At 36.1% G+C, this 57,671-nt stretch carries 52 protein-coding genes (2 of these 52 running past the window's edge); 19 read left to right on the top strand and 33 right to left on the bottom strand.

Features of this window, described 5'->3' with window-relative positions; all coding sequences use genetic code 11:
- Window positions 1-173, top strand: partial view of a porin gene (locus AAC601_RS01230; protein WP_303271987.1) — the final stretch only. Its footprint begins 1,033 nt before the window's first position; only the last 173 of its 1,206 coding nucleotides appear in the window; its start codon lies off the left edge, out of view; the stop codon is at window positions 171-173.
- 56 nt (window positions 174-229) lie between these two features.
- Window positions 230-760, top strand: a complete 531-nt coding sequence (locus AAC601_RS01225; RefSeq protein WP_303271986.1) for a macro domain-containing protein — start codon at window positions 230-232, stop codon at window positions 758-760.
- A 135-nt stretch (window positions 761-895) separates the two neighbouring features.
- On the opposite strand, the gene AAC601_RS01220 is transcribed toward AAC601_RS01225, so the two are convergent.
- From AAC601_RS01220 to AAC601_RS01200, 5 genes are all read right to left on the bottom strand, one after another.
- Window positions 896-1,189, bottom strand: a complete 294-nt coding sequence (locus AAC601_RS01220) for a hypothetical protein (RefSeq protein ID WP_303271985.1) — start codon at window positions 1,187-1,189, stop codon at window positions 896-898.
- Window positions 1,190-1,352: 163 nt separating this feature from the next.
- On the bottom strand, window positions 1,353-1,754 hold the full coding sequence (locus tag AAC601_RS01215) for a hypothetical protein (RefSeq protein WP_303271984.1): 402 nt from the start codon (window positions 1,752-1,754) through the stop codon (window positions 1,353-1,355).
- Between the two features lie 48 nt (window positions 1,755-1,802).
- Window positions 1,803-3,260: a TolC family protein gene (locus tag AAC601_RS01210; RefSeq protein WP_303271983.1), complete on the bottom strand. Its 1,458-nt coding sequence runs from the start codon at window positions 3,258-3,260 to the stop codon at window positions 1,803-1,805.
- Entirely contained in the window at window positions 3,253-4,596 is a 1,344-nt protein-coding gene (locus AAC601_RS01205; protein ID WP_303271981.1) for an ABC transporter permease, read from the bottom strand. The genes AAC601_RS01210 and AAC601_RS01205 overlap by 8 nt, the downstream gene beginning before the upstream one ends.
- Window positions 4,597-5,856 carry an efflux RND transporter periplasmic adaptor subunit gene (locus tag AAC601_RS01200; RefSeq protein WP_303271980.1) on the bottom strand — a complete coding sequence of 420 codons (1,260 nt, stop codon included), beginning with the start codon at window positions 5,854-5,856 and terminating at the stop codon, window positions 4,597-4,599. It abuts the gene before it with no gap.
- A 274-nt stretch (window positions 5,857-6,130) separates the two neighbouring features.
- Here AAC601_RS01200 and AAC601_RS01195 point away from each other — a divergent pair, with 274 nt between their 5' ends.
- Window positions 6,131-6,898, top strand: a complete 768-nt coding sequence (locus AAC601_RS01195) for a class I SAM-dependent methyltransferase (protein ID WP_303271979.1) — start codon at window positions 6,131-6,133, stop codon at window positions 6,896-6,898.
- A 14-nt stretch (window positions 6,899-6,912) separates the two neighbouring features.
- On the opposite strand, the gene AAC601_RS01190 is transcribed toward AAC601_RS01195, so the two are convergent.
- From AAC601_RS01190 to AAC601_RS01170, 5 genes are read right to left on the bottom strand one after another with little or no spacing between them, the layout of a single operon-like run.
- Window positions 6,913-7,896, bottom strand: a complete 984-nt coding sequence (locus AAC601_RS01190) for a glycosyltransferase (RefSeq protein WP_303271978.1) — start codon at window positions 7,894-7,896, stop codon at window positions 6,913-6,915.
- Complete coding sequence (locus AAC601_RS01185; RefSeq protein WP_303271977.1) at window positions 7,893-8,858, bottom strand: glycosyltransferase family 2 protein; 966 nt, start codon at window positions 8,856-8,858, stop codon at window positions 7,893-7,895. The genes AAC601_RS01190 and AAC601_RS01185 overlap by 4 nt, the downstream gene beginning before the upstream one ends.
- Window positions 8,855-9,379, bottom strand: coding sequence for a DUF4199 domain-containing protein (locus AAC601_RS01180; RefSeq protein ID WP_303271976.1), 525 nt, complete (start codon window positions 9,377-9,379; stop codon window positions 8,855-8,857). Before AAC601_RS01180 ends, AAC601_RS01185 begins: the two co-directional genes overlap by 4 nt.
- A 2-nt stretch (window positions 9,380-9,381) precedes the next feature.
- Window positions 9,382-10,665, bottom strand: a complete 1,284-nt coding sequence (locus AAC601_RS01175; RefSeq protein ID WP_303271975.1) for a dihydroorotase — start codon at window positions 10,663-10,665, stop codon at window positions 9,382-9,384.
- Between the two features lie 2 nt (window positions 10,666-10,667).
- Entirely contained in the window at window positions 10,668-12,629 is a 1,962-nt protein-coding gene (locus AAC601_RS01170; protein WP_340152258.1) for a BatA domain-containing protein, read from the bottom strand.
- A 205-nt stretch (window positions 12,630-12,834) separates the two neighbouring features.
- Here AAC601_RS01170 and AAC601_RS01165 point away from each other — a divergent pair, with 205 nt between their 5' ends.
- Window positions 12,835-15,801, top strand: a complete 2,967-nt coding sequence (locus AAC601_RS01165) for a TonB-dependent receptor (protein WP_340152257.1) — start codon at window positions 12,835-12,837, stop codon at window positions 15,799-15,801.
- Window positions 15,802-16,394: 593 nt separating this feature from the next.
- Here the strand turns inward: AAC601_RS01165 and AAC601_RS01160 are convergent.
- The 3 genes from AAC601_RS01160 to AAC601_RS01150 all read right to left on the bottom strand — a co-directional run bounded on the left by AAC601_RS01160 (window position 16,395) and on the right by AAC601_RS01150 (window position 22,132).
- A complete protein-coding gene (locus AAC601_RS01160) occupies window positions 16,395-17,930 on the bottom strand; it encodes a fasciclin domain-containing protein (RefSeq protein WP_340152256.1) in 1,536 nt (511 codons plus the stop codon).
- Between the two features lie 361 nt (window positions 17,931-18,291).
- On the bottom strand, window positions 18,292-20,508 hold the full coding sequence (locus tag AAC601_RS01155; protein WP_340152255.1) for a DPP IV N-terminal domain-containing protein: 2,217 nt from the start codon (window positions 20,506-20,508) through the stop codon (window positions 18,292-18,294).
- Window positions 20,509-20,761: 253 nt separating this feature from the next.
- Complete coding sequence (locus tag AAC601_RS01150) at window positions 20,762-22,132, bottom strand: MATE family efflux transporter (protein WP_303271970.1); 1,371 nt, start codon at window positions 22,130-22,132, stop codon at window positions 20,762-20,764.
- 126 nt (window positions 22,133-22,258) lie between these two features.
- On the opposite strand from AAC601_RS01150, the gene AAC601_RS01145 reads away from it, so the two are divergent.
- Window positions 22,259-22,528 carry a hypothetical protein gene (locus AAC601_RS01145; RefSeq protein WP_340152254.1) on the top strand — a complete coding sequence of 90 codons (270 nt, stop codon included), beginning with the start codon at window positions 22,259-22,261 and terminating at the stop codon, window positions 22,526-22,528.
- Window positions 22,529-22,766: 238 nt separating this feature from the next.
- Complete coding sequence (locus AAC601_RS01140; RefSeq protein ID WP_340152253.1) at window positions 22,767-23,615, top strand: agmatine deiminase family protein; 849 nt, start codon at window positions 22,767-22,769, stop codon at window positions 23,613-23,615.
- Window positions 23,616-23,708: 93 nt separating this feature from the next.
- Here AAC601_RS01140 and AAC601_RS01135 read toward each other — a convergent pair whose 3' ends face one another.
- The 5 genes from AAC601_RS01135 to AAC601_RS01115 all read right to left on the bottom strand — a co-directional run bounded on the left by AAC601_RS01135 (window position 23,709) and on the right by AAC601_RS01115 (window position 28,388).
- Window positions 23,709-24,293 carry a hypothetical protein gene (locus AAC601_RS01135; protein ID WP_340152252.1) on the bottom strand — a complete coding sequence of 195 codons (585 nt, stop codon included), beginning with the start codon at window positions 24,291-24,293 and terminating at the stop codon, window positions 23,709-23,711.
- On the bottom strand, window positions 24,290-24,997 hold the full coding sequence (locus AAC601_RS01130; RefSeq protein WP_303271966.1) for a hypothetical protein: 708 nt from the start codon (window positions 24,995-24,997) through the stop codon (window positions 24,290-24,292). The genes AAC601_RS01135 and AAC601_RS01130 overlap by 4 nt, the downstream gene beginning before the upstream one ends.
- On the bottom strand, window positions 24,994-25,710 hold the full coding sequence (locus tag AAC601_RS01125) for a hypothetical protein (protein ID WP_303271965.1): 717 nt from the start codon (window positions 25,708-25,710) through the stop codon (window positions 24,994-24,996). The genes AAC601_RS01130 and AAC601_RS01125 overlap by 4 nt, the downstream gene beginning before the upstream one ends.
- A 175-nt stretch (window positions 25,711-25,885) precedes the next feature.
- Complete coding sequence (gene mnmE, locus AAC601_RS01120; protein ID WP_340152251.1) at window positions 25,886-27,259, bottom strand: tRNA uridine-5-carboxymethylaminomethyl(34) synthesis GTPase MnmE; 1,374 nt, start codon at window positions 27,257-27,259, stop codon at window positions 25,886-25,888.
- A gap of 223 nt (window positions 27,260-27,482) precedes the next feature.
- Window positions 27,483-28,388: an aldo/keto reductase gene (locus AAC601_RS01115; RefSeq protein ID WP_340152250.1), complete on the bottom strand. Its 906-nt coding sequence runs from the start codon at window positions 28,386-28,388 to the stop codon at window positions 27,483-27,485.
- 98 nt (window positions 28,389-28,486) lie between these two features.
- Between AAC601_RS01115 and AAC601_RS01110 the strand changes: the two genes are divergently transcribed.
- The 4 genes from AAC601_RS01110 (at window position 28,487) to AAC601_RS01095 (ending at window position 33,506) form a co-directional block, all read left to right on the top strand.
- Window positions 28,487-29,527 carry an AI-2E family transporter gene (locus AAC601_RS01110; protein WP_340152249.1) on the top strand — a complete coding sequence of 347 codons (1,041 nt, stop codon included), beginning with the start codon at window positions 28,487-28,489 and terminating at the stop codon, window positions 29,525-29,527.
- A 146-nt stretch (window positions 29,528-29,673) separates the two neighbouring features.
- Window positions 29,674-31,359 (top strand): hypothetical protein, encoded by a 1,686-nt coding sequence (locus AAC601_RS01105; protein ID WP_340152248.1) that lies wholly within the window; start codon window positions 29,674-29,676, stop codon window positions 31,357-31,359.
- Entirely contained in the window at window positions 31,334-32,389 is a 1,056-nt protein-coding gene (locus tag AAC601_RS01100; RefSeq protein ID WP_340152247.1) for a hypothetical protein, read from the top strand. The genes AAC601_RS01105 and AAC601_RS01100 overlap by 26 nt, the downstream gene beginning before the upstream one ends.
- A gap of 10 nt (window positions 32,390-32,399) precedes the next feature.
- Complete coding sequence (locus AAC601_RS01095) at window positions 32,400-33,506, top strand: AI-2E family transporter (RefSeq protein ID WP_340152246.1); 1,107 nt, start codon at window positions 32,400-32,402, stop codon at window positions 33,504-33,506.
- A gap of 558 nt (window positions 33,507-34,064) precedes the next feature.
- On the opposite strand, the gene ruvC is transcribed toward AAC601_RS01095, so the two are convergent.
- The 4 genes from ruvC to AAC601_RS01075 all read right to left on the bottom strand — a co-directional run bounded on the left by ruvC (window position 34,065) and on the right by AAC601_RS01075 (window position 39,139).
- Complete coding sequence (gene ruvC, locus AAC601_RS01090) at window positions 34,065-34,613, bottom strand: crossover junction endodeoxyribonuclease RuvC (RefSeq protein ID WP_303271958.1); 549 nt, start codon at window positions 34,611-34,613, stop codon at window positions 34,065-34,067.
- A 245-nt stretch (window positions 34,614-34,858) separates the two neighbouring features.
- A complete protein-coding gene (polA, locus tag AAC601_RS01085) occupies window positions 34,859-37,669 on the bottom strand; it encodes a DNA polymerase I (RefSeq protein WP_303271956.1) in 2,811 nt (936 codons plus the stop codon).
- 93 nt (window positions 37,670-37,762) lie between these two features.
- Entirely contained in the window at window positions 37,763-38,716 is a 954-nt protein-coding gene (locus tag AAC601_RS01080; protein ID WP_340152245.1) for an amidohydrolase family protein, read from the bottom strand.
- A gap of 24 nt (window positions 38,717-38,740) precedes the next feature.
- Window positions 38,741-39,139, bottom strand: a complete 399-nt coding sequence (locus AAC601_RS01075) for a hypothetical protein (protein ID WP_340152244.1) — start codon at window positions 39,137-39,139, stop codon at window positions 38,741-38,743.
- A gap of 238 nt (window positions 39,140-39,377) precedes the next feature.
- On the opposite strand from AAC601_RS01075, the gene AAC601_RS01070 reads away from it, so the two are divergent.
- A complete protein-coding gene (locus AAC601_RS01070; RefSeq protein WP_303271954.1) occupies window positions 39,378-39,908 on the top strand; it encodes a transposase in 531 nt (176 codons plus the stop codon).
- Window positions 39,909-40,048: 140 nt separating this feature from the next.
- On the opposite strand, the gene AAC601_RS01065 is transcribed toward AAC601_RS01070, so the two are convergent.
- From AAC601_RS01065 to AAC601_RS01050, 4 genes are read right to left on the bottom strand one after another with little or no spacing between them, the layout of a single operon-like run.
- Window positions 40,049-40,852 (bottom strand): queuosine precursor transporter, encoded by an 804-nt coding sequence (locus AAC601_RS01065; protein WP_340152243.1) that lies wholly within the window; start codon window positions 40,850-40,852, stop codon window positions 40,049-40,051.
- A gap of 1 nt (window position 40,853) precedes the next feature.
- Window positions 40,854-41,768, bottom strand: a complete 915-nt coding sequence (locus AAC601_RS01060; RefSeq protein WP_340152242.1) for a ribonuclease Z — start codon at window positions 41,766-41,768, stop codon at window positions 40,854-40,856.
- A gap of 6 nt (window positions 41,769-41,774) precedes the next feature.
- Complete coding sequence (locus AAC601_RS01055) at window positions 41,775-42,158, bottom strand: STAS domain-containing protein (protein WP_303271951.1); 384 nt, start codon at window positions 42,156-42,158, stop codon at window positions 41,775-41,777.
- A 51-nt stretch (window positions 42,159-42,209) separates the two neighbouring features.
- Window positions 42,210-43,145: a phosphoribosylaminoimidazolesuccinocarboxamide synthase gene (locus AAC601_RS01050; protein ID WP_303271950.1), complete on the bottom strand. Its 936-nt coding sequence runs from the start codon at window positions 43,143-43,145 to the stop codon at window positions 42,210-42,212.
- Between the two features lie 678 nt (window positions 43,146-43,823).
- Here AAC601_RS01050 and AAC601_RS01045 point away from each other — a divergent pair.
- The 8 genes from AAC601_RS01045 (at window position 43,824) to AAC601_RS01010 (ending at window position 51,449) form a co-directional block, all read left to right on the top strand.
- Window positions 43,824-44,495: a GNAT family N-acetyltransferase gene (locus AAC601_RS01045; RefSeq protein WP_303271949.1), complete on the top strand. Its 672-nt coding sequence runs from the start codon at window positions 43,824-43,826 to the stop codon at window positions 44,493-44,495.
- Window positions 44,496-44,695: 200 nt separating this feature from the next.
- Window positions 44,696-45,889 (top strand): argininosuccinate synthase domain-containing protein, encoded by a 1,194-nt coding sequence (locus tag AAC601_RS01040; RefSeq protein ID WP_340152241.1) that lies wholly within the window; start codon window positions 44,696-44,698, stop codon window positions 45,887-45,889.
- Entirely contained in the window at window positions 45,882-46,847 is a 966-nt protein-coding gene (argC, locus tag AAC601_RS01035) for an N-acetyl-gamma-glutamyl-phosphate reductase (protein ID WP_340152240.1), read from the top strand. The genes AAC601_RS01040 and argC overlap by 8 nt, the downstream gene beginning before the upstream one ends.
- Before the next feature lie 10 nt (window positions 46,848-46,857).
- Window positions 46,858-47,820, top strand: coding sequence for an acetylornithine carbamoyltransferase (locus AAC601_RS01030; RefSeq protein ID WP_340152239.1), 963 nt, complete (start codon window positions 46,858-46,860; stop codon window positions 47,818-47,820).
- Window positions 47,821-48,063: 243 nt separating this feature from the next.
- The gene (argB, locus tag AAC601_RS01025) at window positions 48,064-48,858 is read left to right on the top strand and encodes an acetylglutamate kinase (RefSeq protein WP_340152238.1); all 795 of its coding nucleotides are present in this window, start codon (window positions 48,064-48,066) and stop codon (window positions 48,856-48,858) included.
- Entirely contained in the window at window positions 48,858-49,946 is a 1,089-nt protein-coding gene (locus AAC601_RS01020; RefSeq protein ID WP_340152237.1) for a M20 family metallo-hydrolase, read from the top strand. Before argB ends, AAC601_RS01020 begins: the two co-directional genes overlap by 1 nt.
- On the top strand, window positions 49,943-51,274 hold the full coding sequence (gene argH / locus AAC601_RS01015) for an argininosuccinate lyase (protein ID WP_340152236.1): 1,332 nt from the start codon (window positions 49,943-49,945) through the stop codon (window positions 51,272-51,274). Before AAC601_RS01020 ends, argH begins: the two co-directional genes overlap by 4 nt.
- Entirely contained in the window at window positions 51,243-51,449 is a 207-nt protein-coding gene (locus tag AAC601_RS01010; protein ID WP_340152587.1) for a hypothetical protein, read from the top strand. Before argH ends, AAC601_RS01010 begins: the two co-directional genes overlap by 32 nt.
- A 28-nt stretch (window positions 51,450-51,477) precedes the next feature.
- On the opposite strand, the gene trxA is transcribed toward AAC601_RS01010, so the two are convergent.
- The 7 genes from trxA to AAC601_RS00975 form a co-directional block, all read right to left on the bottom strand.
- Entirely contained in the window at window positions 51,478-51,801 is a 324-nt protein-coding gene (gene trxA / locus AAC601_RS01005) for a thioredoxin (protein ID WP_303271939.1), read from the bottom strand.
- Window positions 51,802-52,013: 212 nt separating this feature from the next.
- Window positions 52,014-52,541: a DUF3347 domain-containing protein gene (locus AAC601_RS01000; RefSeq protein WP_340152235.1), complete on the bottom strand. Its 528-nt coding sequence runs from the start codon at window positions 52,539-52,541 to the stop codon at window positions 52,014-52,016.
- 28 nt (window positions 52,542-52,569) lie between these two features.
- The gene (locus tag AAC601_RS00995) at window positions 52,570-53,283 is read right to left on the bottom strand and encodes a hypothetical protein (protein WP_340152234.1); all 714 of its coding nucleotides are present in this window, start codon (window positions 53,281-53,283) and stop codon (window positions 52,570-52,572) included.
- A gap of 44 nt (window positions 53,284-53,327) precedes the next feature.
- Complete coding sequence (locus AAC601_RS00990; protein ID WP_340152233.1) at window positions 53,328-54,551, bottom strand: permease; 1,224 nt, start codon at window positions 54,549-54,551, stop codon at window positions 53,328-53,330.
- A gap of 84 nt (window positions 54,552-54,635) precedes the next feature.
- Window positions 54,636-56,348, bottom strand: a complete 1,713-nt coding sequence (locus tag AAC601_RS00985; protein WP_303271936.1) for an efflux RND transporter periplasmic adaptor subunit — start codon at window positions 56,346-56,348, stop codon at window positions 54,636-54,638.
- Window positions 56,349-56,376: 28 nt separating this feature from the next.
- A complete protein-coding gene (locus AAC601_RS00980) occupies window positions 56,377-57,642 on the bottom strand; it encodes a TolC family protein (RefSeq protein ID WP_340152232.1) in 1,266 nt (421 codons plus the stop codon).
- A 26-nt stretch (window positions 57,643-57,668) separates the two neighbouring features.
- Window positions 57,669-57,671 carry the final stretch of an efflux RND transporter permease subunit gene (locus tag AAC601_RS00975; RefSeq protein ID WP_340152231.1) on the bottom strand. Its footprint extends 3,912 nt past the window's final position, so the window shows 3 of its 3,915 coding nt (coding positions 3,913-3,915); its start codon lies beyond the right edge, outside the window; its stop codon occupies window positions 57,669-57,671.

Here is a 57,671-nt window from a genome sequence, read left to right as displayed (position 1 = left end):
CCAGAAGTTATAACGTAAGTGAGTTAGAAATTGGAATGGAATGGAGACCTGTTAGAGCCTTTGAATTGGTTGCTCACTACACCATTTCCTCTAGAAGATATGAAGATTTCATGAATCAAAATAACCTACAAACTGGAAGACTTTTGAGATTACAAGCACAAGTTAATTTCTAATAAGATCACAACATTATTACGCAGGCTCCGAATAACCATATAAGAAATGAATGGTTATGGAGTTGGGCAAAATAAGAATTGAAGTAGTGCAAGGAGATATTACTAAGCAAGATGATATTGCTTGCATTGTCAATGCGGCAAACGCAGAATTGCAAATTGGAGGCGGAGTAGCGGGAGCTATTCATACTGCTGCAGGGGAAGAATTAATCAAGGAAACTCAAAAACTAGCGCCTATCAGAACTGGGCAAGCTGTAATCACTGGTGCGCATAATCTCCCAAATCAACAAATTATACATACTCTCGGACCCGTTTACGGTTTCAACCAACCTGAAATGGGGTTTCTAACAGATTGCTACAAAAACTCCCTACATTTGGCAGAAGAAAATAACATCAATTCCATAGCATTTCCTGCGATTTCTACTGGCGCATTCGGATATCCTTTTGAAGAAGCAACAGATATTGCTTTATCAGTAATTAAGGAATTTTCGACAAAAGCTGATTCTATTAAACTTATCCGGTTTGTTCTCTTCAGCCCTTCTGATTATGAGTACTATGTCGATAAACTTAAGGATTTTAGGTTAATTTGATGAGCGACTATAGATAGCTACATATCGTCTTATCATCATTTACAAGCTTAAAAAGTGAGACTTACAGACAACTGCTTATATAAGCAAAAGACGAAATTTATATTTTAAGAAAATAACAGCCAGAACCCCATAGTATCAAGCCAACATTTTTCTTTTAAGGTAGATATTAATATCCAATAGCGCATCAACTATGTTATCGGCCATACTTTGGCGATATCCAATTATTTTTTGGTTTATGAGTTTACCTGAATCTCCGTTGAAGGCAAATCTTCCAATGGTTCTATTATTTTTTATTTCGTAAATCAATATTTCATAAATAGAGATGTCTATGCCATTGTGATATCCTGTCCCCATTTTCCAGCTAATATCTCTTCTTTCTTTAATAGTGTGGTTCAATAGGTCGACTATTGCGCTTTTACTTAAATCCATGAATTTCAATGAGTTGTTTCCAAACTCAATTTAGAAAAAATAAAACCTACTTAAAAAATAATATAGATGTATTTAGCGATTACATCCAAATAATTCACTATGATTACAAGATACACCTATACTATATTTTAGTTTGGTTGGATAAAGTAAACTTACATACTGATCAACCCATATAGTCACCAGTTTTTTGGCGACATTCTTTTGCTTTTTTATTAGAGATAACCTTCCAGAAGGGATTCCGGAAGAATAGCGCTGTTTTCACTAAAAAATTATGCATAGATCGCTCAAAACCTGAATGGTATTTAGAGGCATTCTTTGGCATTACAACATACTCATATCCAAATCTTTGAGTCACTTTGTCCATACATGGATTCCCATATAGGACATTTTGAGTATCTTGGATATAAATGCTCAATAACCTTCGTTCTTTTTTCTCGCCTTCAGGCTCTAGCTCGGGTCGCTTTTTTATTTTTTCAGTAGATTTATTACTGTAATCCACTTGCCCATAAATAGGGTGAAGTGAAAGCAAGAATAAGAAAAGGATGCATAAAGAGCAGAATTTCATATTACAAACATCAGAAAATAAATAAATAAAAAAGCCAAAAACTTTAAATTATTCTATTAAACGTCTGTTCGCCTGAAAATCGTAAAGCGTTAATTGTCTTAAATTATAATAGGCTTGCCAAAAATTCCCTAAAGAATTGATATAATCCCTTTTGGCTTGGTCCTTTTCAGTTAATGCTATTGAGAGATCTGTGATACTAATTTTCCCAATCAAATAACGGTTTTTAGCAATATTATAACGTCTTTGGGAAATATCATCAGCCTTTTGGGTAATCGCTACTTGATCTCGTAGCATCTCTAAAGTTCTAACTTGGGTATAAACTTCTTGTTCAAAATTTACTTTTTCCTGTTCCACCGTGTATTGAACCAATTGATAGTTTGCTTCAGCTGTTTTCACTCTTGATTTTTGCCGCCCCCAATCAACAATAGGAATGGTGAAGCCCAATTGGACTCTTTGTTGGTTTTCAGGAGTTTGATAAATGGCAGGTAATTGATCCGCTTGATTTGTTAATCCAAAACTACCAAAGAGGTTCATATTTAAGCCTGTTTCTCCTTGAGCCCTATCTACTTCCTTATCCGCTTCTAGCAATCTCCTCTTAAACCCAATTGCCTCTTGCCTATTGCTTAATGCTTCTTTCAATGCTACATCTGGGTCGATTTGAAATTCCGGAATATCTTCTGGAACAATCAAATTTAATTCTTCGTCATTCTTTAGACCCAGAAAAGCTTTCAATGCAAGTTGTGTAGTTTCCAAATCAAGTCTTGCTTGCGCAACTGCTTGTCTTGAATTCATTAAACTTAATTCCAATTGCAACAATTCATTTTCAGGTATTTTACCAAGTTCATATCTCCCTTGGGCAATTTTGTAGATAGTATCGTTATTTCCCAGGTTCTTTTGGGCAATTTCTAAACTCACTTGTGCACTTAATAAATTGAAAAATCTCTCCGACACATCTTTAGATATCTGTTCAAATTCCTCAACAAACTCCCTTTTAGATTCTTCGTATCTGAGCGGTTCAATTTGTTTATCCCATTTCAACTCATTGAATCGAAATAATGGTTGAGAAAAACCAATTGATAATGGATCACCCCCATACCTAAAATCATTCCTTTCGAAATCATCAAAGCGATTGACAGTTGAATTTAAAAAAACTGTACCACCAGTTAAACCAATTTGCTGTTCAAGATTTAATGATACATCAGAATTACTGTTAAATACTGAACGATACTGAGTTGATCCGTCCTCTTGAGTTATTGGGGTTACCGACCTGTTAAAGTTCGGTAGCGTACCACTAAGACTTAGCTGTGGAACAAAGTTTGATTTATACACTCTGTATTGCCAATATCGGTTTTCTTTAATTGTTTCCGCACGTCTATACGCTGGTGATTGAGTTTTGGCTATCTGAATAACATCCTTTAGCGTGTAGGTTCTTTGTGCCTCAAGCTTGAAACTTATTGATGAAAGTCCAATAAAAATAATTAAAAGGTAAAATAGCGTTTTATTCATATCTTAAAGAAGTTATTGGGTCTTGGTTTGCTGCTTTCCTTGCTGGGGCAATTCCAAAAATTAAACCTACAGTAGCTGCCACACCAAATGAAATCACGATAGATATCCCGCTTACTATGGTTGGGATTTCCGCAAAAGAAGCTACTAAATACGCGAAAATTATTCCGAGAATCACACCAATGATGCCTCCACTGATACTAATCATTACAGCTTCCAATAAAAATTGTAAAACAACATCAGATTTTTTAGCCCCTAAAGATAGTCTTAAGCCAATTTCTTTTATTCGTTCCATCACTGATGCTAGCATAATGTTCATAATTCCTATGCCGCCAACTAAAAGGGAAATTCCAGCAATGGCTCCTAAAACAATATTAAAAATGTTCTTTGTTTTCTGTTGTTGCTTTAAAAGTAATTCAGGAATTGTCACCTCAAAATCAACTTTATCATAATGCCTTCTCTTTAACATTCTAGAAATAATTTCCGCTGTGGCATTGAGATTTTCAGATTCCGTTACCTGCACTGTCAGCTTATCTATTTGATGATAATTTTGACTTGATTGATTTTGATTACTGTTGCTCCCATTTCCACTATTGGAATTAGCTTTCTTCAGCTGCGCTTGGGTAAGAGTAGCTCTATTTTTATAGTTCACTAGAACAGTTTGCACCGGAGTGTAGATATCCATATTGAAATCTCTCAAACCTAGATTATCCAAACTCTTTTGACTATAAACTCTTTCTTTCAAAACTCCAATTACCTGAAGCCAATGAGGCCCCACTTTAATCATTTTTCCGACCGGATTAGTATTGGGAAAAAACCTCGCTTTCACAGATTTCCCAATAATACAGACTCTGCTTCCTATTTTTAAATGTTCATCAATAAACATTTCTCCTTCATTTAGCTCAAAAGCCGAAAGGTTGAAGTATGCAGGTGCTACGCCTACCAACTTTGCAGACCGTCTAATTCCGTTTCGGATTACATAGGTTTCTAATATGATTTCCGGACTAATCTCCTCTATGCCGGGAATAATTTCCTTAATACTTTCAGCATCGGCTAAAGTTAATCCGGGGCTGAATTTCTTTTTTTCTTTTTTCCCGCTGCTTTGTTGCTGAAGATTCTCCTCGGTTTGCTCAACTACTGGCTCAATTACAATATTATTAACCCCTACCAATTTGATCTGATTAAGAATCTCCTGCTGAGCACCATTTCCAATCGCCAACATGGCAATTACGGCAGCAACACCGAAAATAATTCCCAATGCAGTTAAAAAAGATCTAGTTCGGTTAGCGACTACTGCTTCGAAAGCAATATTTAAATTTGCAAGTATCTTTTCCTTCATCTAAATTTCAGATGATTTTAAAAGCTTAACATCCTTCTCATCCATATCATCTGGTGCGATAAGGTAAATTTTCTCTCCTTGTTCTACTCCTTCTGTAACGATTACTTCATTGGCATTTGCTTTTCCTAATACCACTTCTTGTTTTATCGTTTCTAGACTAGATTTTTTAAATATATAGGAAATGGAATCTCCTTGATTAAAAACTGATTCTAATGGAACATAAATTGCATTAGGTACAACATCAGTAATAATTTCGTTGGCTGTACTCATGGCAGGCCTTAGTGTAGTGTCGCTTTCATTGATTTCTACTTTCACTTCGAATACTTTAGCATCCGAGTTAGGCCTTTGCTCTCCAACATTGGCAACATATATTACTTCACCGGTTAGTTTTTTATCTGGAAAGGCATCTAAGCCAATATTGACATGTTGACCTTTAGCAATTTTCCTGATATCTACTTCATTTACAAAAGTGGTTGAAATCATAGTGGACAAATCTGGCAAAGTAGCAACAGTTGGGTCAAAAGCACCAATTGAAGCACCTTCTGATTTCTTGGACCCATCATATTCACGCATATAAATGACCATCCCGTCTTCTGGAGCCATTATCCTAAATTTCTGTCTCAGCTCTACTAAAAAATCTCGTTCATCGCGATCTTCTGCCAGTTCAGCTGCTGCTTCTTGCATTTGTGCAACGGCTTTATCTTTCTTAAGCAAATAATTCTCTTTTGCTTGTTTAAAAGCTCTTTCTGCTTTACTAAGGTCAATTTCTGCTTGTTTTATTGTAGCAGGTGGCTCAAATTGAGACTGTTCCAAAACTAGTTTCTTTTCTTCCACAGCAAATTCAAGATTTATTAATTCATCTCTCGCTTGACGTAAGGTTAACGCTGTATCTAGTTTAGTTTGCGTGTATTGCGAAAGGCTTTGTTGATATTCATTTTCAACGTTTCTTAACCTATCAGAAAGTTCCGAAGCATCCAAACTAGCAACAAAATCTCCTTTCTGCACAACAGTTCCTTCATCTACTAATTTATCGATCTTAACATTCCAAAGTCGAGCGGCACGTAAACCAGAAGGACCTGTAATCTTAATGGCATTTTTAGCTTCTAGTTCACCAGTGGTCGTAATGGCGATCACAAATTCCCCACTTTGAACTTCGGTCATGATTTCAACAGTGTCAGTTGATCCTCCACCCCTAAAAGTGAAGAAAGCTATGATAATAATCACCAAAGCCGACAATGATATGATTAATTTTTTATTCATAATAGATGTTGTTCTAAGAAAGACATGTAACGCCTCAATTGTAAATTTATTGATTATCAATTGAATTCTAGCCACCACTTATCAATTAATATTCCCTACTAAGTAAATAGTTTTATACCAATGTATTGTTTCAAAACCGATATCTTGATGCATCAATCAATAGAATAGTTCTTGATTAGGTTCGCTTTTTTTGAAAAAACTTTAATTTTCCACAAATAACTGAACTCATAGAAGATTCCAGCATTTTATTACCTTTGCAATCCAATTAATACCCATGAAAAAAATAATCAGTTTCATATTAAGAAATGTCCCCAGAAAATACATCCAGTTAATAAGTGGAATTAGCTTGAAAATAATTGGTCTTTTTTATAGGGGCGATAATGTTTACTGCCCAATAAATGAAAAAGGCTACAGAAAATTTTTACCCTACGGCCGAGTTAATCCTAGAGAAAATGCCCTTTGTCCTGATACTCTTTCATTAGAAAGACATCGATTAATCTGGTTATATTTAAAGGAGAAAACCAATTTCTTCAATTCTAAATTAAAAGTTCTGCATGTAGCACCTGAACAGTGTTTTATGAGCCAGTTTGAAAAACTGCATGGAGAAGAGTATATAACTGCTGATATTGAATCTCCTTTGGCTAAAGTAAAAATGGATATTCACGATATCCCTTTCCCAGCCGACACGTTTGATGTGATTTTTTGTAACCATGTAATGGAGCATGTCGAGGATGATATCAAAGCTATGAGCGAATTGCACAGAGTATTAAAACCGGGTGGATGGGGCATTCTACAAATTCCATTCTTTGAACCAGTACCTGAAAAAACATTTGAAGATAACAGTATTACCGATCCTAAAGAACGAGAAAAAATCTTTGGACAGGATGACCATGTAAGACTATACGGAAAAGATTACCCTGATAGATTAAGAAAAGCCGGCTTCACAGTAACTGAAGATAATTATATAAACGAACTACCTGAGTATAGAGTCAAAAAATATGCTTTACCAAAAGGAGAAATTATATATAGGGTAAGTAAATGATATTGAAATCTAAACTATTTTAAACCTACTGGCTGTGGCTGTGCAATATATGTAAAGCATTCTTTTATAAATCCTAGGCCATAAGCAAAGAGCTGAATAAAAGAGGTCACTAAACTAAGACATGAAACTAAGAAATTTTTTGTCTTTATGAATGCATCAATTCCTATTAGTGCATAGTAAATGGTAAAAAGTGCTCCTCCTAATTGGAAAAGCTCCCTGTTCCATAAAGCAGTAGAAAGCCAAAAGACCATTCCAAGAACAAAAAACAGAGGGAATAAATGAACCAGTTTCAATTCACTTTTGTAGAACCTGAAAATATTGATTCTACCCCTACCAAAAAAGAAAAGCTGTTTATAGAACTGGCCTAGCTTTGTCCTTCTTTTATGGTAAACTTTTGCTTTGGGAATCAATCCGGTCTTAAAGCCTGCTTTTTCAATCCTGATGCTAAATTCAATATCTTCACCCATACGGGTAATATTATATCCACTAGTCTTTTCAAAAACTTCTTTTGAAATCCCCATATTGAAGCTCCTAGGCCTAAATTTCTCTAGTTGCTTTTCACCTCCTCTAATTCCTCCAGTTGTGAAAAAGGAAGTCATGGAATAACTGATGGCTTTTTGCACGATTGTAAAACTATCTAGTGCTGCATCAGGCCCACCAAATGCATCTAAGGGGTTTTCATTCAGAAAACTTTCTACAGTTTCAAAATAATCAGCTGGAATAATGCAGTCTGAATCAAATACGATATAGTAGTCTCCTGTTGCTTTTTCGAAACCAAAATTTCTGCTAAACCCTTGTCCTGAATTTTCCTTGTAGAAATACTTGACGTTTAGCTGAGAGGAAAAAGATTGACAGATCTCTTCACATTTGATAGTAGATCCATCTTCTATCACTAAAACCTCAAAGTTCTGGAGTGTCTGACGAGTTAAACTTTCCAGTAATTCATTGATCTCATCAGGTCGATTAAAAATGGGAATTATAACCGAATATAATCTCATCCTATGCCAATTTCCTCGTCTACTATATAATCAATTTTTCTAGGCGAATTCATAGTTATCATTTCTCCAATAAACCCAGCCAAGAAAAGCTGAACCCCTACAATAAGAGCCACTAAAGCTAAAAAGAATAGGGGCTGGTCAGTAATTTCCCGCACTGGTAAATGATAGTGGATCTCATAAAATTTCTTTCCGATGATATAAATTGTAACGAAAAAGCCGAATATGAACGATAGCGTTCCCAAGGCACCAAAAAAATGCATGGGACTTTTTTTGAATTTCGAAACAAAAGTAATAGATAATAAATCCAAAAATCCGTAAAGAAATCGCTCTAAGCCATATTTGGTTTCCCCATATTTTCTGGCCCTATGCTGCACTACCTTCTCCCCTATTTTCCTAAAGCCATTCCATTTGGCAATCACAGGTATATAACGATGCATTTCACCATATACCTCTATATTTTTCACAACCTTACTACGGTAGGCCTTTAATCCACAATTGAAATCATGTAGCTTAATTCCTGAAATTTTTCTCGTTACAAAATTGAAGAACTTTGAAGGAATGGTCTTGCTAATTGGGTCATGTCTTTTCTTTTTCCAACCGGAAACGATGTCAAACTTATCGTTAACAATCATATTATATAAACCTGGTATTTCATCAGGACTGTCCTGCATATCTGCATCCATGGTGATAACTACATCGCCCTCTGAAGCCTTAAAGCCTGTATGAAGTGCGGCTGATTTACCATAATTTCTAGCAAACTTTATTCCTTTTACGGGAAGCTTGTTTGTAGCTAAATCTTGAATAAGATCCCATGAGTTATCTGAACTTCCATCATCTATTAATAGCACCTCATAAGTCAACAAGGAGTGTTCAGACATCACCCGCTCAATCCAGGTGATTAATTCAGGAATCGATTCTTCCTCATTGAATACTGGTATAACTATACTCAAATTATATTTCATACTCGCTTAGGTTCACTAGTCCGCATAAATAAAGAAACCAAAGGAGTCAGAACAATTCCAATTATAACATTATTGACAGCCAAGCTTCCAATTATTCTACTATTAGATGATTCTCCAGACTTAAGGTATTCTTGATATCCCTCTTCTCCCATTTGATCAACGAGCATGTCCTTACCCGATACAATTTTCTCCGTGATCAGTTGACGATACTCATCAAAATGATTAGTGTCAAATAGAGTCCCATCTGCCCACAATACGATTGCATAAAAAGCTGCAAAGAATATTGTATAAAGAATTCCAATTGAAAATCCTTGCCAGAATCTCAAGCCATCCGGATTCGTGTCCCTGAAAATCTTCACACTGAAAAAAAGAAAAATAGCCATCAAAGGGCCGATGAATATGATGTTACTGCTGTAAATAACAGGGTTCTTATCTAAAAAAATCAGAATAAAAAACATCAATACCACAAAGAATATGGCAATTAAACTGAATCGCAAAGGGCTTTTAACTAATAAACTCATGATTAAGATTGGGTGAATTTAGAATCTAAATACTGATGCTGCTGGTGAAATACTCCGAGGACCTTAGCAGAAAATTCAGTATTCATAAATGGGGAATTATCACTTTTCGATTGGTTGCTATGTTCATCGTACCTCCAGGTTTCATTTAAAGAAAATAGAGTTAAATCTATCTCTTCACCCACTTCAATTTTACTATTAACATGTTTTAAGATCCTTTTAGGATTACTTTCTATGCAAGATATAAACGTATGGAGATCAATTTCTTTTGACAAGAATTTGTGATAAAGCGGCATAACAATTTGCGAACCCATAATCCCAAATGCTGCTAAATCAAATTCCATTTTCTTATGATCTTGATCGTATGGCTGGTGTCCTGAAACGATCACATCAATAGTACCATCATTTACTCCTTCAATTAAACCTTTAATATCTTTTTGAGTCCGTAATGGTGGTAAAACTTTATAATTGGTATCGAAAGACTCCAAATTTTCATCGTCTAAAATCAAATGGTGAATATTTACATCACAAGTAACATTCAATCCTCTTGCTTTTGCATCCCTAATTAATTCTACACTCTTAGCACTACTGACACAACTAAAATGCAATTTCCCTCCAGCATAGCGCAACAATTCCAAATCTCTTTGAATTACAATTTCTTCAGCCAAATGAGGGATTCCTTTCAAACCTAAACCTGTGCTTACTTTGCCTTCATTCATTTGCCCGAACAAAGCAAGTTTATGATCTTGAGGGAAATTTATCAACAGCCCATCGAACTTCTGCAAATATTGCAGAGATTTGACAAGAATATCACTATTCCATAGCGGTTGCGATCCATCGGTAAAAGCTGTAGCCCCGGCATGATGAACATCCAGCATTTCATTTAAATTTTCCCCATCACAATTGATGGTTACAGCAGAAGCTGGAAGAAATTGACTGACTTGAGATCTGTTATAAGATAAAATTGTTTTAATGTCGGCTTTATTTTGAATGATAGGGTTTGTATTGGGCATCAATAGAGCCGCTCCGAAGCCTCCACTTTCTAAGACTTTGGCCAAACTTTCGAAGTCTTCCCGATATTCTTCACCAGGTTCACCAGAAAAAACGCGCATATCCAACCAAGACGGTGAAGCATAAAGCTCTTTAGCTTCTATTATTTGATCCGCCTCCACTTCTCCTGAAGGATTAATGTCAGCAATTATTCCATTCTCCAACAGCAAATCAATTGTTTGATTATGCCATTGAGAAGCAGAATTGATGATTTTAACAGCTTTGATGTAGGTACGCATATCTATTTAAAAAAGCGGATAATTAAAACTTCAGCTAATAAACTCAGCAAAGCTAATACTAAGAAGTATTTCCACAAAGGAAAACCTTTTTTGGTTTCTGCTATGTAATCATCAATGGATGCAAAATCATAGCTGTCCAATATGGCTATATTATTTTGATTCTGAAATAATTCCTGCAGTTCCGGCAGAGTATAGTAGGAATTTTCACTTTCCGACTTCGGGAAATTCAAAGCTAGATTTGCAATTGTCCTCGTAGTTTTGGTGTTAATTATATCATAAAAACCACTTTTGATATCATCTTGAGGCAAAATTAATCTTAACTGATTGCCACTTATTCTTTGGTCGGGAATCAGTTCTTGCTCTTCTTGAACTAACTTAAATATATCTCCTGATTTTAAATTCGGGATATTAATTTCAATCACTTCATCATCTAAATAAAAATACTGGGCTTTATTTTCTTTTTTACCTGAAAAGGCTATTTTATATAAAATCGGGAGGAATAATCCATGTCTAGTAAAGTTGGTGTATTCTTCAGTCAATGGAACTGAAAAAGCATAAATATTATCTCCCACTCCGCTTACGGTCAAAAATGGATAAGTATTTACAAAAGAAAGAAGATCTTGACCTCCAGACCACTTCATGAACAACTTGGATTCAGGCATGCTGAGATTCCTTTCCATAGAATTGAAAATGTTTTTATAAAATGGATTGTTCACATCAGGTTTTTCTAAAACCAGAGTGTTTTGATTAGATTTATTGGTAAGCATAACCTCATTAAATCCTAGTCTGGCGAGGAAAGGGAACTGGTCAAAATTATTTTCAGGGATTACGACTAAGCTATTTCCGTTGGCAGCATAAGTCCTCAAAGCTGATGAAGCAAAATTATTCAATTCATTTCCTAAATGGACTAAAACCAAATCATATTCATCTAAGTCTTGAAAAGAAAAATTATTCAATAATTCTGTTTTCAGTTCAAAAAGCTCATCATTTTCAAATACTGTATTAATAAGCTCATGCTCCTGACTAGATGCTAAAGACAAGACTTTCAATCGCTCTTGGTTAGAAATAGTGAAATAGAAGTCATTGTCGAACTCCATTTGATCACCATCTAACGTAAGTTGAAAACTTCTTGAATTACTGTTAGCAAAACGCTCAATAGGGAAATCTAGAATTGCAATCCCATTTTCCTCCAATTCTACTTGCTGAGTTCCTATTAGCTGATTATTATTGTTGTTATTCAAAGAAACATTCACCTCTTCACTATTACCAATCGCAATTATTCTGATATTTAATTTAATCTTTTCTCCATTGGCTGCATTTGGAGCTATCCAAACCGAATCGACCATCAAATTATTAGGTTTCTGCAAGTAGGGCGGCATGAAAACATATGCCTTGCTAGAATCTTGAAAGAATGGTAAATTCTCATCGACCACAGGTTTTTGAAAATCACTTAATAACAGAAGCTTTTCAGATTTCTCGTTCTCCTCCAATATTTTTCCTAAATTAAATTGAGATTTACCTTCCTGTATGCTTATGTCACCATACGGTTCCACTGTCTGAGCAGACTGATTTAGTGCTTTAAGGTCCTGAGGATATTTTTCATATAATTGATTGACAAAACTCAAATTCTGCTCCACAATCGAATTTGTTTTCCCTTCTGCAATGTTCAAATTAGAAGGTGTACTATCTAAAACCACCAGATTTACTTCAGATTGCATGGCCTCACTTTCCCAAAATGGTTTAGCCATACTTAATACCAAGAATACTATCAATAGGATCCTGGTCAGCAAAATCAATAAGTGTTTAAGCTTTCTACTTCGCTTTTCTTCCTCATTCACAGCACTTAAGAAATAGAGGTTGCTAAACTTAAGGCTTTTATATCGTCTAAACTGAAATAAGTGAATCAGGATAGGAATTAATATTAAAAATAGGAGCCAAAAAGCATTCGGATTGGTAAAATTCATACAAGAGGCAAATTAGTGCAATAGATGAAAGTAATCAATACTTTAAGGCAATATTTAGTCCATTCATCAATAAATCGAGCTAATCCAAAAGATAATTTTAATTTTTTAGCAAAAATTGTATTAAATTATTTAAAATTGTCGGTTGTACAGCTTAATCAACTTTAATTTTTGATTAATTTGATACATGATTTTAAAACTTTACTATATGGAAATGAATTTACTCAAAAAAACTATCTTACTCTTATGTCTGATGTTAGGAATAGCATGGCAAGGTAATGCACAAAACACCAGAATTTCAGGAACTGTGTTGGATGACGATTCCAAAACACCTCTAATAGGTGTGAATGTGGTTATTAAAGGAAAAGTCTTAGGAACCACCACTGACTTTGATGGAAACTTTGATTTCAGTGTTAATCTTCCAACTCCTATCACACTTCAATTCAGTATGGTGGGTTATCAAACTGAAGAATATACCATAGATGCCAGCAACAGTTCTACAGGCATTAAAATATCAATGAAGGAAGAAACACTCATGGGTCAGGAAGTTGTGGTTTCTGCCTCAAGAGTGGAAGAAAGCATACTTCAGTCACCGGTTTCTATTGAGAAAATGGATGTACTTGCCATTCAGCAGACTCCGGCAGATAACTATTACAAATCCATAGGTTATTTAAAAGGAGTTGATGTAACCCAAAGTAGTATTAATTTCCAGATTGTAAATGCAAGGGGTTTTAACTCAACAGGTAATACTCGATTTGTTCAGCTCACCGATGGAATGGATACGCAGGCTCCTGCCTTGAATTTCCCAATAGGTAACTTGAATGGCCCCTCTGAATTGGACGTGGAAAGTGTAGAATTTATTCCAGGTGCGCAATCTGCTCTTTACGGACCTAATGCTTTTAATGGTATCATGAGAGTTACCAGTAAATCTGCTTTTGAATACCAGGGATTTAGCTTTTTCGCAAAAACAGGCGTAAACCATGTAGGCGCTGATACAGATGCTGGAGCTCCAAGCACACCTCAACCTATGTATGAGGCATCTTTCCGCTACGCAAAGTCTTTGTTTAACGATCGCTTCGCATTTAAAGTAAATGGAAGTTACATGAGAGCTGAAGACTGGTATGCAACTAACTACGATGCTGATAGAAATGCGGGCTTACAGCCTGATAACCTAGATTTTAATCCTGGTAAGGATGCACCCAACTTAATGGGTGATGAAGCAGCAGTCAATTTAGCTATTTTATCACTCTCAGATGCTTGGGGTACATTAGCAGGTCAGCTGAGCAATAACTCTCAAATTCAGAGAGATAATTTAATTAGAAAAGGAGTTCCTACCAATAGTTTCGTTCAAAATGGCTTTTTACCTAATCAATTGGTTTCAGCTTCTCCTTTTGAGGAACATCAGTTGATTGATTATGGCGCTGAGAATTATAAAGCTAACGTGGGGTTGTACTATAGACTGACAGATAATATTGAAGCTAGCTACCTTTGGAATTTTGGATATGGAACAAGTATTTATACTGGGGCTCAACGATACAGCTTACAGAATTTTGGTATTCAACAACACCGATTACAATTTGAAGGAACCAATTGGTTTGTGAGAGGATATGCTACCTTAGAGAATTCAGGTGATTCATACATCACTGAATTTTACGCTAAAAGGGTTTTAGATTTAAGTGTTGCTAACAGTCCTGTAGGCGTCTTTACGCAAGACGTTTCAGGTTGGCTCGGAACGTATGCTTACAATTATCTGGCCTCTTTATATGACCAAGGTATTGATCCCGAGAACAACTCAGTTGCAGATGTGTCACCAGCAATTCAACGGAATGCTTTTAATTATGCCAGGTCAACTACGGAGGCCTTTTTTGATGTAGATTTCGATTCAGAAGAAGGTCAAAGAATTTTGCAAGAGGCATCTGAAGGTACCGTTCCTGATGGTCCAAAGTTCAACGACCAAACTAGAATGTATCATGCAGAAGCACAGTACGATTTTAGCGACCAAATTGAATTCATGGATTTGTTGGTAGGGGCCAGTTTCCGTCAATATGACTTACGATCAAACGGTACAATTTTCCCAGACAGTCCTGAAAACCCAATCACTATTAATGAAATGGGGGGATTTGCACAAGCTTCAAAAAGAGTATTAGACGATAAATTGAAATTGATTGGATCTATTAGAGCTGATAAAAACGAGAATTTCAATGCTGTATTTAGTCCAAGACTATCTGGGGTTTTAACGTTTAATAAGACTCATAACGTTAGAGCTTCATTCCAAACTGGATTTCGAAACCCTACGACTCAGGGACAATATATAAATCTAGATATCATTTCAAGTCGTTTGTTGGGCGGCTTACCTGGAAATCTAGAGGAATATGAAATTGGTACTAATCCAAACATATACACAATTGAATCTGTAAATGGCTTTGCCGCTGATGTCTTTGCAGCCACTCCTCAAGAAAGAGCTGATCCAAACTTTATTCCTTCTGCAGCGCAACAGTTGGTAGCAATAGAGGATTTTGATCCGGTTGCACCTGAGCAAGTGCAATCTTTTGAGATTGGTTACAAAAGTGTAGTTGATAACAAATTGATGATGGATTTTGTGGGATACTTTAATAACTATAATAATTTCATCGTGCAGCAAAGGATGAGACGGGCTGGCTTAAACCCTGATGGAACACCTAATCCATTGACACTCTTAAATGGAACAGCAGATAACACATTTCAGGTTTATACCAATGCAGACGAACAAATCAGTGCCTTTGGATTTGCTGGAGAGTTGAACTATAGTTTACCAAAAAAATATACAGTTGGTGTGAACTACAATTACAATCAAATAAACACTCAAAATGCAAGTGATGATTTTGTTTTTGGTTTTAATACTCCTGAGCACAAGTTTAACGTGAAATTTGGCAATAGAAAGTTGACGGATAAATTAGGATTTAACATTGTTTACAGATGGCAATCAGAATTCTTCTGGGAATCTTCTTTTGGCGATGGAATAATTCCTGCCTTCGGAACCGCTGATGCTCAGGTTTCTTATAAATTACCGTCAAAAATGATGTTGAAAGTTGGGGGATCGAATTTATTCAATCAGTATTACGTACAAAGTTTTGGAGCACCTAGAATTGGAGGAATCTACTATGTATCTATTACATTCGATCAGTTGATGAACTAAACATTATTAATATGTAAGCATTAAAAGGTGATCAAGGAATTGGTCACCTTTTTTATTTTCAATGATTCACTGCGCATCACTCTATGGAGTCTATGCCAAGTCTGTATGACTACTACAGATATTAAAACCTGGCAAAGTCAGCAAAGGATGCTAAACAAATCTCTCAGAACTGCCAAGACGCAGAGGTACTGCAACATGAAAATCGGTTATTACGGTTGAATTCAATTCAAAAGACACTATGGCTTCAAGTAATCCGATCAATTCGAATAAGCCGTTTCATTTTCTTGCAAAAGTTCTTTGTATCTGACCATGACCATTTTGATCTAGATGATATCATATTATGCAAGGGACAAATCAATAGATTTTTTAACATTAATAATATTTCCAATTACTTTTTAGGAGACTTGCCGAATAAAAATAATATCCATGACCTGACAAAAAACAATATAAACTACAAGGAAATCTTTTTGACATTGGACTTTTTCTACATTTCATAAAAGTCCGTTAGAAGTTGGATAACATTTTCGGAAAATTTAAACATAAAAAAAGGCCATCAAATGATGGCCTTTTTAAAAATTGTAAATTAAATATTATTAGTTACCAGCAACTTGAACTTTCACTTCAATTGTGATAGTTCCATTACCATTGGTATCATCGATTTCAACAACTCTGATTAAACCTACATAAGCACCTCTATCAGCGTCAAGAGTGAATGCAACTACGCTTCCTTCTTGCAGATTTGCTGCTGAAACATTAGTATTATTTTCAGAACTAGCTGCCATTTCTAACTGACTGTTCAATAAAACCCCAGCAAAGTCAGCAGGACCTAAATCGGTTACTCTAAATCGAGTAGAATTTCTTGTACCAAACGTATTTGCAATAGATAAATCAGGATTAGTTGCCTCATAAACTGTATTTAAACCATCAGAATCAATTGAAGCTAAAGTTGCTTGGTTAGTATTACCAAAATAGTAAGCTAAATCCACAGGAGAACTCTGAACCCCTGAAGCATCTCTTGCACCAGCAAAGTTATAACGTACATTGCTGAATGCATCATAGAATCCTTCCTCGGCATTACCTTGGCCACCTAACAAAACTGTAGTGTAAGTATTAACACTTGAAACTACACCAGCAACTGCATGAACTCTACCATTTTCAGAAGTAATATCAGGAGATACAACTGGTGCACCACCTATAGCTAAAGTTTCATTTTCTTGGAATACGGTTGGAGCAACTTGAACATTTGTTTGAGCAAAAGTAGTAAGTGTGTTATCACCTTGTGCTAAACCTCCACCTATTGCTTCAGCAGATAAATCACCACCAACTACATGAGTTAAGATGATTCCGTACCATTGTTCAGCAGTAAATGTCTCTAAAGTAATTCCAGCAGTTGCAAAAACTTGATTAATCGGAGCAAAAACTGTAATATCATCTTCACCAGCTAATACTTCTGTCAATAAAGGGGCCCCTTCAGTACTTGCAGCATAAGTATCCGCTTTACCGATTGCCGCTGCTAATGTGCTGAAATCAGCACCAAGAAGTATCGTTTGCGATACTTTACCTAAGTTAGCACCAATAGTGGCGAAAATAGTTGGTGGAACTAAAATAGTTTCAACTACATGCACAACCCCATTTGTTGCAAGAATCTCATCTCCAACAAACTCTACATCAGTATCAGAACCCCCTGTAAATATATTGGCGTCCGCATTGAATGTAATAGCTTCACCTTGTAAAGTAGATAATTCCGTATCTTCAGTAAAAGACTCTCTTAATTCTACAGATGCTACAGCATGAAAACGCAAAACAGCACCGATCACTGCAGGACTAACTTGATTAAGATCGTCAACTCCAAGAGTTACTCTTAATTTCTCAAAAGCAGCGTCATTTGGAGCAAATAACGTTAAATTATTTCCACCTAAAGCACTTGCTAAATCATCATCTGCATTCACAAAAGCTTCTAATTGCGTGTGTGTTTCACTCGCAGTCACAATTTCTAATATTGAATTTTCTGCTTCTGGCTCAGGCTCAGGATCATCATCACATGCCGTGAACATAAAAGCCGACATTACTACAAAAAGCATTGCTAATAAGCTGCTAGTTGATTTTAAAAATAGATTTTTCTTCTTCATAATAGTTTTAATTTGTTTAATAGTTGTGAAAATAGGTATTTAAACCTCATTCTTAAAATATTGTTGCAATTATTTGTTATGCATAACGACTAAATTACCCAATTAATATCTTGCACACTCTCATTAGACACTACATTCAGTAAGAAAGTTGGGAAATCATAAAAATAAATTTCGATTGTAGATAAGAAGTGGTCAGAGTTAGACTTAGAACAGCTCACGAAATATTATAAATGAAAAGACTTTCACTTGCTATGATAGATTTAAACCTGTCAGGTTTCCAAAATTTACAATGGTAAACTGATTTCAATTTCTTACTTAGAATTTAAATAAATGAAACCTGACAGGTTTTGATAAAAAATGATTACTTCAAATATCTCTCTAAATAGTTAATATAGTTATTCATCAACAGTAAATAGCTTGGATAATTGTAGGCTACCCCGTGGGCACCCGGAGGAAAAATCTTTAAATCATGATCCTTTCCATTATCAACTAGGGCTTTCACTAATTGAAAAGTATTTTGAACATGGACATTTTCATCCATGGTACTATGAGCAATAAACATATGGCCAGTTAAGTTTTTAGCATAAGTAGTAGGTGCAGAATTGATATAACCTTCTTCATTATCCTCTTCTAATCCCATATATCGCTCTGCGTAAATACTATCATAAAGTCTCCAATCCGTTACAGGCGCACCTACTAAAGCCACTTTAAAAACATTTGGATGATTTAAGATAGAGAAACTACTCATGTAACCTCCATAGCTATGTCCTCTGATGGCAATTTTATCGGCCTCTACATAACCTAATTTGATCATATGATTAGCCGCCTGCGCAAAATCTTGCGCTTCAGTATGACCTAAGTTTTTATAAACAATTTTCTCAAATTCACGGCCATAACCTCCGCCCCCTCTATTGTTCACTTGGATGACTACATAACCGTTGTGAAGCAAATATTGATGCCAAGCACTTACGCTCCATTGATTATACACTGATTGCGCCCCAGGACCACCATAGACATCCAATACCATAGGATATTTTTGAGAAGCGTCAAATCCAAGTGGCTTATATATCGAAATATCAATTTTATCGCCTTCACTATTTGTAAAACTAGATAACTCAGGCATTACGAAAGCTACATTCTTTAAAGCTTCGGTCACTTCTTTATTTTCTTCCAATGCCTTTACTAATTTACCAGAAGCATTTCTTAAATCCACTTTAGTGGGCGTATTCACATTTGAATATCGGTCAATAAAAAAAGTTGCCTCAGGCGCCATATCAATATTATGACGGCCTTCCTGTTCTGTCAATTTTTTCTTCCCTTTTCCATTAAAATTGATCACATATAATTGACGTTCTAATGGGGAGTCCTCCGTTGAGCTATAATAGATTTTTTTCTTTTTACTATCTACAGCATGCACATATACAACTTCCCAATTACCAGTGGTTACCTGATTCTGTAATTTACCATCATAATTATATCGGTATAAATGAGCATAACCATCTTTATCGGAAATCCAGAAAAACTCCGTGGCATCAGAAGGGAAAAATGCGTAATGCATAATCCCGGCAAAGAAATCGAATACATCAATCCAAGCATCCGATTCTTCTTCCATGATCATATTAGCCTGTCCTGATTGGGCATCAGCCATGTACATTTTCATGTGAGTTTGAGCTCGGTTCAACTGCATAATTGCTAGTTTCCCTTCTTCAGCTGTCCAATAAATTCTTGGGATGTAGCCTTTTTCCAAAGGCACCTGCATCCACTCTTTAGATTTTTTTGAGACATTGATTACTCCAATCCGCACAGTGGGATTCGTATCTCCTACTTGTGGATATGGAACTTTTATCCATTCTTTATGAGTCCCTTGATAATCCGTCATTTGGAATACAGGTACTTCTCTTTCATCTGACTGCCAAAATGCAATGTATTCGCTATCATGAGACCATTCCCAAGCTTGAGCCAAACCAAATTCTTCCTCATAGGCCCAACCAAAACGTCCATTATAGAATCCATCTTCTGCATGATCTGTTAATTGTGTTTCCTGCTTTGAGGCCAAATCAAAAGTAAACAAATTGCCTCCTCTTTCATATCCTACCTTTTTTCCATTTGGAGATAACTCCGCTGTTTGTGCATCTTTAGCTACTAAATCCAAGGTTTTATCTTCGATGGAATAATAGTAATAATCTGATATGCCAGATCTTCTCCAAACAGGACGAAAATTCGTCTGAAACAGTAAATATTTGGAATCATCAGACCATTGAAAAGAAACGTATTGAAATGGGTCTTCAGAGCCAGGCACTTTTAGACCTTCAGTAGAAAAAATCAGTTTCTGCTCATCCTTTTTGGGATTATATGATTTAATTAATTGAGCACCATTTTCTCCCCTTTCAGTAAATGAGTAGGCCTCACCATCATCAATCCAATTTATATTGCTTGGGCCAGAATTCCCTCCAAGAGGCCTAAGCCCAGCCATAGCTTCTTGAAAGCTAGTAAATGTTTGCTTTTCCTGTGCCTGAGCTACAAAGCACCAAAGCAACAAAAGCAAGCTAAAAAACTGCGAAAATCGTTTCTGTATCATAATTATATATTCTTTGATTATAAATGCGCCTGAATTTAATAAAAAGGAATGGGAAAATAGGTATTGATGTTTAGGAGTGATTAAGTTTTAAAGTGATTCAAGAAAATCTGAAGCCGTCTCCCCCTACATTTGCTAAATTGACTGTTAACAATAAAAAGCAGATGGTTTTTTCATTAGACAAAAGACATTTTTTTAATAAATTATTGATCAAATTACATTTTTGTTTTTTGTTTTCCATCTAGTGTTAACTGGCTCACAGTTCATGTCGTTTCTTAATCACCCTCATTTTCCAATAGCCCATTTTATAATAAGCAAAAGCTAAGATAGCGGCCAAGAAATTAGAAATTGGGAAAGACCACCAAATTCCCTCAAACCCTAGAGTAGTTTTATTAGAAAGCATAAAAGCAACAGGAAAGCGGACAATCCATAAACTAAATATGGAAATTAGCATGGAGGCCTGGGTAAATCCTGCTCCATTGAAAACACCATTCAAAATTTGCTGAACTCCTAACAATCCGAAACTTGGTGCCATTATTTTGATAAATAAGGCACCATTCTTTATTACTGTGGGATCGTTTGGAATGAAGAAAGCAGTTATTGGCTCCGCAAAAATAAATAGTAATAATCCGATAGCCGTCAAGCCCCAAAAGCCAATCTTATTACTTAAATCACCAATTTTCTCGGCTCTTTTAATTTTATTGGCTCCTATATTTTGGCCTACTAAACTCGTGGTTGCAATAGCAAAGCCCAAAGCAGGCACTACAACCAAACTCAAGATCCTAGCACCCACTCCATAAGCTGCCACTACTTCACTGCCAAAACTTGTTACCAGCATAATCATAAAAGTCATTCCTGCAGCCCGGCTCGATTGATCTAAACTTGAGGGAATACCTAATTCGAAAAGCTTTTTGACCCATAAAAAATCCCATTTCATATGGATAAACTTTATTTTGATTCCCATTTTCCCCCGAAATAGAATAAATAAACCCACTACTGCAGAAATACCTTGCGTAAAAACACTAGCAATGGCAGCCCCTGCTACTCCGTTTCCTTCAATCGGCCCCCAACCAAAAATAAATAGCGGATCTAGAACCAGATTCAGTAGCACAGTTCCTAAAATGATGAACATCGGCAAATAAACATTACCAATGCCGCGCATCAAAGACTGAAAAACGAAGAACATAAATAAGAAAACGAAGCCAAAGGAGGACACTTCAAAGTAGCTGATAGAATCTCTTAAAATTTCAGGACCCGCACCCACTATTTTCATGAGCGGTTCTGCCGAAAAATAACCAACCAATGCCAATAAAATAGAAATGAAAAATATAACAATTACGGTCTGAGAAGAAGCATAGTTTACCTTAACTTGATTTTCAGCACCCTTATGTTGTGATACCATTACAGTCCCTGCCAATGTCAATCCTCCTCCTAGTGAAAGCACCAAAAATAGAATGGGGAAACTTAAACTCACAGCCGCAACTGCATTAGCACCTAATCGCCCCAACCAAAAAGTATCTATTAGTTGATAGGCAGTCTGAAGTACATTGGCCATGATGATAGGAAAAGCCAAGCTCACCAAGGAATTCAATATCTTACCTTCTGTGTATTTCCTGGATTTTGCCATCTTCAAAGATACGGTATTTCCTAATCACGAGTTTATTACCTTAAAGATTTATCGGGGGTAACCCTACACAATCGCATTAAAGTTTCCAACAATTACCTACCCAAGCAGTTATTTAAAATAAAGACTATGAGAGAATACGAGGTATTTTATAAAGATGGTACAACAGTTAATTGCAGTGCAGAAGACAGAAAAAACCTAGCAGACCAATTGTTCCATGGGAATGATGATAAATTGATAGATAAGGTAAAACTATTGAAATGGAGCACAGGAGCAATGATCTATACCCAAGATCCAGCAGAAGAGAAAATAAACTCCGAAATTACTACAGCAGATGCGAATCCCTATGGTTGGAGGAATGAAAGTGGGTTAAACCATAACCCGAACAAAAACTCCTGAAAAATTAAATAGGAACTCAATTAGTTGGCCAGAAGCTGAATTTCCCTTTGGCAAGACATAGTGCCAAAGTTAATTTTTCATAGAAGAAATGACAAAAAAGACCGTTTTGACGCCTTTGCATAAAAGCAATCAACGGCAATCTCATTAAAAATATTTCGCTTGAAAACAAAAACAGATACTTCTATTAATTTAGATTTTATAATTAGTTTTTGCAGTTGCTTTTGGTTTATTTAGATTTATGATCATCGATTCCGAATGCAATACTGTCTATTTTTCCAAAAAGCTTCAGGATAATTTTCCAGAAGAGTACCAGCACATATCGAAAGCATTGGCTCCTTTTGATTACATTAAAGTAAACCTTTTAAAAGGTACAAAAGACGAATGGGCTCGTGATTATATGCCGATCCAAACTGCAGAAAAACGGTTGGTGAAATTTCGTTACCAGCCTACTTATGAAGTAAGATCCAAATGGACAGAGCCTTCTGCTGTTTTAAAAGCCAATAAGCTAAGGGCTGACTTCTCTAAACACAACATCAATTTGGATGGAGGAAATATTGTAAAATGGAAGGATAAGGTCATCATAACTGATCGAGTGGTGACAGAAAATCACATCTATAAAAATGATCAAGAGTTGTTGTTTGAAAGAATTGCTGAAGATCTACAAACCCAAGTGATTATTGTAAAAGCTCATAAAGAAAGGGATGATATGACAGGTCATGCAGATGGGATGCTGCGATTTGTAAATGAGAATACATTGATCGGAAATCGACTAAAGGATGAATCAAAACCCATCAGGGAAAGCATAGAGAAAATGCTTGAAAAACATCACTTCAACTATATTGACCTTCCTTTTTTTGAAGATAAGTCCAGTAACCATTATTCAGCAATAGGTAACTATGTTAATTTTCTTGAAATCGCTAATATTATTCTATTTCCAATTTTTGATCATCTTGATCAAAAGAATGATGAGGCATTAAGTATTATGAAAAAAACTTTCCCTAATCGACAAATCATTCCTATCAATATTGATGCCGTTGGAAGAGATGGTGGATTGATGAATTGTATTAGTTGGTGTTTAAAACAGTAGCTTCACTTTTCCTTTGATGAATGACCCTCTCTCGATCGCCTTTCCATCACCAAGTTTTAATTAACTATTTGATATTGAGCTGAGTCAAGATCCCTAGCCCGCACTTAAGCCTAAAATCACCGCTACTCCAATTAGCACACCAAAACCAGTACCAAAACCTTTCCAAGCCTTTTTACGCTTTTTAAGCATTGAACCATCTTGGAAGCCTTTCTTATAATATTTATTGCTATAGTTCTTTTGCATCAAATGGTCAACTCTAGGAGGGATACCGCTGCTCACAATAGTAGTGGCTAATCCTACTGGGGGTAAAAGAAAAGTAGTAATTGCTGTAGCTCCTTGCAAAGATCCTGCATCATAAGATTTAAAACCATCACTCAAGCCCATAGAATAGGCATCTAAAGAATCTGACTCTGCAAGATTTATCAATTTCTCATCATTTAGCATACGGTATTCATTAAGTGAATCAATCCTACCTGAATTAAATTGAATATAACTTACATTAGAGGTCAGCACTGTATAAGTTGGCCTTTGCTCTTCTATTTTAGTATAATTTACTGCCGTTTGACTCACTTCTGTAACATTGCATTTAATTTTAGAGTCATTCTTTAATACAATTATATCTTGGGCTAAACTTTCCAGAGGCAACAAAATAAGAATAAAAAGAAATATATTTTTCATTTCACTACGTTATATCCGATTCCAAAATTAATAATTACACCTGAAATGAACGACCGGTTGTTATCCCCTTCAAAATTACTAGAAATCTCGTATCCCACTTTTGAGTTAAAATTCAATCGATCAAACTGCATGCTTGCTCCCGCTTTGGCGCTGACAACTAATCCAAAGAGTGTTCTTAAGCGATCTCTGGAATATTTTCCATCATCTTGATAGGACAGAAAAAAACTACTTTTAGTAACTTCTTCTTCTACCTTTTCTCTAACAAGACCAGCTCCAATCCCTGGTTGCGCGAATAATGTAAGTCTTTTATTCTCGAAAAAATTAAATCTAGGTATAAACTTATAGGATATGTAATTAACGTATACTGAAAGATCATAATTTCCAAATCCATCGCGATAGCGTGCAAAAGCAGTTGATTTTACATAATTGAAATCAATTCCAATAGACACTTTGTCAGATGATGGATAAAGAATTTCAAAACCAACGTAGGGAGAGGGTCCAAACTCCTTTTGTCCATCAAAATCAAGTCGATCTTTCAACAGTAAATCGCTTCTGTACAGAAAGCTAGCTTTATCAGGGTTCACTATCATAATCCCTGTCTGGAAGTTCACGTCTAATCGCGGTTCGGGAAGAAAGCTAATTTGCGCAAAACTTTGTGAAAGGAAAAGTGCCGTTAATACTATATATATGAGGATTTTTTTCATTGTAGATACACTGTAACTGATTTAGTTTGATGTCTATTCGAATATTCCATTTCAAAAATTCTAGATCTCTCTGCATCCCATTCTAAAGATATAATATCTGTCTTTCCAAAATAGTAAGACTCCCACTCTTTATTAGAGCCAAAACGATTTGAGAATTTAAACACAGAGGGAGCCTCTCCGCCAATAACGGCAAATGATAAAGTGAGAACACCATTTTGCAGACTCTGATTTCTAATCTCAACGTCACCTAAGCCTCGTTCCGCAAAATTTAGATCCTGTTGAAAGTAGGTGGAATATTCTCGATAACCGAAAAAGGAAGCCAGTACATTTTCATTGCCATTCCAAGCTTCCTCATTTTCCCAGAGTCCGATTGTAACTTCATGCATGCCTACAAATTGACCGGAAATATTGGTAATACAGTCTAATTCTCTATTGTAGTAATTGACAGATCCGCCACTATAAAAAAAACCGTCTATCAAAATCTCATATTCCATATTTTGCAATGAAACATTTTGATTCAAAGCAGTTTCATAAAGCTTTATAAAGTCAGCAGCAAGGAAACAGCCACCAAAATCTGCGCCTTCCCCTAGACCAATCGGATCCATAGACAGAATTTGGGGATTTCCAGCATTTTTGTTGAAATAAGGTTCAAAGTCATTTAAATCTTTACAGCTAACAATCAGCAAACAGAGGGGTAAAAGGAATTTGTACATACTTTTTAAAATTATCATAAAAGTAAATTTCCGGAACAATAAAACAAAAGTCTTTCTTACTTAAATTATGAATATAATGAAACCCCTATTTTTCTTCACCATTATATTTGATAGAAGCTAGGACAGAAAAACATGTCAAAAAAAATGGTATCATTTATAAGGAATTGATGGTAATTTACTTCCCAATACAAAACTTACTAAAAATATTAGCCAGCAAATCATCAGTTGTGATTTCCCCAGTTATTTCGCCTAAGAATCGCAAAGAATGCCGGATGTCTAAGGCTAAAAAGTCGCCTGTAATATTATCATCCAATCCTCTCAATACAGCATTTAAGCTGTTTTGGGTTTGAACCAGATTATCATAGTGACGAATATTGGTAACTACCGTATCGCCTGTTTTGAAATTGTCAAGATTGACAGTTTCCACTAACTTGGTTTTTAATGCCTCTAGGCCTTCCTTATTGATTGCTGAGATAAAAAGGGTGTTTTTATCTTTTTTCATTTCACTGTAAAGGTCTTGCTGTGCTTCATCCAATTTATTCCCTACTTTTATAAAGGGAATCCCTAGATTTTCGAGCATGTTGATATCTCGATTGACTTCCGTTAGGCTATCATTTTTCAAATCAAACATATAAATGATCAATGAAGCCTGCTTCATTTTATCTTTGGTTCGCTGCACCCCAATAGCCTCTACTTTATCTTCGGTATCTCGTAACCCTGCAGTATCAATAAAGCGAAACACAACACCCTCTAAATTGATTTCATCTTCTATGAAGTCTCGGGTAGTCCCTGCTATATCAGAAACAATAGCTTTTTCTTCATTGAGAAGTGCATTGAGAAGAGTAGATTTCCCTGTGTTAGGTTTTCCTGCAATTACCGTAGGCACTCCATTTTTAATCACATTCCCCAAATCAAAACTGCTGACTAAAGCGGTAATGACGCTCAACAATTGATTGACCAGCTTTTTCAAATCGTCTCTATCGGCAAACTCCACATCTTCTTCACCAAAATCAAGCTCCAGCTCGATCATACTTGCAAAATGGATCAATTCAGCACGCAATTGTTTTATTTGCTCTGAAAACCCGCCACGCATTTGATTCAGCGCTGCTTTATGTGAGGCTTCTGTATCGGCATTGATTAAATCGGCCACGGCTTCGGCTTGAGCTAAGTCAAACTGTCCATTCAAAAAGGCTCTTTGAGTAAATTCTCCTGCTTTTGCTAATCGAACTCCTTTCGTCAGGAATAATTTGATCAGTCTTTGCACAATGTAAGGCGAACCATGACAGGAAATCTCTACTACATTCTCTTTTGTGAAAGAATGAGGTGCTACGAATAAAGTAGCTACCACTTCATCTATGATTTCGCCTTCATCATTTCGAATGGTACCAAAATGAGCTGTATGGCTTTTCTCATTCAACAGATTTTTTCCTCTGAAAACGGTATTAGTTATGGAAATCGCTTCTTCACCGGATAAACGGATAACGGCAATAGCACCTACTCCCGGTGCTGTGGATAATGCAATAATGGTTTCCTTCAGCTGATCTAACATTTTGCAAATTTCATCAATTATTGGCGATTATAAAACGGATATTCTGATTATACTTCGCTAATGGTTTAAACCTGTCAGTGATTTTAATTGTTTGAGTTATTGGATTATTCGTTTGCAAAAAAAAAGTTAAGATTGATTTATTCTCGGGAATGACCTAAAGGCTAGTTAAAGCTTTTTTATTGTTCTGACTTAGTACTCCCATCTTCATTTTAAGTCCTAAAAATTAAGGCAATTCCTCTCCTTTTGTTGCTGAATATAATGCATACCAATCTTCTTTCTCCATATTTTTTGAATCAATCTCCAAGGCTTCTTCCAATCTTACTGGTTTTGAAGTGCCCAATACTGGTATGATACCGGAAGGATGCTTTTTCAGAAAAAGCAACATCAACTGTGCAGTATTCACTTCATATTTCTCGCACAAAATACCGAATACCTTATCCAACTCTTGATTAAGTTTATAATTTTCTTTTTGCTTTAAATTTCCTCCACCTAACGGAGACCAAACAGTGGGGCGAATATTTTTCACCAACAATTGATCCAACGTCCCATCTTCAAATGGATTGAGATGACTTATTGAAGCTTCTATTTGATGAGTGATCAAAGGAAAAACTGAATTAATCATTTCAAATTGGGAAGTCGTAAAATTAGAAACACCAAAAAATCTCACCTTTCCATCATCCCTTAATTTCTCGAAAGTTTCAGCTATTTCGTTGGGGTTCATCAAAAAATCAGGACGGTGCAATAATAAAACGTCAATATAATCAGTTTGCAGATTCCGAAGCGAGTTTTCTACAGACTGAAGGATATATTTATCGCCAGAATCATAAGTCTTCATCTTATTTTTTGGCCGTTTTTCAGCTGGCATTCTTATTCCACATTTGGTGGTAATTTGCATTTCATTTCGCAAATGAGGATTTTCTTTTAATACTTTCCCAAAATCTGCCTCAGTAGTATAGTCACCATAAATGTCAGCATGGTCAAAATCCTTTAACCCTAATGCCAGAGATTTCTCAATAAACTCTAACCATTGTTTAGTATTAAAATTTTCACCCCATTTGCCTAAACGCATGGTCCCAACTAAATAAGGAGAAAATTCTATTGCTTTTCGTTTTGAGCTTGTTTGTCGCATAGTCGTATTAAAATATTTTCAAAATTTACGCAATTATTTCAATTTCACATATCCTATATTAATCTTCTTCGTTAGCTTGCACGTATATTACTTTCACTATGAAATTGCACGATCAATCCACCACTAACAAACTTTTACTAGTACTAGTAATACCTGTAATATTTTACAGCCTGCAGTTATTATCATTTATATTCATCCCTCTAATGTTTGCCATTTTCATTGCATTATTATTTACCCCTATGATGCGTTGGATGAAAAAAAGAAAGGTCCCCCAATTTATCGCACTGGGGACGGTAATCCTGATTTTAGCATTGACTGGCTTTTCGGGTTTTAAAATTGTTCAAATGTCCGGGAAGCAAATAGAAGAAGGTAAATCAGAAATATTCAAAAAATTAGACAACAAGGTGGAGCAGGTAGTGACGCCATTTGCTGAAACTTTAGGACTTGACCCGTCCAATGGGGAAAGTACTATAAAAGGTTTATTAAAAAGTGATAAAATAGAGAGCTTTATTTTAGATAATTTTACCATCACAATTTCTTTTATACAAAGCACAGTGGTCAATATCCTGATGACACTTTTCTTTCTAATGTTGCTATTAGCGGGTTCTCTCAACTTTAAAGATATTTTACAAAGTACCTTATTTACTGGTGGAACCCAATCGGTTAAGACTTTTATGAAAGTAGAACGCAGCGTTTCTGATTTCTTGAAAGTTAAAATATTTGTCAGCCTATTAACCGGTATTGCTTTTGGAGTCATTGCTTGGTCTCTAGGTATTAGCTTTCCGCTATTCTGGGGACTATTAGCCTTTGTGATCAATTTCGTGCAAATGGTGGGTTCTGTTATTTCCACTGTATTGGTGATGATTTTTGCCTTTATTGAAATTGAAAGTCCTGGCACCCTACTTTTGGCTGCTATTCTTTTTACTGGAGCTCAAGTTTTATTTGGAGCCGTATTAGAACCTATTTTTATGGGGAAATCTTTCTCAATCAATATTATTGTGGTATTGGTTATGTTAATGTTTTGGGGATTTATTTGGGGTGTTCCCGGTTTGATTTTATCCATTCCATTAACGGTCCTTTTCAAAACTATATTGAATGAATTTCAAGGTGGTAAGAAATTCGCGAAGCTGATGTCTTGATTTTTGTACTGCAATAGGATATTGGTTTTTAGAATCCAGCTAAAATCACTATTTAGTAAAGAAACCACGCCCTTTTTGGTATTGAAGTAAATGCAAAAGAAATTTTTCGTATTTTGGGTTAAACTATTTCAACATCAATTATTAGAATGTCCAAAAAGAAAGCACTTAAAAGAACTGGTATTATACTTATATCCATCACTCTTTTTCTTTTTATCGCTTGGCAATTACTCAAGGAATTAAAAATTGAGGCTTTTGTGGTTAACTCCATTCATACCGAACTCAATCATTACTTCGAAGATTCTGTACATTTTCAAATTGAAGACATGAGGTTTCGGATTTTGGCTAAAAAAATCAACTTAGAAAGTGTTAAAATCAACATAATTAATGATAAAAAAGATACTTTAGCTAGTCTAGAACTTCCAAACCTAAACTTATCCTGGAATAAATATAGCGAAACCTTTAACAATCAATTTTTTAAATTCAATACATTAGAACTCAAAAAAGCAAAGCTGCTACTCCCTTTTGACTTCGATAAAATTAATAGAACAAAAGCTTCTCGCCCCTCATTTGAAGGTAGATTTGAATTAGAAATTACAGAACTTATTGTGGAAGGAGGTGAAATATTATTTTATGATGAGCAAAACAGCAAGTCGGGAAGAGTGAAGACTGAATACAATTTATTTGCTCAAGCACTTAAATTTAAGAAAGGGGAAATACCAGAGCAGTTTCAAGATGTCGCAAAAGACATATTCTTAGAATTTCACAATATGAGCTACTACTTGCAGGATAAACTTCATAAAGTAGAGATAAAGAAGCTAGCCTTTAATTTATTTAAGCAAGATATTACTATAAATGCCGCTCATTTTCGCCCCATTTATTCTCCTGAAAAATTTGCTGAACTAAAAGGAGACCAAGCCAATCATATTGACATATATTTAGACAGCATACGGTTAAATTCCATGAAATGGCAAGGAGACAGTATGTTCAGTGCCAAAACTATTTTTACAAACAATATTAAACTGAAAGTTACTAAAGACAAAAACTATCCACTTCCAGATGATCGCTTTGTACCCATTTTGATAGAGGTTTTAAAGGACAGCAAAATATCAATTGACGTTAGAAAGTGTATTGTAGAAAATATGAACCTAAGCTATTTTGAAATACCAAGTGGAAGTCAAAAAACGGGATCAGTTAGTATAACAAATATTGAAGGTGAAATTTCAAATATCACGAACAGAACGGATAGCATTGAGCGATATGGCAAAGAGTTGGTGATTAAAGCAAATGGAAACCTTTACGATCAAGGCAAGCTTACGGCTGATATAAGATATGACCTCAATTCTAGCTATGGCTATTTTAAAGTGGCCGGGAGTTTAGAGCCCATGTCTATAAGCGCAATCAATCAATACATAGCGAAATCTACTCCAGTAGAAATTGCTACGGGAAAAGTAGATGAATTGTATTTTACTTATTCCGGAGGTAATCAGGCAGTTCTTGGAGAAATGCAACTCAAGTATTCGGATTTGAAAATTGAGTTTAACAAAATACTAAATGATGAAGAGAAAGGAGACAAGGCTTTAAGCTGGTTAGCTAATGTTGCACTTTCTCAAGAAAACCCCAGAAAAAACGGTAAATTTAGAGTTGGAAGAATTCAATTTTCAAGAGATACGCGTAAGTCTATGTTCAGCTATTGGTCTAACAGTTTGGTTTCGGGCTTTCAATCTACCATTGGAATGGATAAACCAGCAAGAATTGAAAAATTGGAGCAAGAAGAAGACGATGGAAGCATTTGGCAAAAAATAGGTTTTGGAAAGGAGGATGAAAGTGAATAAATGGAAATTCATATTCTTATTAATTGGACTTGCTGCTATTGCATTATTCAGCAATTCGTACTTTTTTCCTGCTGAGGAAACTAACAAGGTTCAAAGAATTAATGGCTTTAATTTGGTTGCACCTCCACAAGCATTTCCAATTGATTCCCTTCAAAAAATAAAGGCAATTGGTACTAATTGGGTCGCAATTGTGCCTTACGCTTTCTGCAATGCTAAGACCGGTGAAATTAATTTTGATCATGCTAGGCAATGGTGGGGAGAAAAACCTGAAGGAGTGATAGAAACCATCCAGATGGCAAGATCAATGGGATTAAAAATAATGCTGAAACCCCACCTTTGGGTCGGTGGACAAGGTTGGGCCGGGGACTTGGAGTTTGAATCGGACAGCCTCTGGCATCTATTTGAGGAGCAATATTCGCTTTACATAGAAGCTTATATTGAAATAGCGGATTCAATGAATGTGGAAATATTTTGTATTGGTACTGAAATCAGAAAATCTACCCAGTCTAGAAATGATTTTTGGCTTGAACTTATATCAAAATGCCGAAAGAACTACAAGGGGAAGTTAACCTATGCAGCCAATTGGGATGAATATGAAAACATACAGTTTTGGGACCAATTGGATTTAGTCGGTATTGATGCCTATTTTCCTTTAAGCACTGAAAAGAAACCTACTAAAGAGCAACTTATTAGTGCATGGCTCCAACCTAAAGAAGAAATAGAAAAGGTGTCTAAAAAATTCAATAAACCTATTATATTCACAGAGTATGGATATGAGAGTATTGATTACAATACAATGGGACATTGGATGTTGTCTAAAGATAGCTTAAATATTAATTTTGAAAATCAGAGGATTGCCTTTGAGGCACTATACGAATCTTTTAATAGCGAAAAATGGTGGCAAGGGGGTTTTATATGGAAATGGCACTTACATAGCTTTAAAAATAGTGATCGATCTTTCAAAGCCTATACGCCCCAATCAAAGCCAGCATTAAAATCAATTGAAAACGAATTTAACCGGCATTTTTAAATAAAGTATAATGAAAGTATCATTTCAAAACGCATTTTTTACGCTTGCATTTATTGCTCTTTTAATCGCATTTTTAGTGTTGGCAAAGTCGATTTTAATTCCTCTCGGCATTGCATTGCTCTTGGCATTTATATTATTTCCTGTTCATAAAAAGTTTATGAAATGGGGAATAGGCAATATATTAGCAGCATTTTTATCTATACTATTATTAATCATCATCATAGGAGGAGGAATTACCTTCTTTTCAGCAGAGATCATTGCATTATCAGACGAGATCAGCAATTTCGGAAAGAAACTTACTACCCTTTCGACTGATCTGATCGTGTTTGTAAATAAGAATATCAGTTTGGTTGATGATTTAGAAAAAGATCAACTGCTAAAGGATTTGAAATCCTGGTTTAAAGATTCCGCAGGAAGCCTTCTAGGTGGCACCTTCAATAGTACGGCCAATTTCTTTACAGGAATGATTACTATGTTTATCTATATGTTTCTATTCCTGATTTATCATAAAGGTTTGGTTAGAGCCTTTATGAAATTCTCACCTGCTGAGCAGAAAAAGCAATTTTTTAATATGCTGAAGGAAATTCAGCAGGTAGGGCAAAAATATCTTTCTGGCATGTTGATTCTTATAGTGATTTTAGGTTTTGCAAATAGTATTGGCCTATGGATAATTGGAATTGACAGTCCATTCCTCTTTGGTTTTTTGGCTGCCTCACTTTCCATTATTCCGTACATAGGAACTACTTTAGGTGCTACTATTCCTGTTCTATATGCATTTATGTCGCATGATTCTCTTTTCATACCTTTAGCAGTTGCCATTCTTTTTTGGGCTGTTCAATTAATAGAGAGTAATTTTTTGAGTCCAAAGATAGTAGGCAATAGCGTGAATGTAAATGCATTTGCTGCAATTCTAAGTTTGATAATCGGGGCATCCATTTGGGGCGTTGCCGGTATGGTACTATTCCTTCCTTTTGCTGCCATGCTAAAAGTGATTTGCGAAGAGTACGAACCCTTACAACCCTTAGCCTTATTGATAGGAAATGCTAATTTCCAGGATGGGGATGATCATAAAAAGGGTCTATATAAGAGATTAAAAGAGAAGTTTAAGAGTAATTAATTATGCTCAAAGAATAATTAAATTCAGAAACGGACTTAATACTTTTAAACATTAAGACCTCAATACTTTCACATCCGTTTTCCTCCGTAAATTTCCAAAATGGCTTCAAACATTATGAAAGCATTATTTCTTCTTTTTTTGAGTGGCCCAGTATACTAATTTTGGCAAAAAGAGTAAATTACTAAGCTTTAATGCTACCTTTTCTTTCATACTTTTTCCATTGATGAAAAAGTGTGAAAAAAATCTAGGTAAAATGATGCTACTGCCCACACTAGCCATCGCCTGCCCGCTATTTTACCCTCCAACCCTCTTTTCCGCTTTATGCTAAAGTGGGCGTGTTAGTTGTCAATATAATTGACAATTAATTCGAACATATTTTATCCTTCTTTTAAGCTCGTACATTGAATTTTTAATATTATTTTAAAATAACTCAATAATTGGACTAACTAAGGTGTTCCAGCGAGGAAGATAGAAAATATAAGAGCAATTAATTATGCTTACAGAATGGCACCTAGACGGGCTAAACTCTTTTACACATCAACACCTCAACACTTTCACTTACTTCTTAACCCTACTGGGATTATCATTAATAAAGGCCTTCCAGCTTTTGGGCCCACTAGCCGTTTTTCCACCTTGGAAATGATGACAAACTGCTACTCCTAAAGCATCAGTAGCATCCAAAAGCTTCGGGATTTCTTTGATGCCTAATAAAGTCTTCAGCATTTCTGCCACCTGTTCTTTGGAGGCGTTTCCATTACCAGTAACTGATTGTTTTACTTTTTTAGGTGCATACTCTGAAATAGGTAAATCGAGCCGTAAGGCTGCTGCCATGGCCACTCCTTGGGCGCGACCTAATTTCAACATAGATTGTATATTCTTGCCATAAAAGGGCGCCTCCAACGCAACTTCATCAGGAGTGTAATCTTCAATCAGACTGCTTACTCGATCAAAAATCTTGCGGAGTTTGATTTCGTGATTGGCATATTTAGAAAGGTGAATAACTCCATATTGCAACATGGTCATTTGGTTACCACTGATCTGGATTACCCCATATCCCATAACCGAAGTTCCGGGATCAAGCCCTAATATGATTTTGTCTTTTGGCATTTTTTTTTAGAATCTAGATCCTAGACTTTAGAACCTAGACTTTTTTTTGAATTAAATATTCAGCTGATTTTCTTCAAGTTGGAGATAAAAAGTTTAGAATAAAGTGAGCAACTATTATTTTCAAAGCCTCTAAATATCTGATTTTAAATCTGTAGAATTTTTTACTGAACAAATTACAATCTGATTTGCGATGACAACCTAATTACCCCTCCTCCATCTTCTCACTTCCTTCTTCCAACTATTCATTAATGTGCTTCACTCCAATTATCGGCAATTCCAACCCCTATTTCCATAGGAACATCCAACTCCATCGCATTTTTCATGAGGTCAACTACTTTATCTTTTAACTTCTCAACTTCATCTTTATGAGCATCAAAAATCAATTCATCATGTACCTGCATAATCATTTTTGATTTTAGATTCTCCTTTTCCATCCATTTATGAATATTGATCATTGCGATTTTAATCATATCGGCTGCACTTCCCTGAATTGGCGCATTGATGGCATTTCTTTCAGCAAATCCTCTGACGGTCTGATTTCTGGAATTTATATCTCTTAACCATCTTTTTCTACCCAAAATAGTAGTGACATACTCATTTTTCCTGGCCTCTTCTTTAACTTTCTCCATATAATCATGAACAAGGGGGAATTCCTTAAAGTATGCTTTGATAATATCCGAAGCCTCGGTTCTTGAAATATTTAGGTTTTGTGCCAGTCCAAAAGCAGAAATTCCATAAATAATTCCAAAGTTTACTTCCTTTGCCTTTCTTCTCATGCTGGGATCAACAGCATCCAGATCTACACCAAAGACTTTGGCCGCAGTGGTGGCATGAATATCTCTTCCACTTTTAAAGGCTTCCATCATGGCTTCATCTTTAGAAAATGCTGCCATAATTCGTAATTCTATTTGCGAATAATCTGCTGCCATCAATTGATAGTTTTCATCCCTTGGAACAAATGCCTTCCTGATTAACCGTCCTTTTTCAGTTCGAATCGGGATGTTTTGCAGATTTGGGTTATTAGAACTCAATCGACCAGTAGCAGCAACAGCCTGACGATAATCTGTATGTACCCTGCCATCTTTTTTGCTGATCAATTTCGGTAATGCATCCACATATGTAGATTTCAATTTCTGATATTCCCTAAATTCCAAAATCTTATCAGCAATTTCATGTTCATTGGCCAATTTTGATAATATTTCTTCTCCAGTCGCATATTGACCTGTTTTGGTTTTCTTGGGTTTGTCTACCAATTTCATTTTATCGAAAAGGATCTCCCCTAATTGCTTTGGTGAAGCTATATTAAATTCTTGTCCTGCTAATTCAAATATTTTTTCTTGGGCTTCCAAGGCTGCCGTTTCCAACTCTTTTGACATTTTAGCCAGCGCCTCTTTATCAATTTTCACCCCTTCATATTCCATCTCCGCGAGTACGTAAGAAAGCGGCTCTTCCACCTCATGTAAGAGATTTTCTAGATTATTTTCTTTTATCTCTTTTTCTAATATGTGCTTCAACTGCAAAGTTATATCGGCATCTTCGCCAGCATATTCCACAACATCGGTAATAGGCACATCTCGCATATTCCCTTGCTTTACTCCTTTTTTGCCAATCAATTCAGTTATGGAAACAGGACTGTAATTCAAATAATTCTCCGCCATCACATCCATATTGTGACGAGTTTCAGGATCCAAAAGATAATGCGCCAACATGGTGTCGAACATCTTTCCCTTCACTCTAATCCCGTAATTACGCATTACTTGAATGTCATATTTTAAATTTTGCCCAATTTTAATGATGCCTTCATTTTCAAGTACTTCCTTAAACTCATCCGCTATTTTTTGAGCTTCTTTTTGATCAGCAGGAAAAGGGACATAATACGCTTCTCCAGCTACGTACGAGAAAGCAAGCCCAACCAATTCTGCATCAGTCGGTTCCAAATCTGTTGTTTCTGTGTCAAAACAAAACTCATCCTGTATGGATAGATAGGTGATTAAGTCTTCTCTTAACTCGGGGGTATCAATCAAATGATAGTGATGAACCGTATTAGTTATCGTCCTTCTTTCTTCTGGTTCCTCATCTTTCTGAGCAGCCTCCTCCGGGGTATCCGTGAACATAGACATTTGAGCGGGATCCACTTTAGTGGAAGATTTTGCAGCTGTTGCTGGTTCCTCTCCCAAAACCCGTTTCATTAAGGTCCTAAATTCAAGCTCTTCAAACAATTCCTTTAAAGTCTCTTCATTAGGTTCCTCTAGCGCTAATTTTGCAGGTTCATATTCTAGTGGAACATCTATTTTGATCGTGGCCAATTTTTTAGAAAGCAAAGCTTGTTCTTTATTAGCTTCCACCTTTTCTTTCATTTTCCCTTTTAATTCATCTGTGTGTTCCAAAAGACCTTCCACTGAACCATACTGTTTAAGAAATTTGACTGCTGTTTTAGCCCCAACTCCTGGGATTCCAGGGATGTTATCTACCGCATCACCTTGTAATCCTAAAATATCAATTACTTGCTCAACTCTATCAATATCAAATTTCTTTTTAACTTCCTCAATTCCCAAAACATCCACTCCATTACCCATAAATGCAGGCTTATACAGAAAGACATTTTCAGTTACCATTTGCGCATAATCCTTATCAGGCGTCATCATATACACTTTGAATCCGTCCTCACCAGCTTGCTTTGCAATGGTACCAATGATGTCATCAGCTTCATAGCCATCAAGAATTAAAACAGGGATATTAAAAGCCTCTACAATTTTTTTCACATAGGGAATAGCTACCCGAATATCTTCTGGCTGTTCTTCTCTTTGCGCTTTGTAAGCGGGAAATTCCTCATGTCTAAATGTTGGAGCGGAGGTATCAAATGCTACACCTATATGCGTAGGCTTTTCTTTTTTTAGAATCTCTAGTAAGCTATTGGTGAATCCTAGAGCCGCACCAGTATTCATCCCCTTGGAATTTATTCTTGGCGTTTTACTAAAGGCAAAGTGAGCACGATAAATAAGTGCCATTGCATCTAGAAGAAATAACTTTTTATCTGATTCAGGTGTATTGCTCATTTGATAATAATTTCGGAGTTAAAACAGATTTTAAAGTTATAAAATTGTGGCTCGAAAAGGAATGTCAAACAAAGAATTCCTTTAAAGTTATAATTAATTCCCTTTATCAGTAAAATCTCCTTTTAAGATTACCCTATCTAAACTCCTCATATTTTGAAGATCTTCTAAAGGATTTTTATCTAAGATGAGTAAATCCGCTACTTTCCCCTTTTCTACACTTCCATATTCCTTTTGCAAATCCATAAAAGCCGGTCCATGGATCAGGGAAGTTTGCAAAGCCTCAGCCGGGGTGAGTCCAGCGTCTACCAAGCTAAACAATTCCCCCCAAAGCGCTTCTCCAGGATAGACGAAAGAATTAAATGGCCCACAGTCTGAGCCTGCTAAAATAGGGACTCCAGCATCAAACATTGGGCTAATCATATTCTTGGCCAAAGATGAGACTTTTTCTCTCATTTGACTACCCGATGATTTAGCTCTTTTTGCAGACTTTATTCTTCCTTCATAAGTTTTTTGGATTCCCTCTCCAATTTGATTTAGTAAACTATCACTGCTGTGGTCTTCATCTGCTAAGCCTGAAAGTACTTTTCCGATATATAAAGTGGGCGTGATGTAAACTTCTTTTTGATCTAATTCAGCAAATAATTCATTTGCCATTTGCTCATCATAGCTATCTGTGATTGTTTCCATCATGCCATAACCCAAGCCTAATTCTGTCAGACTATCTGCTTTAGGAGAACACGCTTTCATGATGCAATACATATGCTCGCTTCCATCCATACCCAAAGAAACTGCCTTTTGGAAATCAGCAGACATCGGCATGTGCCCGGTTACTTTCATGCTTCTTTTTTCTGTTGCTTCAATAATGGCATAAAAATTTTCCTTTGCTAAACTTCCATCATAAATTTTTACATAATCAACATTAATTGATTCTAAAGAATCCAAAGCCATTTCAATATCATTTAGGTTTACGATTTTTATGGATCCTTCCCAAGCTGGTTTTGGTCCGTCAAGCTTAGGACCTGAAGTGAAAATGTAAGGGCCAATCAACTCTTTCTCCTTAATTTGGGCTCTCTACTGAAGTACGGAAGGTGTAATATCTCCACCAGCATCTCTTACAGTGGTTATTCCAAACTTCGAGAATAAACTCAGCAGTTCCCTATTTTCATCTATTAAATCCTCTCCTCCCCTAAAATGCACATGATTATCCCATAAGCCGGGCATAACGTACTGACCATTCAACTCAATAGATTTCTTGAATTCGTAATCAGCTTTCTCTAGCATCGATCCCACGGAAAATATCGAATCCCCTTTGATAGTGACATATTGATTTTCAATGATTTTATCGTTTTGTACATCCACAATGGAAGCATTCATCAGTATCAAATCAACTGATATTTGCTTATTAGAAGTACAAGATGCAATTAAAATGATACTTAGTAGTGATAGGAACACTGTGTGGATTGGCTTCATGTTTTTTCCTTAAATATAATGGAATTGATCTAAGATGTGGAATCCTCATCAAAGGTAACAGTAATCATTACTAGCCAGAGACTAGCGATTATATACAATCACTTCCGCTAGCCTCCGGCTAGTGGATAATACTCCAGCCTCTGGCGAGGTTTATAGCCGAAATAAATACAAGCTTTTTTTATCTTTTTCTAGCATGTGTTTAATTTAGCATCATTCTTTAAACCAAGACCTTATTTCAATGAGTCAATTCAGAAAAACTACTTCCAATGATACCTATTTCATCACATTAACTTTGGTGGGCTGGATAAATTTATTTGATAGAGAAGATTACAAAAGAATTATTGTAGAAAATCTTTACTATTGTCAGAAAAATGAAAATCTAGAGATATTCTCTTACGTGATCATGAGCAACCATATACATTTGGTATGCAGAAGAATTGATAAGGATTTAAACGAGTTAATAGGAAGGTTTAAAAGCTTTACTGCAAAAGAATTTATAAGAGAAATTAATAATAACCCCAAAGAAAGCAGAAGCTACTGGCTTCTAAACTTATTTAAGCATTTCGCAACATTAAGTAATCAATTTAGAGAATATAGACTTTGGAAAACTAATAATCAACCAACACTAATTTCTGACAGTAAAATCTTGGATCAAAAAACAAACTACATACATGAAAATCCTGTAAGGGCTGGCATTGTGACTGAACCTCAATATTATAAATACAGTAGCGCATGTTTCGATAGTCCATTAACGATCTTAGAAAGCTAAAGAATACAGTACCGGATGACTTAGCTTCCTAATCCTTGCCGGAGGCAAAAGTAAGCATCACTAGCCAGAGGCTAGCGATAGCCCAATCTATATCTTCCGCTAGCCTGCGGCTAGTGGAAATTACTACCGCCTCTGGCGAGCTAGAAAAACCCCTCCCCAGCAGCCTCTTCAGTAATCCTCTCCGAATTTTCCTTTCCTAAATACCGATCTATAAAGAAATGAGCTATGTAAAGAAGTGGCGTCAGTAAAATAGCCAGTGCACCTTTATATATATAATTAATGACTCCAACAGAGAGCACTTGTTCCATGCTCCAATTCCCAAAAACAAAGAAGGCAATCCAAAGCACCACAAAGCTATCTACTAACTGGCTGACTAAAGTAGAGCCTGTTGCCCTGAGCCAAATTTTTCCACTTCCGGTAAATTTTCTAAGGTGCTGAAAAACCAAGACATCTAAAAACTGACCAATCAAGAAAGCTGTTAAAGAGCCGATAATAATCCCTAATCCCTGTTGGAAAATAACACCGTAGGCATAATTAATGTTAAAATCCTTACCATTCGGATCAGGTGTATTGACATTTAACCAAAAATCAGCTGGTGCCAGTTTGGTAACAGCATAAATCACAAAAAAAGAATAGAGAATAAACAATGCAGTCAAAAAGCTAATTCTGCGAACGCCCTTTTTCCCGAAATATTCATTAATAATATCAGTGGTGACAAACACAATAGGCCAAATGATTACGCCTGCAGTAAGATTAAAATCTAATACAAAGTCTCCAAACAGTTTGATCTGAGCGGGTGGAAAACCCAAAGTGGCTTCAGCCGAAAAAATCTTCACCCCTAGAATCTCAGCTAACAGAGCATTGGTTAGGAATATCCCGCTTAATACAATAAAGAGATTTCTTTTTTTTCTATTGAGCGACCCGTTTGACTTTACCGCATCCATTTTATTCTTCTATAGTAAAAACTTGGCCTTCTTGTGCCAAGGCAGTATTAGCAAATTCCTTTTGAGCTTCTTCCAGTAAGGGATTTAACTCTTTATAGCGATTTGAAAAATGACCAATCAACAATTGACCCACTTTTGATTTTTGAGCAAAAATACCTGCTTGCTTCGCAGTTGTATGATAGGTCGCTTCAGCCCTTTCCAAGTTCTCATGTAGAAATGTTCCTTCATGATAAAGTAAATCCACTTCCTTCACTAAAGGAATGATGTCTTCATTGTATTTAGTATCAGAGCAATAAGCATAACTCCTCGATCGCTTTGCTGGTAAGGTGTAATCCGAATTTTTAAATTTCACTTCCCCGGCTTCATTCACTACATCCTTTCCCTTCTTTAGGATGTTAATATCACGCACGCTCAATTCTCCTACTTTTTCTTTCTTCAGCCTTTTTGGTTTAGGTTGTTCTTTAATTAAAAACCCAGTGCATGGAATTCTGTGATTGAGTGGAATGGTTCGAACTGTTAATTTGGGGTGATCTAAGATCAATTCTGATTGATCTCCCCTTAGTTCCTGGAAATGAATAAGGTAACTTAAATGCGTATTCGCATACTTTAAATGAAGCTGAATAATTTCAGATAAGCCAAGAGGCCCATACAGATATAAATCAGTTTTTCTTCCATTCAAATGCATGGTGGATAGCAGTCCCATAAGACCTAAGAAATGATCCCCGTGCAAATGACTAATAAAAATATGGCTTAAGCGATTTTTTCTTAAGCCATATTTTTTCATTTGAATTTGTGTAGACTCTCCGCAATCAATCATGATTTGCATGTCTTGAATCCGCAAGACCTGCGAAGTATGATGCCTTCCATGAGCTGGGGCTGCCGAATTGGAGCCTAATATGTGAACTTCAAAAGACAAGGAATTTTACTCGCTATCGTCTTCTTCACCTAACCCTTTTTCCAATTCGTGCATGAAAACAGATTCCACTGCCTCGTGAACGGTTGGTAAAATATCAAATACTTTATCTAATTGAGAGATTTTAATCAATTTCTCTGTGTGCTCAGTGGGAGCTGCAATGATGAAAGCTCCACCATTTTCTCCAATCACCCTGTTTCCTACCAATAAAGCACTCAATCCTGATGAATCTACATATTTCACTTCTGACATGTCAATCACCATATTCTGTACTCCTTCTGCCTGCATGGTAACCAAATCAGATTTGAAACCTGATGCCACTGAAGAATCAAATTTTTCTTCCTTAATTTTGATTAATGAATACTTCTCTTCTTTATCAATTGAATATTTCATGTTTATCTTATTTAAAACTTTTAGGTAATGAACTTACATAAAGGTAACTTCTTATTTAATCTTTTCTAGGATATTTTGTTCAATCGTTTCTAATACGTTATTGTAGTCACGGGGTTGGAATTTCTCACCCGTAACTTTTTCGAATAACTCAATGTATCGATTAGATATTTCCTTTATCTTTTCATCTGTCATTTCAGGAATCTGTTGGCCCTCTTTACCTTGAAAACCATTTTCAATCAGCCACTCCCTTACAAACTCTTTTGACAATTGTTTTTGCTTCAATCCCTTAGCTTGATTTTCTAAGTAAACATCAGAATAAAAGAAGCGGGAAGAATCTGGCGTATGGATTTCATCTATCAAAAAGATTTTATCGCCCACTTTACCGAATTCGTATTTTGTATCCACCAAAATCAGTCCGTTTTTTGCCGCAATTTCAGATCCTCTTTTAAATAATTTCTGAGTGTAAGATTCTAGTTTTTCGTATTCTTCTTGGGACACTAATCCCTGCTTTAAGATTTCTTCTCGAGAAATGTCTTCGTCATGTCCTTCGTGGGCTTTGGTAGTAGGCGTAATGATAGGCTGAGGCAATTTATCATTTTCCTTCAAACCTTCTGGTAATGAAACTCCGCAAACACTGCGTTTCCCATCTCTATATTCCCGCCAGGCATGGCCGGCCAAATAACCTCTGATCACCATTTCCACTGGATAGGTTTCACAATTAAATCCCACACTCACATTTGGATCAGGATTTGATAAAAGCCAATTCGGAACGATGTCTTCTGTATCTTTTAGCGCTTTTGCGGCAATTTGATTTAGCACCTGTCCTTTAAAAGGGATAGCCCGAGGCATCACCACATCAAAAGCAGAAAGGCGATCTGTAGCCACCATTACTAATTGATCAGGAGTTGTATAAACATCCCTTACTTTCCCTCTATAAAAATTTTGCTGATTAGGCAGCTGAAAATTGGTTTCTCTAATTGCTTCCATTAGGGCAAAAATAGCTAAGTGTTGGCAGATATAAAAGATAGGATGTAATTGAATTTATCAATAAAAATTTATCTGTAGGCCTGCTTCATTACTTTCATTTCTCTACCTTTCTTTTTGCTTAATCAAAAAGAAACAAAAAATCAAGAAAGTTTAATGCTTCTAGCCTCAATTCCAACGCTGGCTCGCTAAACTTTCCTCCCTCCCACTTTTCCGAGTTCCTCGGAAGTGGTCGATTAAATTCTTTTCCAACTATTGCCTAAATTTTGAGCTATATTATATTTTTTGAAAGTTTTATTAAGCACTCAGAGTACTTAATAAAAAAGACGTATTTCTATTTATGACATTCTTAGTAAAAAGCTGTGATTTAAAAAATTTATAGGATTTTCCATTGTATTATCAGAAATTATTACAAACCTTTGTCGTTCAATTTGAAAAAGAATAACACCATAGCGCAAAATTTCACTTCATTAGCAACAATTGCTTTTGATGCTGTGAATGTATTGCGTAACCGCCAGGTTCGCAGGTTTTTCTTTAGGGCATAGCCCTTTTCTATTCTAGGATACCCTATGCGGGAATCCAATAACTCATATTTTATAATTATTCAATTTCATTTAGTAACGCTGAATCCTATTTACCATTTTGAAAAAATAGAGGTGAGGCAATTCAATTTTTCATTCAATGGAAAAATCCAAATTTCATATTAGAGTTGCTACGGAAGCAGATCAAGTTTATGCTTCCAACATTATAGAAGAAATGGCAACATCCGCTGCCAAAAGAGGGACTGGTATTGCCCGTAGATCAGTTGAATATATAGAAAAAAAGATGCTGGAAGGCAAAGCAGTAATTGCTTTGACCCTAGATAAGGTATGGGCAGGCTTTTGCTATATCGAATCATGGGATCATGAGAAATATGTTGTCAATTCGGGCTTAATTGTAGCTCCTGAGTTTAGAATGACAGGTTTGGCCAAAGCCATTAAATCTGAAATATTTCAGTTAAGCAGAAAGAAATATCCCAATGCGAAAATTTTCGGCCTGACTACAGGGAGTGCAGTAATGAAAATCAACTCTTCTTTGGGCTATATCCCCGTGAGCTACTCAGACTTAACAAAAGATGAGGAGTTCTGGAAAGGCTGTCAAAGCTGTGTGAATTATGATATTCTGCAGTCTAAATACAAGCAGAATTGCATTTGCACCGCCATGTTATACACTCCCAAGCCTGAAAGCAAAGGCAAGGCGCTAAGGAAGAATTTCACCAAAAACATCAAGCTATTTGAGCGCTGGACCAGGATCAAAAAGCATGTGATGCTAAAACTCAAAAAGCATTCATCTCAATTGGTAAATTTATTTTAATCATCTATTGAGCTTAAGCCCTGTGAGGTCACCTTACTGGTCGTTTCTCCCATGTCGTTCGAGTTTGTGTCTTCACAAACTCTGAACTAAAAGCCCTGTGAGATACAGGGCTGGGCGAATAATAGTTGGTTGCATTATTGAAAACCGGTTTAATAAATATGAATACATAGAATTGAATTAAAAAAATAAAAATATAGATTATGAAAAAAGTTGTTTTAGCCTATAGCGGAGGTTTGGATACCACCTTCTGCGGCTTATACTTATCAAAAGAATTAGGCTATGAAGTCCATGCCGTTTTAGTCAACACCGGAGGATTTTCTCCTGAAGAATTAAAAGCAGTGGATGCTAAATCCAATAAATTAGGCATCGCTTCCTTTACAGTAATCAATCGATTGGAAGAATTTTATCAGAAGGTCATTAAATTTCTGGTATTTGGTAATATCTTAAAAAATCAGACTTATCCTCTATCGGTCAGCACAGAAAGAATAGTACAAGCTCAAGCCCTAGCACTTTATGCAAAAGCAATCGGGGCAGATGCCATCGCGCATGGAAGCACTGGCGCTGGTAATGACCAAGTTCGATTTGATATGATTTTTCAAATTCTTATGCCTGAAATCGAAATCATTACTCCAATTAGAGATTTAAAATTGAGCAGAGAAGAAGAAATTGAGTTCCTAAAAGCGCAAGGTGTTGAAATGGATTTTAAAAAGTCAAAATACTCCATCAATAAAGGGATATGGGGAACTTCAGTAGGCGGTGCTGAGACTTTGACTTCAAATCAATATTTACCTGATGAGGCATTCCCAACTCCCATCAGTAAAACAGAAGCGGAGGAGATATCGCTTACTTTCAAAAATGGAGAGTTAATCGGCTTAAATGATCAAGAATTTGCCCATCCAACCGAAGCCATTCAAACTTTGGAAAAAATTGCCAGCCCTTTTGGGATTGGTCGGGATGTGCACGTGGGCGATACCATTATTGGGATTAAAGGCAGAGTCGGTTTTGAAGCCGCTGCTGCGATAATCGTTATAAAAGCACATCATCTATTGGAGAAACACACGCTAACTAAATGGCAGATCTTCTGGAAAAATCAATTATCTGAATTTTATGGAAACCATTTGCATGAGGGACATTATCTGGATCCGGTAATGCGAAATATTGAAGCGATGTTCTTGGACAGTCAGCAATCGGTAAGTGGAAAGGTCTATGTGAAATTGAAACCTGAGCATTTCAGCTTGATAGGAATTGAATCACCACATGATTTGATGTCTAGTAAATTCGGCAGTTATGGAGAAATGAATTTGGCGTGGACAGCTGAAGATGCAAAAGGGTTCACCAAAATATTAGGGAATCAAACCGCAATTTATCACCAAATAAACAAAACTCATGGATAAGTTAAAAGCAGGAATAGTGGGTGCTGCAGGCTATGCTGGAGGTGAATTGATAAGATTATTGTTACATCATCCGAAAGTAGAACTGGATTTTGTTTTGAGCAATAGCCAAAATGGAATGAAAGTAAGCAAAGTGCATACCGACTTACTTGGAGAAACTGAGTTGACCTTTAGCAATTGCTTGAAAGAAAGTGCTCAGGTGATTTTTTTGGCGATGCCCCATGGGAAATCAGAAAAATTCTTGAAGCAAAATAAAGTAGCGGATGATGTTTTAATCATTGACCTAAGTACAGATTTCCGAAATGAAACGGAAGGTTTTGTCTATGGACTCAGCGAAGTATTTCAGGATAAAATCAAATCATCAAAGCGCATTGCCAATCCGGGTTGCTTTGCCACAGCAATTCAAATGGCTTTGGCACCTGTAATTGCTAAATCTTGGGTGCAGCAAAGCATTCATGTAAGTGGTATTACGGGAAGCACTGGAGCAGGCACAATTCCATCAGAAACTACTCATTTTAGCTGGAGAAATCAGAATGTATCTTCTTATAAGTTATTCGAACATCAGCATTTGCATGAAGTCAAGCAGACTTTCACTCAATTGGATTCAGATTTTAAAGAGGATATTCTTTTTGTACCATACAGAGGAAATTTCTCTAGAGGGATTTTAACAACTGCTTATTTTCCATTTGAAGGTAAGCTTGAGGAAGCTCAAAAGACATTTGCTAACTTCTATACATCCTCTGCTTTTGTTCATATTTCTGAAGAACCTATTGATTTAAAACAAGTGGTCAATACCAATAAATGTCTGGTGCATATTCAATTAAATTCTGGGCAACTCATTATTACCTCTATAATAGATAATTTATTAAAAGGGGCATCAGGTCAGGCAGTCCAAAATATGAATCTGCATTTCGGATGGAAAGAAAATTTAGGCTTACAGCTAAAAGGAAATGCCTACTAAAAATAAAATCATGGAACATTTTATAAAATTTGAAAATCAATCTGCTGCTAAAAAATTAATTAAAAAAGCCGTTCAATTTAAGGAAAAACCATTTTTAGAAAAAGAGATCGGCACAAACCTCAAAATAGGACTTATCTTTTTGAATCCTAGTTTGAGAACACGTGTGAGCACCCAAATTGCCGCAAAAAATCTCGGAATGGAAGCCATTGTTTTCAATATCGATAAGGAAGGTTGGGCATTGGAATTTGAAGAGGGCGCTATTATGAATGAAAATAAGGCTGAGCACATCAAAGAAGCAGCATCAGTATTAGGTAGCTATTTTGATATCTTGGCTATTCGTGCCTTCCCCACTTTAACAGATAAAAAACAGGATATAGCGGATAAGGTTATCCATCAATTTATCAAATATAGCCAAATCCCGGTAGTGAGTTTGGAAAGCTCAAGTCGCCACCCGCTCCAATCTTTAGCTGATATGATGAGCATTGAAGAAACTTGGAAACAGCATTCAAAACCAAAAATAGTTTTAAGCTGGGCACCACATGTAAAGGCACTACCTCATGCAGTTCCCAATTCTTTCGCAGAATGGGCGCTAGGGATGAATCATGACCTGACCATCACTCAACCCAAGGGGTATGAATTGGATGAGCATTTCACAAATGGAGCAAAAATTGAATATGATCAAGAAAAAGCTGTAGCAGATGCGGATTTTGTGTATGTCAAAAACTGGAGCAGTTACCATGATTATGGAAATTTACCGAAAGTAGAAAGCGATTGGCTGTTAAAAAGTCATCATCTAAAAGAAAGTGCCAAAATTATGCATTGCCTGCCGGTAAGAAGAAATCTGGAATTGGCCGATGAACTTTTGGATGGCAATAAAAGTCTAGTGCCTTTACAAGCTGAAAATAGAATTTACGCAGCTCAGGCTGTGCTTTTTGAAATTATTTCTCAAATCAAAGCCGGAAATGCTAATTAAAAATTCTAAGTGTATGTAACCTACACAGCTGGTGACAGACTAATGCTATTATATCAAGGAAATTTCATTAAGGAATTTTTCGCTAAGGCGAAAAACTTTTTGTTTTCCCTGCCTGCGGCAGACAGGTTTTGTTTCTATTGTGGTGGGAATTAGCAAAGGTTGGTAAAAATTAACAAATATTCTTTTTTAACCACAAAAGATACAATAGAACACAAAGGAAAATAACCTGCAAATTAAATGAAAATGAAGAATAAAGAAGTCGTGAATATCATTAAAATAGGAGGAAAAACCATTGATAATGAAGAAGCTTTAGCTCGGTTTATCACATCCTTTTCCAAAATACCAGGACAGAAAATCTTGGTTCATGGCGGTGGAATTTTGGCAAATCAAATAGGTGAAAAAATGGGGATATCGCCTCATTTTCATGAAGGCAGAAGAATAACTGATGAAGAGACGCTCAATTTAATCACCATGGTTTATGGCGGATTGATCAATAAAAAGATAGTAGCCAAACTTCAAGCATTAAAAGTGAATGCAATTGGCTTGAGTGGTGCGGATGCAAATTTGCTTAAGGCAGAAAAAAGAGCAGTAAAAACGATTGATTATGGCTTTGCAGGAGATATTCAAAAAGTAAATAAGGACTTCCTTGAAAGCCTATTAACGCAAAAATTAACTCCTGTCATTTGCCCGATTACGCATAACGGAAAAGGGCAATTACTGAATACCAATGGCGACACAATTGCCATGGAAATTGCCTGTGCCTTGCAAACGCAGTTTGAAGTGAATTTATGGCTATGCTTTGATAAAAAAGGAGTTTTGTTGGATGTTGACGATGAGAAATCAATTATTCCACAACTAAACCCTAAATCTTATGCAGAACTTTTGTCTAAATCCTTGATTTATGACGGCATGAAACCAAAATTAGAGAATGCATTTCAAGCTTTAAAATCTGGAGTATCAAAAATAAGAATTGGGTCGGCAGATGATATCGATAAAGCAATAGCCGATCAAAAAACAGGAACCTTTATTTGTGCATAATGGAAAATACTCAACTCATAGACTTGAAAGCTAAAGCCATTCAATTATTAAAAGAATTGATAACAATTGACTCTTTCAGCAAAGAAGAGGATAAAACTGCTGATGCAATAGGGCATTTCCTGAACAGTGAATCAGTGAGTTTTAAGCGGATAGGCAAAAACCTAATCGCCTATAATTTTCATTTTAATGAGCAAAAGCCTTCCATTTTGCTTAATTCTCATCATGATACAGTAAAACCAAATGTAAGCTATACCAAAAATCCATTTGAGGCAATAGAGGAAGGTGGAAAACTTTATGGGTTAGGAAGTAATGATGCCGGAGCTTCATTGGTAAGTTTAATTGTCACTTTTCTATTTTTTTATCCTAAAGATATTCCCTACAACCTCATTTTTATCGCTTCCGCAGAAGAAGAAATAAGTGGACAAAATGGAATCAGCAGAGCGCTTGAACAAATTCCGATATGCGAAGTGGCCATAGTAGGCGAACCGACAGAAATGAAACTGGCAGTAGCAGAGAAAGGCTTATTGGTAATAGATGCCGTTGCAAAGGGAAAAGCCGGACATGCTGCCAGAGACGAAGGAGAAAATGCCATCTATAAAGCTATGGAAGACATTCTGAAAGTCAGGGATTTTAAATTTAAAAAATCATCAAAATATTTAGGCGAGAATAAAGTAAGCGCCACATTGATAAAAGCAGGACAGCAGCACAATGTCGTGCCTGATGTTTGTGAATTCACTTTGGATGTTAGGATTACGGATGCTTATACTTTAGAGGAAGCCTTTGAAGAATTACAAAGCCAATTACAAAGCGAATTAAAAGCTAGATCATTCAGATTACAAAGCTCTTTTCTTCCTGAAAAGCACAAAATAATGGAAGTAGCGATAGTATTAGGATTGGAAAGATTCGGAAGCCCAACTTTATCTGATCAGGCACTTATTCCATTTGACTCCGTAAAAATCGGTCCGGGGAAATCGGAACGTTCTCATACTGCAGATGAATTTATTGAAATAAAAGAAATTGAAGAAGGCATTGAAATTTACATTCAATTGCTGGAAAGATACATGAACCATCAAAATACCACAAAATGAAGATCTGGCAAAAAAACACGGACTCCTTAAAAGAAATAGAACAGTTCACCATTGGGAAAGATACTGAATTTGATCTTCTATTAGCTCCATATGATGTATTGGGCTCCATAGCACATATAACTATGTTAGCGAAAATTCAGCTAATATCTGACAACGAGTTCGAGGCTCTATCGAAAGAATTAAAAAATATCCATCAAGAAATTCAAGGAGGTAAATTCCAAATTCAGGAAGGTGTTGAGGATATCCACAGCCAAATCGAGTTTTTGTTAACGGAAAGATTAGGAGATATAGGGAAGAAAATCCATAGTGGACGATCAAGAAATGATCAAGTACTTGTGGATTTAAAATTGTTTTATCGGGATAAAGTCAAAGAAATAGTAGAGTCCAGCAAGCAATTATTTGATCTTTTGCTGCACCTTGCTGAAAAACATAAACAGGACTTGATGCCCGGCTATACTCATACTCAGCTGGCTATGCCCTCTTCGTTTGGCTTATGGTTCAGTAGTTTTGCTGAGTCTTTGGCGGAGGACATGGATATCCTGTTTGCCGCCTTTCAAATTATAGATAAAAACCCCTTAGGTTCGGCTGCCGGTTATGGTTCATCCTTCCCACTAGATAGAACCTTCACCACTGAAATACTGGGCTTTTCAGACATGCACCACAATGTAATTAATGCTCAAAGCAGTAGAGGGAAAACCGAAAAAACTCTAGCATTTGCATTGAGTGCTGTTGGAGGTACGCTTAACAGAATGGCATCAGACATTTGTCTTTTTATGAATCAGCATTTCGCTTTTGTTAGCTTCCCAGATGAATTCACAACTGGTAGTAGCATAATGCCACATAAAAAAAATCCTGATGTTATGGAACTCGTGCGTGCAAAAAGTAATCAACTGCATGCCATCCCAAATGCCATTATATTGAATGATACCAATTTAACTACAGGCTACCATCGCGATAAGCAATTATTGAAGGAATACATTTTTCCTGGTATCGAAACCACTTTGGATTGCTTAAATATCACACACTTTATGTTAAAAGAAATTAAACTGGAGCAAAATATTTTGGAAGATAAAAAATATCAATACCTATTTAGTGTGGAAGAAGTAAACAGATTGGTAAAAAGCGGTATATCCTTTAGAGATGCCTATAAAAAAGTGGGCTTGGATATAGATAAAGGAGATTTCAAGGCCGCAACTCAACTAGACCATACTCATGAAGGGAGTATCGGGAATTTATGTTTGGAAGAGATTAATGAAAAGATGCAATCTAAAATCAAACGTTTTAATTTTAGTATGATTGAGCTTAGTAAAGGAAGATTGCTGGGGTAAAAAAATGTTGAGAACGAACACCGTAATTTTAAAGAATAGAATTGAAACTGAGATTCAAGTACACAAGATTCCTGACTGCGCAGGAATGGCGCACAAAAAACAGTTTGAAGCTGGATTGGAAGTGAATACTTTTAAAAGAACTCTAAAAAAAATGGCTACCTTAATTAAAAAGTAGCCATTTTATGATATTTTAATTTAGCTTATTAAGCCATTTGAGCATTAATTTTGTCAGCTAAAACCTGTTTTGGAACTGCACCAATTTGCTTATCCACAACTTCTCCTCCTTTGAAAACCAACAAAGTAGGAATGCTCCTGATTCCGAACTTAGCAGACACATTAGGATTTTCATCAACATTTACTTTACCTATAACCGCTTTTCCATCGTAATCACCTGCTAATTCCTCTACTAATGGGCCAATCATTTTACATGGTCCACACCACTCTGCCCAGAAGTCAACCAATACTGGTTGGTCTGATTTTAATATTTCTTCAAAATTGCTGTCAGTTATTTCTACAGTACTTGCCATCTTATTTTCTATTTAATTAATTTCTTATTGTGTGTTTCAAAACGTAAAGATAGAAAAAATTGTTGCTACACACATTTCTATTTCAGTAACAAATGTCACATCCGCGACTATTCTCTAGGGTTTACAGTACATCAAATTTTAAAAACCCCTTCATAAAGCTAAAATCAATGAAATAAATTGATAAAATTGATTCGCTTATCAGAATTTTCTATTTACAACTCTTCCTCAACCTTACCGCACTTCAACATTTTATCACCAAAATAAGGATTACGGATTTCTTCTTTGTCACTTAACCAAAATGCGCCTTCGTTGTTGAATGCCATTGGGCAAAATTGCTTATATACTTTTTGATCTTTGCTTTCTGCATTCTCTTTAACTAAAGTATAAACCTCTTGACTTAGGTCATCAAAACCAGAACGGATTTCTTCCACATCTTCTTGGTTGTGCATTTCTTTTGTTAAAGACTTAATCTGCTCGAATTCCGAACCAACACTCTCCAACAACTTTGCTAAAGCAGATTTTGCTTCTTTTGCATCAGTCTTCACTAAAGCATCTTTAACATTAAAATACGAAGACAAGATACTTTTCAACTGCTCTGAACTAACTTCAGAAGTAGACGCTTGCATTACCTTTTCTTCCTTTTTAGGTTCTTGACTTGCTTGATCTTCTGATTTTTTTTCCTGACTGCATCCTAAGGTTATCACTGTGAATGCTACTAAACTTAAAACTACTTTTTTCATTTTATCAAAATTTACACTGGTTACAAATTTAAAATTTATTAATTGAATTTTTAGATTTTTTCCTACGCTTGGTCTTAGCGGTGACGAAAAATAATAAAAAGCCCGAACTCACTGTGAGCAATCCAAAAACGGAGAATGCTCGAATTAAAGTATTATTGAAATCATCTCGGGTTTCATAATCCATGGTGTGCGTCATCCACAGAAAATCAAACCAGCGCCAGTCACGATGACGTACTGTATGAAAATCACCATTTTGAGCGTCAATATATGCCGTCAGGTTTTTTGAACCTTTAAAATCAATTTGCCAAACAGGTAAGCTTCTGCCTCTGAATTCATGATGAGCATCTGTCTCCGTCAGAAAACTCACCGCTTGTATTTCATATTCAGACTTGATATTTGATCTTGCTATAGCCCTTGCTTCTCCTGCTGAAATTTGCTTTTTGGAATTTCCATTTTCAGTATTAATGAGAATGGAATCATTTACCCAAAAATAGGCCACTTGATTCACAAACTTCAATTCTAAACTATGGATATCTAAAGAATCAGATGTTAACTTCATGCTTTGCAAAGTTGGTGAATTCTGGTTCGATGTCTCCGCAAGAAAATGATCACCATGAATTTCATCTAAATCTGTCCAGGTGAAATAAAGCCCGCTGATGGTCCAAAATAAAAATTGAACTCCAATTGTAACGCCTAAAAAACGATGTGCTCTTCTTATATAATATTTATTGTTCTTTCTCAATTAACTATCTTAAAATTAGGTTAATATCATTTTATAATGTTCGCTTAATTAATATACAAATACTCAATACCAACACCTACGAGCAACCAAAGATAGGCCACAAAAGATAAGTATTTCAAGGTCTTTTCCAGTACAGGACTTTTTGGTGCCATCTCTTTATGATGCATGATGTTTTTACCTTTCACAAAACCGAAGTAAATCAAAACACCTGATACAATAAAGAATCCGATATTCATAAATAAGGTATAATCAACTTTAAAAAATGATTGCTCCATTATAGAAATTGAGGCAGGATCAGGCAACATATTTAAAAGGTCAAATCCATAGTGAAGACCTAAAGAAGCAACTATTAATGAAGCAAATAAAAGGAAGAGTATAAAAAAACTCATCCGCCATCCGTAGTATTTGGCATTAATTCTTAAAACTGGAAAGACTACCAAATCACTAAAGATAAAAGCCATTACTCCTGCAAAACTCACTCCCTTACCAAACAACAATGCGGCTAAAGGAATATTCCCCATAGATCCAATAAAAGTTAAAAATGCTGCTACAGGGCCAATCACAACGTGCTCTAGAAGTGTAAAAAAGGAAAATGATTCTTCGCCATTTCCGGTATTAATAAATAAAGTTTCAAAAAAGCTGTCGGGCACAAAAGCTGCCACTATTCCTGCAATGGTAAAGCCGATGGTAACATCTTTCCATACCATTTTCCATTCCATGAAATATTGCTTCCCAACTTTCGCCCACTCTTTCTGTGATTTAATCTTGTCTTTAAAGCTTACTTTTTCAACATCCCCTTCCTCTGCAGAACCTAAATTATCTTTAGCCTTCTTAATTAATTTAGAAGGGTTAATAAGCCGGACTAATAGCCAACTAAATAATATTAAAATTACACCTCCTACATACTCTCCCACTACAAATTGCCAACCCAGAAAAATAGAGATGACAATACCCAGTTCTATCACCAAATTGGTAGAAGACAACATGAAAGCTAAAGATGATATAAAACTGGCTCCCTTCTTAAAAAGAGATTTAGCAGATGCCAAAGCTGAAAAACTGCAGGAACTACTAATAAACCCAAAAAAGGTTCCCAGAAAAACCGATTTAGCTCCGCTTCCTCCCATCGTTTTCTGCATTCTCTCTTCGGTCACAAATACCTGGATCATACTACTCAAGGCATATCCTAGAATAAATGCCCACAGTGCCATCCAAAAAAAGCCAATTGAGGTGTTAGCAGCTTCACCCCACTTTATTAAAAAATCATTCATAAAAATTAATTTTAGTTCATAAAATTTATCTTTTTGAAAAAAAGCATAGAAATCGTTTCAATACCAAAAGTCTTGAAAAACAACTTAATTTATCACCTTTTCAACCTCACCACATGTTAGCATGCTAGATCCGAAATAAGGATTCACAATCTCTTCTTCCATACTAAGCCAATCTGCGCCCTGGTCATTGTCAGCCATGGGGCAATGTTGTAAATATAGCTTCTCCCTAGTGGGACTAAAGGTCTCCGTCATTTCAATCATCCAGTCGGAAAGTGCAATAAAATTCTTCCGTAAGCTTTCAATATCATCATGATGATGAATATGCTCCAGCACTTTTTCCATCTTAGCATGATAGCCCATCCATTTGTCATGAACATCATCCTGAAATGCCTGCATATCAATTTTTTGATAAACTGATTTCAATTCCTTAGCTCGAGCTAAAGCAGACTGAAAATCATCTTTAGTCAACGCTTCTTTTAATTGAAAATAGGAAGGGTATAGTCTTCGTAATTCGGCTTGTGCCTCATCTGAGATCTCAACAGCAAAATCATCCTGCCTTTCAGCACTCATCATACTTGGCTTACCTGCAAGTTGAGCAGCTGCATCAATACTAAACGCTCCCTGAACAGCGATCTCTTCTCCTTCTGCTAATCCACTTTCAATTACATATTCATCATTCAAAGGCAATCCTAAGTCGATTCCCCTCATTACAAAGCTTATTCCCTTTTCCGTGTGCTCTTGCACATAAACCACAGATTTTTTGCCAGTCCACATTACTGCCGACTTAGGTATAACCACAACAGATCTAGCTTGATTCTCATAATTTATTTGGCCTGAAACGAGCATCTCAGGTTTCAATTTTCCATCAGTATTTTGAATATCAGCTCTTGCCTCCGCTACTCTACTTTGAGCACTCAATGTTGGATTAATAAAGTCGATCTTTCCCGAAAATTCTTCATTGGGAAAAGAAGCAATTTTGAAATCCACTTTGCTTCCAAGTTCAACAAAAGGGATATCTTGCTCATATACATCAAAGACTACCCAAACTTTGGAGAAATTATTCAACTGAAAAAGTGATTGCCCCTTCTGCACATAGTCCCCTTCCTTCACTTTCTTTTCAGTTACATAACCTGAAAAATCAGCCATAATTTCAAATTGCTCTCTGGGCCTACCTAAATCAATAATCTTCTCAATCTGCGCATCATTTAACTTCCAATTTTTCAGTTTCTCTATGGCAGCTTCAAATAAGCTTGGCTGCATTTCCCGATCATTATAGGCTTGAAGCAATTCCTCTTGAGCCGTCAATAGATCCGGAGAATATAGGGTAGCAATAACTTGCCCTTTTCTGACATATTCACCTGTGTAATTCAATCTCAAATTTTCTATTCTGCCCGGAAAATGTGCGGAAAGCGAATAATTTTGCTTTTCATTCGCCTGGATTTTTCCTGTCACTCGAATATCCTTTTCAATTGATTTGCGCTGGACCTTAGCGGTGCTCACCTGCGCCAATTGCATAGCAGTAGCTGACATACTCACAGCATCTGGGCTCAGTACATCACTGTTAGATTCATCTAAAGGAATAAGGTCCATCCCACAAATTGGACAGTCTCCTGGTTCGTTTTGTCTGACCGAGGGGTGCATTGAGCAAGTCCAGACTTCAGGAACCGATTCTTCGATCTGCTGATTATCCGATGTATTGATGTGCTGATGACTTGATGTGCTGATGAAGTAGCCAAGTATACCTCCAGCAACAACACTGATTAGGATGACTAATATAATTGTTTTAGTGTTTTTCATGATTGATATTTTCTGGTGGTGGAATCCTTTAATTAGTTGAATTTGAAATTAGGTATTCATATTTCTGCATGCTTATGTTGAATTCAGATTCAGCATTTGCTTTCAACCTTCGGTATTTTAAAAACTGTTGCTGAATTCGTAAAACCTCCTCAAAATCAGCCCCTGAATTGGCATAGGTCTTCCAAATAATTTCCAATGTGCTTTCTGTCTTTTTGATTTGCCTTTCATATAAGTTCAAGAGTTCCAGCTGTTCCTCTATTTCAAAAACAGTAGATTCATATTCCGTATCCAACTGATTTTTGACGTTTTGCTTTAGTAAGGAATAGCTCTCCTGCAGGAGTTGTGCTTCTTTCTTTTGGGCATTATATTTCTTTCTAAAAATTGGTAAACTCACACTAACCATAGGCATGAATACATCTTTACCATTATCAGCCAAACCCATGTCTTGCCTTTCCCCTACTATCACATAATCCAACCCAAGACCAATTTTTGGCAAGCCTTGCTTTGATGCTAACTTCTCATTGGCCTTGGCAGATTGTAACTTATATTCTAAAGACTGCATCAGTGGATGCTGATCAAAAAGCGAATCTTTTACCATTGAAGGCTGAAAATCTATTGCATTCAAAGTATCTGGAATTTTAATCACAACCTCAGCATTAAGCACATTTTGAAGGGCTGTTGCCAAAGACTTCTCTTTTTGTTTTAAGATTTCAAGATTAGTTTTGGCATCATCTATCATAATATCCACTCTTAGAACATCTACCATACTGGCATTTGAACTGCTAAATTTCCCCTCTGCTAGTGATTTATAAGATTTCAAAATCTCAATGTTCTCATGCTCGATTTGCTTTAGCTTTTGTAATTCGTAAATCGGATAGTATTTAGCAGCTACCTCCCAATACAACTTATTCCTTGTATCCAAAAAAGATTGAAATCTGGCTTCAGCTTCTAAAGCCACTACATTTTTCTGCGCTTTAAGAGTTCCAAACCAGGGAAACATTTGCGTTAAGCTAAAGCGTGCCAGCTGCGGCCCCACCCGGGTCTCCACAGGAGATACAAAATAGCCGATGGATAAGTTAGGGTCTGGCAGAGAAGATGCTTGAGGGAGCTTCTGCAGTGCCGCTTCGTAAGCTTTATATTCAGCCTGTAATTTAGGATTGTTTTCTACTGCGATTTTAAAAAAAGAATCTAGCCTATTCGTGCTATCCTGCCCATTTGTGGAAAACGATAGCAACGCCAAGAAACAAATCGACAAAAATAACTTGAAATATTTTAAAATATATAGATGTCTCATTTTTGCTTACTTTAAAGTTCTTTCTTTTA

Origin of the sequence: uncultured Marivirga sp. (assembly GCF_963974845.1) — a bacterium.
Lineage (GTDB): Bacteria > Bacteroidota > Bacteroidia > Cytophagales > Cyclobacteriaceae > Marivirga > Marivirga harenae.
The sequence above is the reverse complement of the archived record's forward strand: the minus strand, read 5'-3'. Positions and strand labels throughout refer to the sequence as shown.

Bases quoted from the DNA above. Each gene is read 5' to 3' on its own strand.
- AAC601_RS01030 (WP_340152239.1), top strand. From the start codon at position 46,858: ATGGAACATTTTATAAAATTTGAAAATCAATCTGCTGCTAAAAAATTA.
- AAC601_RS01215 (WP_303271984.1), bottom strand. From the start codon at position 1,754: ATGAAATTCTGCTCTTTATGCATCCTTTTCTTATTCTTGCTTTCACTT.
- AAC601_RS01020 (WP_340152237.1), top strand. From the start codon at position 48,858: ATGGAAAATACTCAACTCATAGACTTGAAAGCTAAAGCCATTCAATTA.
- AAC601_RS01040 (WP_340152241.1), top strand. From the start codon at position 44,696: ATGAAAAAAGTTGTTTTAGCCTATAGCGGAGGTTTGGATACCACCTTC.
- AAC601_RS01115 (WP_340152250.1), bottom strand. From the start codon at position 28,388: ATGCGACAAACAAGCTCAAAACGAAAAGCAATAGAATTTTCTCCTTAT.
- AAC601_RS01155 (WP_340152255.1), bottom strand. From the start codon at position 20,508: ATGATACAGAAACGATTTTCGCAGTTTTTTAGCTTGCTTTTGTTGCTT.
- AAC601_RS01135 (WP_340152252.1), bottom strand. From the start codon at position 24,293: ATGAAAAATATATTTCTTTTTATTCTTATTTTGTTGCCTCTGGAAAGT.
- AAC601_RS01185 (WP_303271977.1), bottom strand. From the start codon at position 8,858: ATGAAATATAATTTGAGTATAGTTATACCAGTATTCAATGAGGAAGAA.
- AAC601_RS01200 (WP_303271980.1), bottom strand. From the start codon at position 5,856: ATGAATAAAAAATTAATCATATCATTGTCGGCTTTGGTGATTATTATC.
- mnmE (WP_340152251.1), bottom strand. From the start codon at position 27,259: ATGTTAGATCAGCTGAAGGAAACCATTATTGCATTATCCACAGCACCG.
- argC (WP_340152240.1), top strand. From the start codon at position 45,882: ATGGATAAGTTAAAAGCAGGAATAGTGGGTGCTGCAGGCTATGCTGGA.
- AAC601_RS01220 (WP_303271985.1), bottom strand. From the start codon at position 1,189: ATGGATTTAAGTAAAAGCGCAATAGTCGACCTATTGAACCACACTATT.
- AAC601_RS01050 (WP_303271950.1), bottom strand. From the start codon at position 43,145: ATGGAAGCAATTAGAGAAACCAATTTTCAGCTGCCTAATCAGCAAAAT.
- AAC601_RS01140 (WP_340152253.1), top strand. From the start codon at position 22,767: ATGATCATCGATTCCGAATGCAATACTGTCTATTTTTCCAAAAAGCTT.
- AAC601_RS01055 (WP_303271951.1), bottom strand. From the start codon at position 42,158: ATGAAATATTCAATTGATAAAGAAGAGAAGTATTCATTAATCAAAATT.
- AAC601_RS01150 (WP_303271970.1), bottom strand. From the start codon at position 22,132: ATGGCAAAATCCAGGAAATACACAGAAGGTAAGATATTGAATTCCTTG.
- argH (WP_340152236.1), top strand. From the start codon at position 49,943: ATGAAGATCTGGCAAAAAAACACGGACTCCTTAAAAGAAATAGAACAG.
- trxA (WP_303271939.1), bottom strand. From the start codon at position 51,801: ATGGCAAGTACTGTAGAAATAACTGACAGCAATTTTGAAGAAATATTA.
- AAC601_RS01170 (WP_340152258.1), bottom strand. From the start codon at position 12,629: ATGAATTTTACCAATCCGAATGCTTTTTGGCTCCTATTTTTAATATTA.
- AAC601_RS01225 (WP_303271986.1), top strand. From the start codon at position 230: ATGGAGTTGGGCAAAATAAGAATTGAAGTAGTGCAAGGAGATATTACT.
- AAC601_RS01190 (WP_303271978.1), bottom strand. From the start codon at position 7,896: ATGAGATTATATTCGGTTATAATTCCCATTTTTAATCGACCTGATGAG.
- AAC601_RS01180 (WP_303271976.1), bottom strand. From the start codon at position 9,379: ATGAGTTTATTAGTTAAAAGCCCTTTGCGATTCAGTTTAATTGCCATA.
- AAC601_RS01195 (WP_303271979.1), top strand. From the start codon at position 6,131: ATGAAAAAAATAATCAGTTTCATATTAAGAAATGTCCCCAGAAAATAC.
- AAC601_RS00985 (WP_303271936.1), bottom strand. From the start codon at position 56,348: ATGAAAAACACTAAAACAATTATATTAGTCATCCTAATCAGTGTTGTT.
- AAC601_RS01175 (WP_303271975.1), bottom strand. From the start codon at position 10,665: ATGCGTACCTACATCAAAGCTGTTAAAATCATCAATTCTGCTTCTCAA.
- argB (WP_340152238.1), top strand. From the start codon at position 48,064: ATGAAGAATAAAGAAGTCGTGAATATCATTAAAATAGGAGGAAAAACC.
- ruvC (WP_303271958.1), bottom strand. From the start codon at position 34,613: ATGCCAAAAGACAAAATCATATTAGGGCTTGATCCCGGAACTTCGGTT.
- AAC601_RS01075 (WP_340152244.1), bottom strand. From the start codon at position 39,139: ATGAAGCCAATCCACACAGTGTTCCTATCACTACTAAGTATCATTTTA.
- polA (WP_303271956.1), bottom strand. From the start codon at position 37,669: ATGAGCAATACACCTGAATCAGATAAAAAGTTATTTCTTCTAGATGCA.
- AAC601_RS01065 (WP_340152243.1), bottom strand. From the start codon at position 40,852: ATGGATGCGGTAAAGTCAAACGGGTCGCTCAATAGAAAAAAAAGAAAT.
- AAC601_RS01125 (WP_303271965.1), bottom strand. From the start codon at position 25,710: ATGTACAAATTCCTTTTACCCCTCTGTTTGCTGATTGTTAGCTGTAAA.
- AAC601_RS01110 (WP_340152249.1), top strand. From the start codon at position 28,487: ATGAAATTGCACGATCAATCCACCACTAACAAACTTTTACTAGTACTA.
- AAC601_RS01205 (WP_303271981.1), bottom strand. From the start codon at position 4,596: ATGAAGGAAAAGATACTTGCAAATTTAAATATTGCTTTCGAAGCAGTA.
- AAC601_RS00980 (WP_340152232.1), bottom strand. From the start codon at position 57,642: ATGAGACATCTATATATTTTAAAATATTTCAAGTTATTTTTGTCGATT.
- AAC601_RS01045 (WP_303271949.1), top strand. From the start codon at position 43,824: ATGGAAAAATCCAAATTTCATATTAGAGTTGCTACGGAAGCAGATCAA.
- AAC601_RS01070 (WP_303271954.1), top strand. From the start codon at position 39,378: ATGAGTCAATTCAGAAAAACTACTTCCAATGATACCTATTTCATCACA.
- AAC601_RS01105 (WP_340152248.1), top strand. From the start codon at position 29,674: ATGTCCAAAAAGAAAGCACTTAAAAGAACTGGTATTATACTTATATCC.
- AAC601_RS01000 (WP_340152235.1), bottom strand. From the start codon at position 52,541: ATGAAAAAAGTAGTTTTAAGTTTAGTAGCATTCACAGTGATAACCTTA.
- AAC601_RS00990 (WP_340152233.1), bottom strand. From the start codon at position 54,551: ATGAATGATTTTTTAATAAAGTGGGGTGAAGCTGCTAACACCTCAATT.
- AAC601_RS01160 (WP_340152256.1), bottom strand. From the start codon at position 17,930: ATGAAGAAGAAAAATCTATTTTTAAAATCAACTAGCAGCTTATTAGCA.
- AAC601_RS01095 (WP_340152246.1), top strand. From the start codon at position 32,400: ATGAAAGTATCATTTCAAAACGCATTTTTTACGCTTGCATTTATTGCT.
- AAC601_RS01165 (WP_340152257.1), top strand. From the start codon at position 12,835: ATGGAAATGAATTTACTCAAAAAAACTATCTTACTCTTATGTCTGATG.
- AAC601_RS01210 (WP_303271983.1), bottom strand. From the start codon at position 3,260: ATGAATAAAACGCTATTTTACCTTTTAATTATTTTTATTGGACTTTCA.
- AAC601_RS01130 (WP_303271966.1), bottom strand. From the start codon at position 24,997: ATGAAAAAAATCCTCATATATATAGTATTAACGGCACTTTTCCTTTCA.
- AAC601_RS01145 (WP_340152254.1), top strand. From the start codon at position 22,259: ATGAGAGAATACGAGGTATTTTATAAAGATGGTACAACAGTTAATTGC.